Annotated in this window: 52 protein-coding genes, 1 tRNA gene and 3 pseudogenes (2 of these 56 only partly in view); 29 read left to right on the plus strand and 27 right to left on the minus strand. The window is 71.4% G+C overall.

Annotation, left to right across the window (positions count from 1 at the left end):
• From prfA to O7605_RS04690, 7 genes are all read right to left on the minus strand, one after another.
• Window positions 1-149, minus strand: partial view of a peptide chain release factor 1 gene (gene prfA / locus O7605_RS04660; protein ID WP_269738065.1) — the beginning only. The gene continues 940 nt to the left of window position 1, outside the view; 149 of the gene's 1,089 nt are visible here — the first part of the coding sequence; its start codon is at window positions 147-149; its stop codon lies off the left edge, out of view.
• An 84-nt stretch (window positions 150-233) separates the two neighbouring features.
• Window positions 234-458, minus strand: a complete 225-nt coding sequence (rpmE, locus tag O7605_RS04665; protein ID WP_093405395.1) for a 50S ribosomal protein L31 — start codon at window positions 456-458, stop codon at window positions 234-236.
• A 429-nt stretch (window positions 459-887) separates the two neighbouring features.
• Complete coding sequence (gene rho / locus O7605_RS04670) at window positions 888-2,912, minus strand: transcription termination factor Rho (protein WP_269738066.1); 2,025 nt, start codon at window positions 2,910-2,912, stop codon at window positions 888-890.
• Between the two features lie 297 nt (window positions 2,913-3,209).
• Window positions 3,210-4,154 carry a homoserine kinase gene (gene thrB / locus O7605_RS04675; protein WP_269738067.1) on the minus strand — a complete coding sequence of 315 codons (945 nt, stop codon included), beginning with the start codon at window positions 4,152-4,154 and terminating at the stop codon, window positions 3,210-3,212.
• 89 nt (window positions 4,155-4,243) lie between these two features.
• Window positions 4,244-5,482 (minus strand): MFS transporter, encoded by a 1,239-nt coding sequence (locus O7605_RS04680; protein ID WP_269738068.1) that lies wholly within the window; start codon window positions 5,480-5,482, stop codon window positions 4,244-4,246.
• A gap of 87 nt (window positions 5,483-5,569) precedes the next feature.
• Window positions 5,570-8,857, minus strand: a complete 3,288-nt coding sequence (locus tag O7605_RS04685; protein ID WP_269738069.1) for an efflux RND transporter permease subunit — start codon at window positions 8,855-8,857, stop codon at window positions 5,570-5,572.
• An 8-nt stretch (window positions 8,858-8,865) separates the two neighbouring features.
• Window positions 8,866-10,761 carry an ABC transporter ATP-binding protein gene (locus tag O7605_RS04690; RefSeq protein WP_269738070.1) on the minus strand — a complete coding sequence of 632 codons (1,896 nt, stop codon included), beginning with the start codon at window positions 10,759-10,761 and terminating at the stop codon, window positions 8,866-8,868.
• 72 nt (window positions 10,762-10,833) lie between these two features.
• Here O7605_RS04690 and O7605_RS04695 point away from each other — a divergent pair, with 72 nt between their 5' ends.
• The gene (locus tag O7605_RS04695; protein ID WP_269738071.1) at window positions 10,834-11,400 is read left to right on the plus strand and encodes a TetR/AcrR family transcriptional regulator; all 567 of its coding nucleotides are present in this window, start codon (window positions 10,834-10,836) and stop codon (window positions 11,398-11,400) included.
• Between the two features lie 175 nt (window positions 11,401-11,575).
• Here O7605_RS04695 and thrC read toward each other — a convergent pair whose 3' ends face one another.
• From thrC to argS, 4 genes are read right to left on the minus strand one after another with little or no spacing between them, the layout of a single operon-like run.
• Window positions 11,576-12,625 (minus strand): threonine synthase, encoded by a 1,050-nt coding sequence (thrC, locus tag O7605_RS04700; protein WP_269738072.1) that lies wholly within the window; start codon window positions 12,623-12,625, stop codon window positions 11,576-11,578.
• A gap of 35 nt (window positions 12,626-12,660) precedes the next feature.
• A complete protein-coding gene (locus O7605_RS04705; protein WP_269738073.1) occupies window positions 12,661-13,983 on the minus strand; it encodes a homoserine dehydrogenase in 1,323 nt (440 codons plus the stop codon).
• Entirely contained in the window at window positions 13,980-15,365 is a 1,386-nt protein-coding gene (gene lysA, locus O7605_RS04710) for a diaminopimelate decarboxylase (protein WP_269738074.1), read from the minus strand. The genes O7605_RS04705 and lysA overlap by 4 nt, the downstream gene beginning before the upstream one ends.
• Before the next feature lie 40 nt (window positions 15,366-15,405).
• The gene (gene argS / locus O7605_RS04715; protein WP_269738075.1) at window positions 15,406-17,070 is read right to left on the minus strand and encodes an arginine--tRNA ligase; all 1,665 of its coding nucleotides are present in this window, start codon (window positions 17,068-17,070) and stop codon (window positions 15,406-15,408) included.
• A gap of 100 nt (window positions 17,071-17,170) precedes the next feature.
• Here argS and O7605_RS04720 point away from each other — a divergent pair, with 100 nt between their 5' ends.
• From O7605_RS04720 to O7605_RS04735, 4 genes are all read left to right on the plus strand, one after another.
• A complete protein-coding gene (locus tag O7605_RS04720; RefSeq protein ID WP_269738076.1) occupies window positions 17,171-17,989 on the plus strand; it encodes a DUF3105 domain-containing protein in 819 nt (272 codons plus the stop codon).
• Between the two features lies 1 nt (window position 17,990).
• Window positions 17,991-18,644, plus strand: a complete 654-nt coding sequence (locus O7605_RS04725; protein WP_269738077.1) for a DUF305 domain-containing protein — start codon at window positions 17,991-17,993, stop codon at window positions 18,642-18,644.
• Between the two features lie 172 nt (window positions 18,645-18,816).
• The gene (locus tag O7605_RS04730) at window positions 18,817-19,509 is read left to right on the plus strand and encodes a winged helix-turn-helix domain-containing protein (protein ID WP_269738078.1); all 693 of its coding nucleotides are present in this window, start codon (window positions 18,817-18,819) and stop codon (window positions 19,507-19,509) included.
• A gap of 59 nt (window positions 19,510-19,568) precedes the next feature.
• A tRNA-Arg gene (locus O7605_RS04735) sits at window positions 19,569-19,640 on the plus strand.
• 249 nt (window positions 19,641-19,889) lie between these two features.
• On the opposite strand, the gene O7605_RS04740 is transcribed toward O7605_RS04735, so the two are convergent.
• Together O7605_RS04740 and O7605_RS04745 are read right to left on the minus strand one after the other, a co-directional pair.
• Window positions 19,890-20,273: a PIN domain-containing protein gene (locus tag O7605_RS04740; RefSeq protein WP_269738079.1), complete on the minus strand. Its 384-nt coding sequence runs from the start codon at window positions 20,271-20,273 to the stop codon at window positions 19,890-19,892.
• On the minus strand, window positions 20,270-20,518 hold the full coding sequence (locus tag O7605_RS04745) for a type II toxin-antitoxin system Phd/YefM family antitoxin (protein WP_269738080.1): 249 nt from the start codon (window positions 20,516-20,518) through the stop codon (window positions 20,270-20,272). The genes O7605_RS04740 and O7605_RS04745 overlap by 4 nt, the downstream gene beginning before the upstream one ends.
• Before the next feature lie 259 nt (window positions 20,519-20,777).
• On the opposite strand from O7605_RS04745, the gene O7605_RS04750 reads away from it, so the two are divergent.
• The gene (locus O7605_RS04750) at window positions 20,778-21,371 is read left to right on the plus strand and encodes a hypothetical protein (RefSeq protein WP_443083871.1); all 594 of its coding nucleotides are present in this window, start codon (window positions 20,778-20,780) and stop codon (window positions 21,369-21,371) included.
• A gap of 92 nt (window positions 21,372-21,463) precedes the next feature.
• Here the strand turns inward: O7605_RS04750 and O7605_RS04755 are convergent, their stop codons facing one another.
• Complete coding sequence (locus O7605_RS04755; RefSeq protein WP_269738081.1) at window positions 21,464-22,423, minus strand: DNA polymerase domain-containing protein; 960 nt, start codon at window positions 22,421-22,423, stop codon at window positions 21,464-21,466.
• A 65-nt stretch (window positions 22,424-22,488) separates the two neighbouring features.
• Complete coding sequence (locus O7605_RS04760; RefSeq protein WP_269738082.1) at window positions 22,489-23,298, minus strand: isocitrate lyase/PEP mutase family protein; 810 nt, start codon at window positions 23,296-23,298, stop codon at window positions 22,489-22,491.
• Window positions 23,299-23,423: 125 nt separating this feature from the next.
• On the opposite strand from O7605_RS04760, the gene O7605_RS04765 reads away from it, so the two are divergent.
• The 3 genes and pseudogenes from O7605_RS04765 to O7605_RS32070 all read left to right on the plus strand — a co-directional run.
• Window positions 23,424-23,975: a TetR/AcrR family transcriptional regulator gene (locus O7605_RS04765; RefSeq protein WP_269738083.1), complete on the plus strand. Its 552-nt coding sequence runs from the start codon at window positions 23,424-23,426 to the stop codon at window positions 23,973-23,975.
• 36 nt (window positions 23,976-24,011) lie between these two features.
• Window positions 24,012-25,017 (plus strand): annotated as a pseudogene (locus tag O7605_RS32065) (MMPL family transporter); the annotation flags it as partial.
• A gap of 113 nt (window positions 25,018-25,130) precedes the next feature.
• Window positions 25,131-26,264 (plus strand): annotated as a pseudogene (locus O7605_RS32070) (MMPL family transporter); the annotation flags it as partial.
• Between the two features lie 59 nt (window positions 26,265-26,323).
• On the opposite strand, the gene O7605_RS04775 reads toward O7605_RS32070, so the two are convergent.
• Window positions 26,324-27,580 (minus strand): erythromycin esterase family protein, encoded by a 1,257-nt coding sequence (locus O7605_RS04775; RefSeq protein ID WP_269738085.1) that lies wholly within the window; start codon window positions 27,578-27,580, stop codon window positions 26,324-26,326.
• Window positions 27,581-27,665: 85 nt separating this feature from the next.
• Between O7605_RS04775 and O7605_RS04780 the strand changes: the two genes are divergently transcribed.
• On the plus strand, window positions 27,666-27,857 hold the full coding sequence (locus O7605_RS04780; protein WP_164447670.1) for a DUF2795 domain-containing protein: 192 nt from the start codon (window positions 27,666-27,668) through the stop codon (window positions 27,855-27,857).
• Window positions 27,858-27,867: 10 nt separating this feature from the next.
• Here the strand turns inward: O7605_RS04780 and erm are convergent, their stop codons facing one another.
• Window positions 27,868-28,665, minus strand: a complete 798-nt coding sequence (gene erm / locus O7605_RS04785) for an ErmE/ErmH/ErmO/ErmR family 23S rRNA (adenine(2058)-N(6))-methyltransferase (RefSeq protein WP_269738086.1) — start codon at window positions 28,663-28,665, stop codon at window positions 27,868-27,870.
• Between the two features lie 329 nt (window positions 28,666-28,994).
• A complete protein-coding gene (locus O7605_RS04790; RefSeq protein WP_269738087.1) occupies window positions 28,995-29,897 on the minus strand; it encodes a Gfo/Idh/MocA family protein in 903 nt (300 codons plus the stop codon).
• Between the two features lie 202 nt (window positions 29,898-30,099).
• On the opposite strand from O7605_RS04790, the gene O7605_RS04795 reads away from it, so the two are divergent.
• Both O7605_RS04795 and O7605_RS04800 read left to right on the plus strand, forming a co-directional pair.
• Entirely contained in the window at window positions 30,100-30,501 is a 402-nt protein-coding gene (locus O7605_RS04795) for a hypothetical protein (RefSeq protein WP_269738088.1), read from the plus strand.
• Window positions 30,494-30,922: a hypothetical protein gene (locus O7605_RS04800; RefSeq protein WP_269738089.1), complete on the plus strand. Its 429-nt coding sequence runs from the start codon at window positions 30,494-30,496 to the stop codon at window positions 30,920-30,922. The genes O7605_RS04795 and O7605_RS04800 overlap by 8 nt, the downstream gene beginning before the upstream one ends.
• Window positions 30,923-30,951: 29 nt before the next feature.
• Here O7605_RS04800 and fabG read toward each other — a convergent pair whose 3' ends face one another.
• Both fabG and O7605_RS04810 read right to left on the minus strand, forming a co-directional pair.
• Entirely contained in the window at window positions 30,952-31,710 is a 759-nt protein-coding gene (gene fabG / locus O7605_RS04805; protein ID WP_269738090.1) for a 3-oxoacyl-ACP reductase FabG, read from the minus strand.
• 139 nt (window positions 31,711-31,849) lie between these two features.
• Entirely contained in the window at window positions 31,850-33,502 is a 1,653-nt protein-coding gene (locus O7605_RS04810) for an alpha-amylase family protein (protein ID WP_269738091.1), read from the minus strand.
• Window positions 33,503-33,560: 58 nt separating this feature from the next.
• On the opposite strand from O7605_RS04810, the gene O7605_RS04815 reads away from it, so the two are divergent.
• A complete protein-coding gene (locus tag O7605_RS04815) occupies window positions 33,561-34,151 on the plus strand; it encodes a DUF1349 domain-containing protein (RefSeq protein WP_269738092.1) in 591 nt (196 codons plus the stop codon).
• Window positions 34,152-34,227: 76 nt separating this feature from the next.
• Window positions 34,228-34,893, plus strand: coding sequence for a DedA family protein (locus O7605_RS04820; RefSeq protein ID WP_269738093.1), 666 nt, complete (start codon window positions 34,228-34,230; stop codon window positions 34,891-34,893).
• A 122-nt stretch (window positions 34,894-35,015) separates the two neighbouring features.
• Here the strand turns inward: O7605_RS04820 and O7605_RS04825 are convergent.
• Window positions 35,016-36,420 (minus strand): annotated as a pseudogene (locus O7605_RS04825) (chitinase).
• Window positions 36,421-36,569: 149 nt separating this feature from the next.
• Window positions 36,570-37,994, minus strand: coding sequence for a carbohydrate-binding protein (locus tag O7605_RS04830; RefSeq protein ID WP_269738094.1), 1,425 nt, complete (start codon window positions 37,992-37,994; stop codon window positions 36,570-36,572).
• A 212-nt stretch (window positions 37,995-38,206) separates the two neighbouring features.
• Here O7605_RS04830 and O7605_RS04835 point away from each other — a divergent pair, with 212 nt between their 5' ends.
• From O7605_RS04835 to lepB, 9 genes are all read left to right on the plus strand, one after another.
• Window positions 38,207-39,355 (plus strand): carboxylate-amine ligase, encoded by a 1,149-nt coding sequence (locus O7605_RS04835; RefSeq protein ID WP_269738095.1) that lies wholly within the window; start codon window positions 38,207-38,209, stop codon window positions 39,353-39,355.
• Window positions 39,356-39,371: 16 nt separating this feature from the next.
• Complete coding sequence (locus O7605_RS04840) at window positions 39,372-40,742, plus strand: FAD-dependent oxidoreductase (protein WP_269738096.1); 1,371 nt, start codon at window positions 39,372-39,374, stop codon at window positions 40,740-40,742.
• A gap of 91 nt (window positions 40,743-40,833) precedes the next feature.
• Window positions 40,834-42,258, plus strand: coding sequence for a WGR domain-containing protein (locus tag O7605_RS04845; RefSeq protein ID WP_269738097.1), 1,425 nt, complete (start codon window positions 40,834-40,836; stop codon window positions 42,256-42,258).
• A 42-nt stretch (window positions 42,259-42,300) separates the two neighbouring features.
• Entirely contained in the window at window positions 42,301-43,173 is an 873-nt protein-coding gene (locus O7605_RS04850; RefSeq protein WP_269738098.1) for an aminoglycoside phosphotransferase family protein, read from the plus strand.
• A gap of 200 nt (window positions 43,174-43,373) precedes the next feature.
• Entirely contained in the window at window positions 43,374-43,589 is a 216-nt protein-coding gene (locus tag O7605_RS04855) for a hypothetical protein (RefSeq protein ID WP_269738099.1), read from the plus strand.
• Window positions 43,590-43,699: 110 nt separating this feature from the next.
• Window positions 43,700-44,230 (plus strand): TlpA family protein disulfide reductase, encoded by a 531-nt coding sequence (locus O7605_RS04860; RefSeq protein WP_269738100.1) that lies wholly within the window; start codon window positions 43,700-43,702, stop codon window positions 44,228-44,230.
• Between the two features lie 15 nt (window positions 44,231-44,245).
• Complete coding sequence (locus O7605_RS04865; RefSeq protein ID WP_269738101.1) at window positions 44,246-46,081, plus strand: ABC transporter ATP-binding protein; 1,836 nt, start codon at window positions 44,246-44,248, stop codon at window positions 46,079-46,081.
• Window positions 46,082-46,090: 9 nt separating this feature from the next.
• Window positions 46,091-46,627, plus strand: coding sequence for a MauE/DoxX family redox-associated membrane protein (locus tag O7605_RS04870; protein ID WP_269738102.1), 537 nt, complete (start codon window positions 46,091-46,093; stop codon window positions 46,625-46,627).
• Window positions 46,624-47,130, plus strand: a complete 507-nt coding sequence (lepB, locus tag O7605_RS04875) for a signal peptidase I (RefSeq protein WP_269738103.1) — start codon at window positions 46,624-46,626, stop codon at window positions 47,128-47,130. The genes O7605_RS04870 and lepB overlap by 4 nt, the downstream gene beginning before the upstream one ends.
• Before the next feature lie 51 nt (window positions 47,131-47,181).
• On the opposite strand, the gene O7605_RS04880 is transcribed toward lepB, so the two are convergent.
• The 4 genes from O7605_RS04880 to O7605_RS04895 form a co-directional block, all read right to left on the minus strand.
• Window positions 47,182-48,963, minus strand: coding sequence for an AfsR/SARP family transcriptional regulator (locus tag O7605_RS04880; RefSeq protein ID WP_269738104.1), 1,782 nt, complete (start codon window positions 48,961-48,963; stop codon window positions 47,182-47,184).
• A gap of 374 nt (window positions 48,964-49,337) precedes the next feature.
• Window positions 49,338-50,144: an Fpg/Nei family DNA glycosylase gene (locus O7605_RS04885; protein WP_269738105.1), complete on the minus strand. Its 807-nt coding sequence runs from the start codon at window positions 50,142-50,144 to the stop codon at window positions 49,338-49,340.
• 145 nt (window positions 50,145-50,289) lie between these two features.
• Window positions 50,290-50,487, minus strand: a complete 198-nt coding sequence (locus tag O7605_RS04890; RefSeq protein WP_269738106.1) for a DUF397 domain-containing protein — start codon at window positions 50,485-50,487, stop codon at window positions 50,290-50,292.
• Window positions 50,480-51,367 carry a helix-turn-helix domain-containing protein gene (locus O7605_RS04895; protein WP_269738107.1) on the minus strand — a complete coding sequence of 296 codons (888 nt, stop codon included), beginning with the start codon at window positions 51,365-51,367 and terminating at the stop codon, window positions 50,480-50,482. Before O7605_RS04895 ends, O7605_RS04890 begins: the two co-directional genes overlap by 8 nt.
• Before the next feature lie 196 nt (window positions 51,368-51,563).
• Here O7605_RS04895 and O7605_RS04900 point away from each other — a divergent pair, with 196 nt between their 5' ends.
• The 6 genes from O7605_RS04900 to rocD all read left to right on the plus strand — a co-directional run bounded on the left by O7605_RS04900 (window position 51,564) and on the right by rocD (window position 56,428).
• Entirely contained in the window at window positions 51,564-51,782 is a 219-nt protein-coding gene (locus O7605_RS04900) for a hypothetical protein (protein ID WP_269738108.1), read from the plus strand.
• Window positions 51,779-52,084, plus strand: coding sequence for a hypothetical protein (locus tag O7605_RS04905; RefSeq protein ID WP_269738109.1), 306 nt, complete (start codon window positions 51,779-51,781; stop codon window positions 52,082-52,084). Before O7605_RS04900 ends, O7605_RS04905 begins: the two co-directional genes overlap by 4 nt.
• 85 nt (window positions 52,085-52,169) lie before the next feature.
• A complete protein-coding gene (locus O7605_RS04910) occupies window positions 52,170-52,859 on the plus strand; it encodes an SDR family NAD(P)-dependent oxidoreductase (protein WP_269738110.1) in 690 nt (229 codons plus the stop codon).
• Window positions 52,860-53,192: 333 nt separating this feature from the next.
• Window positions 53,193-54,041: a thrombospondin gene (locus O7605_RS04915; protein WP_269738111.1), complete on the plus strand. Its 849-nt coding sequence runs from the start codon at window positions 53,193-53,195 to the stop codon at window positions 54,039-54,041.
• 360 nt (window positions 54,042-54,401) lie between these two features.
• Window positions 54,402-55,217, plus strand: a complete 816-nt coding sequence (gene ddaH / locus O7605_RS04920) for a dimethylargininase (RefSeq protein ID WP_269738711.1) — start codon at window positions 54,402-54,404, stop codon at window positions 55,215-55,217.
• Entirely contained in the window at window positions 55,214-56,428 is a 1,215-nt protein-coding gene (rocD, locus tag O7605_RS04925) for an ornithine--oxo-acid transaminase (protein WP_269738112.1), read from the plus strand. Before ddaH ends, rocD begins: the two co-directional genes overlap by 4 nt.
• Before the next feature lie 50 nt (window positions 56,429-56,478).
• On the opposite strand, the gene O7605_RS04930 is transcribed toward rocD, so the two are convergent.
• Window positions 56,479-56,832, minus strand: the 3' portion of a protein-coding gene (locus tag O7605_RS04930; RefSeq protein ID WP_269738113.1) for an FHA domain-containing protein. The gene runs 795 nt beyond the window's last position; 354 of the gene's 1,149 nt are visible here — the last part of the coding sequence; its start codon lies off the right edge, out of view; it ends in the stop codon at window positions 56,479-56,481.

The raw sequence follows: 56,832 nt of genomic DNA on the forward strand, positions 1-56,832 counted from the left end.
GCGGCGGCCTTGTGCAGCGGCACCAGCTCGGCGTAGCGACGGCCGATCCGACGGGCGGTGCCCTGGTCGGCGTGGATCGCGGGGTCGGCCAGTCGCTTCTCCAACTCGGCGTACTCGTCGAGGAGGGCGGCCAGGCGTTCACTGCTCATGCTGGAGATCGCTCCTTGAGACCGGACACAGACGGACAACGCCCGCGCCCGGCGGTGAACCGGACGCGGGCGTCGGACGAGGAGCTACTTGGCCTTCTTGCCCTGAACCTTGGCGTACTTCTGCTGGAACTTCGCGACCCGGCCAGCGGTGTCCAGCACACGCTGCTTGCCCGTGTAGAACGGGTGGCAGGCGCTGCACGTCTCGACGTGGATCGAGCCGCCCTTGGCGGTGCTGCGGGTGGTGAAGGTGTTACCGCAGGAGCAGCTGACCTCGGTGGTCACGTACTCCGGGTGGATGTTGGGCTTCATGTCGCCTCGGTCCTCTCGTCTGTGGTCGCCGGGTCGCCCCTGGCCTGCCGCTGCCTGCCGATGGGGGCGTGAACCGGAACCGGTGGCCGATTGACCAGTCTGCCATGGGCTTCGGTGGGCCCTGGAGGCGGGCCGCGTCACCTGGTCGCCGGTAGCAACACCGGGCCTGCCGTACGCATTCCCACCACCTGCGCGAAGCATTCCTGCACCCACCCCGACGCCACCAGCAGGGACATATCTACCTCCGCGCCCCCTTTGCTCTGCTTCAACCGGCGCACTGGTTCCGGCCGGCTTCCGGTGCGTGGGGTGAAGCAGAGCAAAGGGCCAGAACCGAGAGGGTACGGGCGGAGGGACCCGAGCCGATCCGGCACCCGAAAAGGGCGTGGCCGGACCCGGCCACGCCCTTTCGTCGGTCTTCGTCGGCGGGAGTTACTCCCCCGGCGTCGACTTGGCGATCTGCATCAGGAACTCGATGTTGGTACGGGACTGCTTGAGCCGGTCCAGCAGGAGGTCGAGTGCCGCCTGCGAATCCAGCGAGTGCAGCACCTTGCGGAGCTTGTGCACGATGGCCAACTCCTCCGGCGCGAGCAGGATCTCCTCCTTGCGCGTGCCGGACGGGTGGATGTCGATGGCCGGGAAGGTCCGCTTGTCGGCGATCTTCCGGTCCAGCTTCAGCTCCGCGTTGCCGGTGCCCTTGAACTCCTCGAAGATGACCGTGTCCGCCATGGAACCGGTCTCCACCAGGGCGGTGGCGAGGATGGTCAGCGAGCCGCCGTTCTCGATGTTGCGGGCCGCGCCGAGGAACCGCTTCGGCGGGTACAACGCGGTGGAGTCGATACCACCCGACATGATCCGGCCGCTGGCCGGTGCCGCCAGGTTGTACGACCGACCGAGCCGGGTCACCGAGTCGAGCAGCACGACGACGTCGTGGCCCAGCTCGACCAGGCGCTTGGCCCGCTCGATCGCCAGCTCGGCGACGGTGGTGTGGTCCTGCGGCGGGCGGTCGAACGTGGCCGCGATGACCTCGCCCTTGACCGACCGCTGCATGTCGGTGACCTCTTCGGGTCGCTCGTCCACCAGCACCACCATCAGGTGGCACTCCGGATTGTTGTGCGTGATGGCGTTGGCGATCGCCTGCAGCACCATGGTCTTACCGGCCTTCGGCGGCGACACGATCAGCGCCCGCTGCCCCTTGCCGATCGGCATGACCAGGTCGATGACCCGGGTGGTGAGGATGTGCGGCTCGGTCTCCAGCCGCAGCCGCTCCTGTGGGTACAACGGGGTGAGCTTGTAGAACTCCGGCCGGCGCTTGGCCTCGTCCGACTCCATCCCGTTGATGGTGTCCAGCCGGACCAGCGGGTTGTACTTGTCACGCCGCTGCTCGCCGTCGCGGGCCGCCCGGACCGCGCCGGTGATCGCGTCACCGCGCCGCAGGCCGTACTTCTTGATCTGGGACATCGACACGTAGACGTCGTTGGGACCGGCCAGGTAGCCGGTGGTCCGGACGAAGGCGTAGTTGTCCAGCACGTCGACGATGCCGGCCACCGGCACGAGCACGTCGTCCTCGCCGACCTGCGGCTCACGGCCGCCGTCGCCACCGGAATCGTTGCGGTCGCCCCGGCCCCGCCGGCGGTCCCGGAAACGGCTGCGCCGGCTGCGCCGACCGCCGCTGTCGCCGTCGTCGTCACCGTCGTTGTCCCGCTCGCCGCGCTGTCCGCGGTCACCACGGTCGGCGCGCTCGCCTCGGTCACCGCGCTCGGCGCGCTCACCTCGGTCACCGCGCTCGGCACGCTCACCTCGGTCACCGCGCTCGGCACGGTCACCACGCTCGGCACGCTCGCCGCGCTCGGCACGGTTGTCCCGCTCGCCGCGCTCGGCACGGTCACCCCGCTCGGCACGGTCGCCGCGGTCGGCGCGCTCGCCTCGGTCACCGCGCTCGGCGCTGCGCTCCGCACGGTCACCCCGCTCGGCACGCTCGCCGCGCTCGGCGCCACGGCCGGACCGGCCCTCGGACCGCTCGCCCTCGGCGGCGGCCTCCTCGGCACGCGGTTCGGCCACGGCGGTCCGGCTCCGCCGGGTACGGCCACGACCCTCGCTCTCGACGCTCGCCGCCGGCTGTTCGGCGCCACGGCGTTCGGCCTCCGGTCGCTCGCCGGCGTCCCGTACCTCCGCGTGCACCTCCTCGCGGACCGGTGCGGCGGCCGCCGCGACCTCGGCCCGTGGTCGAGGGGCCCCGGCAGTGCCGCCCTGCCGCTCGGTGATCGCGCTGATCAGCTCGCCCTTGCGCATGCGAGCCGTCCCCGAGATGCCGAGCGACGCGGCCAGGCTCTGCAGCTCCGGCAGCAGCATCGCCGACAGGCCGGTGCCGCTGCGCCGGCGGCGGGCGGGGGCAGCGGTGGTGGCATCGCCAGCGACGTTGGAAACATCCGACGTCACGTCGGTGGTGTCGCTCAATGGATTCCTTCCCTCGATAGGCCGGGACTGCCCGGAATCGACAACAGGTGGCCGGGCGGCCTCGGTACACCCGCCTCGCATGACGCTTCGCGGGAGTCTTTGACACAGCAGCCGGTCGGTCTCCCGACCCACCAGATGGAGCGGTGGGCGGGGTTTCGCCGTCTGCGGCGACCAGTGAAGACTGCGGTGCGGCGTGGGCCTAGGCAGGGGTGACGGGCTTACCGCCGAAAGCTTCGGGGGTGCGCCGACCCGCAGGGAGATCGCATGCTTCGCGGCTGTGCTAAGTCTAGAGCGTAATCAACTCTTGCGACCTGCGGCAACAGGGTCCCGCTCCGCGTGTCCGAGTCTACCCCGTTCGACCTGCGCCCCGCATACATCTACCGCCAACCGCAGCAGCCGCCAGTCTGTTCCCGCGTCGAATTCTACGGGCAGCTCGGACAGGGCGAGCACGGTGGGGCCCGCACCACTGACCACGGCCGCCACACCAGCCGCACGCAGCTCGTTGACCAGGGTGTTCGTGCCCGGCATCGACGCCGCGCGATAGCCCTGGTGCAACCGGTCGGCGGTCGCCGGCAGCAGCAGCGCCGGCTGCGCGGTCAACGCGTGCACCAGCAGCGCCGCCCGGCCGGCGTTGAACGCGGCATCGGCGTGCGGCACGGCGGCCGGCAACGCCGCACGGGCCGAGGCGGTCAGCCCCCGCTCGGCCGGCACCAGCACCGTGGGGCGTACGCCGTGGGCCACCGGCAGCGACACCGCCCGGGAACCGTCCGGCTCCGTCCAGGCCAGGGTGAAGCCGCCGAGCAGGCAGGGTGCGACATTGTCCGGATGGCCCTCGATCTCGGCGGCCAGCCGCAGCACCGCGTCGTCGCCGAGGCGACTTGCGCCCTCCGCCACCAGCGCCCGGGCCAGCAGCACCCCGGCGACGATCGCCGCCGACGAGGAGCCGAGCCCGCGCGCCTGCGGGATGCGGTTGACACATTCCACCGCCAGCCCCGGTGGTTGCCCACCGAGCGCGTCGAAGGTCGCGCGCATGGCGCGTACCACCAGGTGGCTGTCGTCGGTCGGCAGCTCGCCGGCTCCCTCGCCGGTCACCGTCACCGTCACGCCCCCGGCCGTCACCTCGGCGGCGACGTCGTCGTGCAGCGCGAGGGCCAGCCCGAGCGCGTCGAAGCCGGGCCCCAGGTTCGCACTGGTGGCCGGCACCCGGACCCGGGCCGGTTCGGCGACGAATGTGGTCGACACCCCGCCCATGCTAGGGACAGCCGCCACCGATGGGGAGCATCGCCCGGCACCTGGGACACCGAACACCGGGGGCACCGGACCGCACCTCGCTACCGGTTCTCCGCGACGGCGGGTGGCGACGCGGCGAGCGACAGACCCCGCGTCGCGATCCGCCAGCCGATCGCGTAGACCAGGGTGACCAGGCCGCAGCCGGCCAGTACGACACGCTCGTCGACGATGTCCACGACCGCGGCAACCACCAGCTGACTGACGGAGATCGCCAGGGTCGCCAGCATCATGTCGGTCGCGAAGACGCGACCCCGTAGCCGGTCCGGCACCTCGCCCTGCAGGGCGAAGTTCGACATCACCCAGTTGCTGCCACCCGCGAAGTGCGCCACGAAGACCAGGACCAGCACCAGCGGGAACCAGGCGGCCACGGAGGTACCGAGGTAGGCCAGCCCGTACGCCGACATGGACAGGGCCAGGCCGGGCAGCAGCCAGGCACGGTTGGTCAGCACCCGACGCATCATGATCGGACCGACCAACGCGCCGGCACCACGGACGGCGAACAGCAGGCCGGCACCGAGCGCGCCGACCCCGTACACCCCGGCGAGCAGCGGAAAGACGGTCAACACACCGTTGCCGAGACCCACCGCCGACTTGACCGTCACCAGCGCCAGCACCCGCGGACGGTGCCCGATGTAGACGAGCGCCTCGCGGATGGCCGCCCAGGTCTGCGGCGGCCTCGCCCCCCGCTCCCGGGTTGCCTGCAACGGGCGGCGGATGAGCGTGGCCAGGCCCGCGGCGATCACCAGCCCGACCGCACCGACCCAGAAACAGGCGTACGGCCCGGCCGCCGCGCTGAGCACCCCACCGAGCGACGCGCCGACGACGGTCATCGTGCCCCACGCCGAACCGGCCACCGCGTTGCCGGCGGCCAGCTCGTCCGGATCGAGCACGTTCGGCAGCGCCGCCTGCGCCGCCGGTGAGTAGAACGCCTTCGCCACCGCGACCACGCCGATACCGAGCAGCGCCAGCCAGGCCGTGCCGGCGTCGCGTACGCCGAGCAGCAGCAGGACGCCGACAAGCGCCGCGGCGTTCGAGACGATCATGATCGTGCGCCGGTCGAAGCGGTCGGCGATGGTGCCGGAGTACGGCAGCAACAGCGCCACGATGCCGGTGTCCACGGCGAGCACCAGAGCGCCCCACACCCCGCTGCCGGTCAGCTTCGGCAGCAGCACCAGCAACGGAACCATGACGAACCAGTCGGCACCGAAGACCACCAGCTCGGCGAGGAAGAGATTGCGGAAGTTCCGGTTGCGGGTGAGGACCGAGAGGGTGGACGCCACGGAGCGGACCATACCCGGCCACCGTCGGTGGCCGAGTCGGAGCGCGGACACCCCCGGAGGGCCCGAGGACCCTCCGGGGGTGCCCGGTCACCCGTTCGGTGGGAACGGCGAGTTACGGGTCTTCGGCAGCCGCAGCACCTCGAACTGGTCGGTGTTCTCGATCAACGCCCCGGAGGGCGCCGCCGGTACCGGCCGGCTCTCCCGCCGGCCGGTGTCCGCCGTGCCGGCACCGGCCTGCGCTCCCACCGGCGTCCGGTCGGTGTCCGGCTCGGCGCCGTCGGTCTCGCCGGCACCCGGTTCGCCGGCCGGGTCACCGTGACGGCGCCGCCGCCACGCCCGCACCGAGACCTTGGTGTCCTCCACCATGGCGTACAGCGTCGGCACCAGGATCAGCGTGAGCAGCGTGGAGGTGAGCAGGCCGCCGATCACCACGATGGCCAGCGGTCGCGAGATGAAACCGCCCTCACCGGTCAGCCCGAAGGCCATCGGCGTCAGCGCGAAGATGGTGGCGATCGCGGTCATCAGGATCGGCCGCAGCCGGTGCCGTCCACCCTCGACCACCGCCTCCCGCACCCCCATGCCCTGGGCCCGGTACTGGTTGACCAGGTCGAGCAGCACGATGGCGTTCGTCACCACGATGCCGACCAGCATGAGCACACCGATCAGCGCCGGCACGCTCAGTGCGGTGCCGCTGACCAGCAGCAGAGCGACCGCTCCGGTGGCCGCGAACGGAATGGACACCAGCAGGATCAGCGCCTGCACCACGCTCCGGAACGTCGCCATCATGATCAGGAAGACGATCGCGATCGCGGCCAGCACGGCCAGACCCAGATCGGCGAAGGTCTCCCGCTGTTCGGCGCTGACCCCGCCGAGGGAGAACGTGGCCCCCGGTACGTCGATCGCGTCGAGGCGACGCTGCAGCTCGGCGCTGATCGCGCCCAGGTCGGAGCCGGTGACCGTGCCGGTCACCGAGACGCTGCGCTCACCGTCGATCCGCCGTACCTGTTGCGGGCCGGTGGTCTCGGTGACGTCGGCGATGTCGTCCAGCTCGACCGCGCCCACCGGCAGGGCCCGCAGCTCCGCCACGGTCGCCGGCGGTGCCGCCGACAGGCGCAGCACCACGTCCCGGGCGGCGCCGTCGACGGTCACCTGACCCAGCGGCGTACCCCGGAAAGACTGCGCCACCAGTTGGCCGACGGCGGCCTCGGTGAGCCCGGCCCGGCTGGCCGCCACCCGGTCGACCGTCACGTCGACCCGGGGTACCCGCTGGGCCAGGGTGGTCGAGACGTCCTCGACCCCGCCGATGCCGGTCAGTGCCGCCTCGGCCTGCGCCGCGGCGGCGGCCAGCACCTCGGGATCGGCGGCCCGGACGATGACCGCCAGCTCGTTGGCGGACGCCCCGCCCTGGCCCGCCGGGAAGGTGATCTCGCCGGCCTCGGACCCGAGCGTCGCGAACCGGTCCCGCAGCACGCCGCGCATCGCCTTCGCGTCGGTGTCCCCGCCGAGCCGCAGGGCGTAGTTGGCCACGTTGTTGCCGGCGCTGCCGGCCCAGGGTGTGTCGCCGCCACCGGCGGTGACCTGGTACGAGTCGATGCCCGCAGTGTCCGCCAGCACCGCCTCGACCCGCCTGGCCGCCGCGTCGGTGCCGGCCAACCCGGTGCCGACCGGCAGTTCCTGGCGGATGTTGAGGGTGTCCTGACCGGAGTCGTCGAGGAAGTTCGTCTCCAACTGCCGGGCCAGCCCGAAGGTGCCGAACAGCACCAGCAGTCCCGCCGCCAGGGTCGCCCACCGGTAGGCCCGCCGCCCGGTGGCGAACCGGATGACCGGCAGGTACGCCCGCTGCAACGGGCTGCGCAGCTCGCGCTCCTCAGCCGCCCGCCGGACCGCCGCCCCGTCGGCCGCGGCGCTGACCGGCTTGAGGAACCAGTACGCGAGCACCGGGATCACCGTCAGCGAGACCAGCAGCGAGGCGAGCAGCGCCACGGTGACCGTGATCGCGAAGGGTGCGAAGAGCTGCCCGACGAAGCCACCGACCAGGGCGATGGGGGCGAAGACGGCAACCGTGGTCAACGTCGACGCGGTCACCGCACCGGCCACCTCGCGTACGGCGGTGAGAATCGCCTGTCGTTTCGGCCCCCCGTACGTCAGGTGTCGCTTGATGTTCTCCAGCACGACGATCGAGTCGTCCACCACCCGGCCGACCGCGACCGTCAACGCGCCGAGGGTGAGCAGGTTGAGCGAGTAGTCACCGATCCAGAGGGCGATCAGCGCCACCACCACCGACAGCGGGATGGAGACCGCGGTGACCACGGTGGACCGCACCGACAGCAGGAACACCAGGATGACCACCACGGCCATGATCAGACCCAGCAGACCCTCGGTGCTCAGCGTCTTGATGGACTTCTCCACGAACGGCGCCTGGTCGAGCACCACGGTCAACTCGGCGCCCGTGGCGGACCGCAGGTCGGCGAGCCGGTCGGCGACCGCGTGCGAGATCTCCACCGCGTTGCCGTCCGGGTCGGCGGTGACCGCGATGCCGAGGCTCTCCCGGCCGTTGGTGCGGGTGATGGCGGTGGCCGGCGCGAGTTGCTCCTCGACTGTGGCGACGTCGCCGAGACGGACCGGTCCGGCCTTCTTGACCGGCGGAGCGACGATCACGTCGCGCAGCTCGTCCAGGGTGGTCAGCGGGGCGCCCACCTGCACCGGCAGGGTGCGCTGGCCGTCCAGCACCGCACCGGCCGGCACCGCCACGCCGTTGGCCTGCAACGCCGTGCCGATCGCGGTCGGCTGTACCTTCGCCTTCGCCAGCTTCGCCGGGTCCGGGGTGATCACCACAAGTTCGTCCCGGACTCCGGTCAGCTCGACGCCGCGTACGCCGTCGATCGCCGCCAGTTCCGGCACCACGGTGTCCCGGAGCTTGCCGGCGAGGGTCCGCTCGTCGTCGTCGCCGGACGCGGCCAGCACCACCGCCGGCAGGTCGTCGGTGCTGCCCGCGATCACCTGCGGGTCGACGCCCTCCGGCAGGCTGGTCCGGTTGATCGCGGTCTGCATCCGGCTGACCATGTCGTCGAGCTCGGTGCCGAACTCGTACTGCACCTGGATGGTGGTCAGGCCCTCTCGGGAGGTCGAGACGACCGAGTCGAGACCGGAGATGCCGCGCAGGCTGTTCTCGATCGGCTCGGCGACCTCGGACTCGACGACCTCCGGCGCGGCACCAGGGTACTGGGCCACGATGAAGGCGGCGGGGAACTCCAGTGACGGTAGGAGTTGCTGCTTCAGTGACGGCACGGCGTACACACCGAACGCCGTGGTCACCACCGCGATGAGGGCTACCAGCCCTCGGTTGGCGAGGCTGAATCTGGCGAGCAGCGACATCGCGAGGCTCACTCCTGGGGAAGACGGTCGAGGGGTACGAGCAGTGTGCCCGACCCGCTCGGTCCACCGGATTCCGGGTCGGGCGGGCTCTCGGCGGTGCTGATCCGCAGCGACGCCACCAGATCGCGGTACAGCTCGTCGGTGCGCAGCAGGGTGGCGTGGTCGCCGACGGCCCGGATCCGGCCACGGTCCATCACGACGATCTGATCGGCGTCGAGCACGGTGGAGAGCCGGTGGGCGATGGTCACCACCGCGCCCACCGTGGCCCGCTGCCGCACGCACCGGCCGATCACCGCCTCGGTGAGGCCGTCGACCTGGGCGGTCGCCTCGTCGAGCAACAGCACGTCGGGGGTACGCAGCACCGCCCGGGCCAACGCGATGCGCTGCCGCTCGCCGCCGGAGACGGTGGTGGCGCTCAGCGGCGCGTCCAGCCCGAGGTCGAGCGAGCCGACCCGGTCGTGCAGGTCGACCGCGCGCAGTGCGGCCCAGAGTTCCTCGTCGCTGGCGTCCGGGTGGGTGAAGCGCAGGTTGTCCCCGACGGTGCCCGGCACCACCGGCGCCTCCTGCTCGACGTAGGCCAGCCGGCCACGGATCTCGACGGGGGTGTGCTCCGGGTAGGGACGGCCGTAAAGCAGCAGTCGACCCCGCTCCGGTTCGAGGAAGCGCAGCAGCAGGGAGAACAGGGTGGTCTTGCCGGCACCGGAGGGCCCGACGATGGCGGTGTGGCCACGACGGGGGATCGCCAGGTCGATGCCGCGTACGGCGGGTGGCGCCCCCGGGGCGTACCGTGCGGTGACGTCCTGGAAGGTCAGCACGACGTCGCCGGATTCCGATCCGACGGGCCCGAGCGGTCCGGCGGGTACCGGTGTCGGCTGACCGGTCGGCCGGGAACCGGGCTCGACCGCGATGGCCTCGATCTCCCGCAGGCGGCCGGCCGCCGCGATACCCGCCTGCATGGCCGTCATGTTCTGGGTCAACTCGCTGATCGGCCCCATCAGCTGGAAGGCGTAGAGCAGGAAAGCGATCAAGGTGGACACCTCGATCAGGCCACGCTCGGCCCGCGCCGCTCCGAATCCGAGGATGACGATCACGGCGAGTTGGAGGCCGGTCCAGGAGATGGTCCAGACGGTCGCCGCGCGGCGGGCGGCGTGTACGCCGTGCCGTGCCGAGTCCTGCGCGTGCCTGATGATCAGACCAGCCTGGCGCTGTTCGGCGCGACTGGCCTTGACCGTACGGATGGCGCGCAGCGAACCCTCCAGGATCCCGCCGAGTCGTCCCACCGATTCCTGCGCCGCCTCCTGGGCCCGCCCGATCGACGGCAGCAGCAGGCCCATCAGCACCGCCACGACGACGACCGCGACCAGGGTGGTGGCCAGCAGCACCAGATCGAGCGTGCCCATCAGCACGAGCGTCCCGACCAGCGCCACCGCACCGTTGATCAGGCCGACGAGGCTGCCGGACGCCTCGTGCAGCAGCCCCGGGTCGGAGGTTGCCCGGGTGACCAGTTCGCCGCCGGGCCGGCGGGTGAGCTGGTCGATCCGGGCGGCGAAATAGCGGCGGATCACACCGGACCGCGCGTCGAGCACCACCCGCTCGGCGACGCCGCCCATCAGCACCCACTGCCACAGCGAGATGCCGGCACCGACGACGACGAGGGCGAACAGCACGGTCACCGGCCGGGACAGTGAGCCGCCGGCACCGAGGGTGTCCAGCACCCATTTGGTCACCAGCGGGGTGGCCAGCCCGGCGGCGTTGGCCAGCAGGCCGAGCAGCAGCCCGAGCAACATCGCCGGCCAGTGTGGCCGTAGGTAGGCGAGCAGTAGGTGGGTCCGGCCCGGACGGCCGGCCGCCCAGGAGTCGGCCGGCCGCGGATGGGTCGATGCGGTAGTGGCGTTCGCAGTCATCCCGTTATGGAACACCTATGTTCCATAACGGGCAATCAGAATTCCGAAATCGCACATTGGTACCCTCTCTCCGTGGTGACCACCGAGGAGACCGGCAGTCGGGCGCGGACCCGGCAGGCGATCCTGCAGGCCGCGATCGAGGTTCTGAGCCGCAATCCGGCGGCCAGCCTGGGCGAGATCGCCACCGTGGCGCAGGTCGGCCGGACCACCCTGCACCGGTACTTCGCCGAGCGGTCGGACCTGCTGGCCGGCGTGGTCGACGAGGGTGTCGCCCGGCTCAACCGGGCGACCGCTCGCGCCCGGCTGGCAGAGGGCACCGGCGCTGAGGCCCTGCAGCGGCTCTGCGTCGAGTACTTCGACCTGGGCGACCTGCTCTCACTGGTCTTCGCCGAGCCGCAACTGGTCACCGACCCCGCCTGGGCCACCGGTGTCTGCGACGACGACTTCCACGCTCTGGTGAGCCGGGGACACGCCGACGGCAGCATCGATCCGGCATTGCCCGCCACCTGGTTGCAGTCCGTGCTCTGGGCACAGCTCTACGCGGGCTGGAGCTACCTGGCCGAACACGACGTGTCCCGCCACGAGGTGCTCGGCCTGGTCACCCGGACCGTCGCCGGCGCCGTCACCCCCCGCCCCTGACTTCCCCACCAGCCGCCCTCGCGGCGATCATGCAGTTGTGGCTCCCGAAACGCACACGTTCATCCACCCTTGTGAGGTGCCACAACTGCATGATCGGCGGGTGCTGCGGGTAGGGGTCGCATCTCGGGCGATGGCGGTGGGTGGCGACATCGGGTTACGGCCGCGCGCGGAGCCGTCAGGCGAGGTCGAGGGAGCGGGCGGCGAGGAGCACGTCGTTGGCGATGGTGACGGGGGCGGGTGCGGTGGAGATGGCCCACTCCGGGTCCTTCAGACCGTGCCCGGTGACCGTGCAGACCACCGTGGCGCCGGCCGGCACCCGGCCGGCGGCGGCCTGCTGGAGCAGGCCGGCGACGCTTGCCGCGCTGCCCAGTTCCACGAAGACGCCGACCTCCCGGGCCAGCAGCCGGTACGCCGCCAGGATCTCCCGGTCGGTGACCGCCTCGATCAGGCCACCCGAGGTGTCCCGCGCGTCCAGGGCCTTCGTCCAGCTCGCGGGGTTGCCGATCCGGATGGCCGTGGCGATGGTGGACGGTTCGGCCACCACCTGCCCGGTCACGATCGGCGCCGCGCCGGCCGCCTGGAAGCCGTACATCTTCGGTCGCCGGCTGGCGTTGCCGGCGTCATGGTCCTCCGCGTAACCCATCCAGTACGCGGAGATGTTGCCGGCGTTGCCCACCGGCAGGCAGTGGATGTCGGGTGCGTCGCCGAGCGCCTCGACGATCTCGAAGGCGGCCGTCTTCTGGCCGTGCAGCCGGTCGATGTTCACCGAGTTGACGAGTGCGACCGGGTAGTCCTGGGCGAGCTTGGCGGCAAGCGCCAGGCAGTCGTCGAAGTTGCCGTTGACCTGGAGCAGCTTGGCGCCGTGCACGAGCGCCTGCGCCAGCTTGCCCAACGCGATCTTGCCCTGCGGCACCAGCACCGCGCAGGTCATCCCGGCCCGGGCCGCGTACGCGGCGGCGGAGGCGGAGGTGTTGCCGGTGGAGGCGCAGATGATCGCCTTGTTACCGGCCTCGACCGCCTTGGAGACGGCCATCGTCATGCCCCGGTCCTTGAAGGAGCCGGTCGGGTTGGCACCCTCCACCTTGAGGTACACGTCGCAGCCGAGCCGGGCGGAGAGCACCGGCGCCGGCAGCAGCGGAGTGTTCCCCTCGTGCAGGGTGACCACCGGCGTGGCCTCGGTGACCGGCAACCGGTCCCGGTAGGCCTCGATCAGACCACGCCACATCACGCTCTCCTCGCCTCCACGATTGACCCGGCCACTCACAGCCCGCCCTCGACCCGCAGCACGCTCGCCACCGACCGGACGATGTCCAGCCCCCGCAGTTCCCGGACGGTCGCCGCGAGCGCCGCGTCCGGCGCGACGTGGGTCACGATGACCAGGACGGCGTCACCGGCGGCGCCGGCGGCACCGGCGGCCGGCCCCTGCCGGACGGTGGCGATCGAGACGTCGTGCCGGGCGAACACCCCGGCCACCGACTCCAGCACACCGGGCCGGTCGGCCACGTCGAGGCTGATGTGGTAGCGGGTGAGCGCCTCACCCATCGGGCGTACCGGCAGGTCGGCGTACGCGGATTCGCTGGCCGCGCGGACTCCGGCGAGCCGGTTGCGGGCCACCGCCACCACGTCACCGAGCACCGCACTGGCGGTCGGCGCCCCACCGGCACCGCGTCCGTAGAACATCAGCTGCCCGGCCGCCTCGGCCTCCACGAAGACCGCGTTGAACGCGTCGCCCACGCTGGCCAGGGGATGGGTCACCGGGATCATCGCCGGGTGCACCCGGACACTCACCGCCTCCCGGCCCTGCCCGTCGGCGCCGCGCGCGGCGATACAGAGGAGTTTGATCGTGCAGCCCATCGCCTTGGCGCTGGCCACGTCCGCGGCGGTGACCTCGGTGATGCCCTCGCGGTGCACGTCGGCGGCGGCGACCCGGCTGTGGAAGGCCAGCGAGGCGAGGATGGCCGCCTTGGCGGCGGCGTCGAAGCCCTCCACGTCGGCCGTGGGGTCAGCCTCGGCGTACCCCAGCTCGGTGGCCTCCTCCAGCGCCTCGGCGAACCCGGCACCGGTGGCGTGCATCGCGGAGAGGATGAAGTTGGTGGTGCCGTTGACGATGCCGGTGACCCGGGTGATCCGGTCACCGTGCAGCGACTCACGCAGCGGGCGCAGCAGCGGGATCGCCCCGGCCACGGACGCCTCGTAGTAGAGGTCGCCGCCGCCCTCCGCCGCCGCGTCGTGCAGGGCGCCGCCGTCCTCGGCGAGCAACGCCTTGTTGGCGGTGACCACGCTCTTGCCGGCCCGCAACGCCTCCACCAGCCAGCCGCGAGCCGGCTCGATGCCGCCGACCACCTCGACCACCACGTCGACGTCGTCCCGCTTGATCAGCCCGAGCGCGTCGGTGGTGAACAGGGCCGGGTCGACGGGAAGGTCGCCGCGGTCCCGCCCGATCCGGCGCACGGCGATGCCGGCGATCTCCAACGGGGCACCGACGCGGGCGGCGAGGTCGGCCGACTGCTCGTGCAGCAGCCGGACCACCTCGGCACCGACGGTGCCGCAGCCGAGCAGGGCGAGGCGTACAGGTGACGTCATCCCACATCCAAAGCGAGCAGGTCCTCTTCGGTCTCCGGTCGAACGATCAGCCGGGCCCGGCCGTTGCGAACCGCGACCACGCCGGGGCGGGGCACGTGGTTGTAGTTGCTGGCCATGCTGCGGCAGTACGCGCCCGTGCCGGGCACCGCGACAAGATCTCCGGGCTGCACGTCGGCGGGCAGGAATTCATCCTTCACCACGATGTCCCCGGACTCACAGTGCTTTCCCACCACGCGGGCGAGCATCGGCCCGGCGGTGCTCGCCCGGGAGGCCAGGGTCGCCGAGTACGACGCGTCGTACAGGGCGGTCCGGATGTTGTCGCTCATCCCGCCGTCGACGCTGACGTACGTCCGGATGCCGTCGACGTCCTTGACCGTACCCACCTGGTAGAGGGTGAACACGGCCGGGCCGACGATCGCCCGCCCCGGTTCGATGGACAGGTGCGGCGTGACCAGCCGCTCCGCCGCGCACTCCGAGTCCACGATCTTGCGCAGCCGCTTGGCCAGGTCGTGCGGGGCGGCGGGATCGTCCTGCGAGGTGTACGCGATGCCGAAACCACCGCCGAGGTCCAGCTCGGGCAGTTCGACGCCGCGGGCGTCGCGGATCTGCGCCTGCAGGGCCAGCACCCGACGGGCGGAGACCTCGAAGCCGCTGGTGTCGAAGATCTGCGAGCCGATGTGCGAGTGCAGCCCGCGCAGCTCCAGCACGTCCTCGTCGAGCACGCGCAGCGCCGCGGTCAGGGCCGCCCCACCCGCGAGGGAGAAGCCGAACTTCTGGTCCTCGTGGGCGGTGGCGATGAACTCGTGGGTGTGCGCCTCCACCCCCACGGTGACCCGGATCAGCACCCGGGGCCGTACGCCGCGTTCACGGGCCAGCGCGGTGAGCCGCTCGATCTCGTGGAACGAGTCGACGATGATCCGCCCCACCCCGACGTCGAGGGCCCGGCTCAGCTCGGCCACCGACTTGTTGTTGCCGTGGAAGCCGATCCGCTCCGGCGGCATCCCGCCGGCCAGCGCCACGGCCAGTTCCCCGCCGCTGCACACGTCGAGGAACATGCCTTCCTCGGCGATCATCCGGACCACCGCCCGGCAGAGGAAGGCCTTGCCCGCGTAGTAGATGTCCTCGTCCGGGAAGGCGGCCTGGAAGTCCCGGCAGCGCGAGCGGAGATCGTCCTCGTCGAGCACGTACACCGGGGTGCCGAACTCGGCGGCGATGTCGCGTACGCCCAGGCCCGCGACGGTGAGCGCGCCGTCGGCGGCGCGCGTCACGTTGCGCGGCCACAACTGCGGCACCAGGGCGTTCACGTCGTCCGGGGTACGCAGCCAGGCCGGCCCCCGGTTACCGATGTCGCCGTGCAGCGCGCCCGCCTCGTGCGCCCGCATCATTGCCTCCCTGGATTCGCGACCGCGGGACCGCTCACCACTACATCCGCTCCGGCGCCGAGACGCCGAGCAGGCGCAGCCCGTTGGCGATGACCACCCGGGTCGCGTCGTTGAGCCAGAGTCGCGCCCGGTGCAGGTCGGTGACGGCCTCGTCGCCCCGGGGCAGGATCCGGCAGTTGTCGTAGAACCGGTGGTACGCCCCGGCCAGGTCCTCCAGGAACCGGGCCACCCGGTGGGGCTCACGCAGCTCGGCCGCGGCGGCCACCACGGCGGGGAACTCAGCCAACGCCTTGAGCAGCTCGTTCTCCTTGTCGTGGTCGAGCAGCTCGGGTCGGAACGACGCCGCGTCGCCCCTGGTGAGGCCGACCTCGGCGGCGTTGCGGCCGACGCTCGCCGTGCGGGCCGCCACGTACTGCACGTAGTAGACCGGGTTGTCCCGGGTGGCCCGGGTCCACAGCTCGATGTCGATGTCGATCGGCGAGTCGCTGGAGTACCGGGCCAGCGCGTAGCGGGAGGCGTCCACCCCGATCGCGTCGACCAGGTCCTCCAGGGTCACCACGGTGCCGGCCCGCTTGCTCATCCGGACCGGCGCGCCGTCGCGGACCAGGTTCACCAGCTGCCCGATGAGGATCTCCAGCGTCTGCTCGGGGTCGTCACCGAAGCAGGCGGCCATCGCCTTCATCCGGCCGACGTAGCCGTGGTGGTCCGCCCCCAGCATGATCACGACCCGGTCGAAGCCCCGTTCCCGCTTGTCGAGGTAGTAGGCGCAGTCGGCGGCGAAGTAGGTCCACTCACCGTTGGACTTGCGCAGCACCCGGTCCTTGTCGTCGCCGAAGTCGGTGGTCCGCAGCCAGGTGGCGCCGTCGGAGTCGAAGAGGTGGCCCTGCTCGCGCAGCCGGGTCAGGGCGTGCTCCAGCTCACCGCGATCGTGCAGGTCCTTCTCGTTGAAGTAGGTGTCGAACTCGACCCCGAAGTCCCGCAGCGAGGACTTGATCTCGGTGAACATCAACGCGACACCCTCGACCCGGAAGACCTCCTGGGCGGCGGCGTCGTCCAGGCTCAGCACGTCGGGCCGCCGGGCGGTGACCTGCTCGGCGATCTCGGCGATGTACGCGCCGCCGTAGCCGTCCTCCGGCGCCGGCTCGCCACGGGCGGCGGCCAGCAGCGAGCGGGCGAAGCGGTCGATCTGCGAGCCGGCGTCGTTGAAGTAGTACTCGGTGCCGACCTCCGCGCCGGTCGCCCGCAGCAGCCGGCTCAACGCGTCGCCGACCGCCGCCCAGCGGACGCCACCGATGTGCACGGGACCGGTCGGGTTGGCCGACACGAACTCCAGGTTGATCTTCAGGCCGGCGAGCCGGTCGCCGCGACCGTACTCATCGCCCGCCTCGACGATCGAACGGGCGAGCTGTCCCGCGGCGGCCGCGTCGAGCCGGATGTTGAGAAAGCCCGGGCCGGCGATCTCGACCGACTTGATCCCCGGCGTGCTGGCCAGCTCGGCGGCGAGCGCGGCGGCCAGTTCCCGGGGCGGCAGGCCGACCTTCTTGCTCAGCTGAAGCGCCAGGGTGGCCGCGTAGTCGCCGTGCTCCGGGTTGCGCGGTCGCTCGACCGTCGTGTGCCCCGGCAGCGCGGCGCGGTCCCACTCTCGGTCGGCGAAGACGGCGTGAGCGGCGGCGAGGACGGCTTCGGCGAGTTCTGCTGGAGTCACCGATCCATGTTATCGGGGGTAGACTCGGTCCCCGCGGCGGCGACCCAGCAACCGAACCCCGCCCGCCAGAGCCCCTGACCGACCGACCTGACGAGGCACGATGAGTATCAGCACCCCGGGCGGCCCGGAGCGCCGCCCGACTGTGGTCAGCACCGGCAAGAAGCCGGCGGCGGGACGGCCGGCCGCCGGCGCCAAGGCGACCGGAGCCAAGGCTGGCCCGGGCAAGGCCGGCTCGGCCCAGCGCGCGGGGGGCGGCAAGGGGCCACGTAAGCCGATCACCCCGGTGAAGGTCAGCCAGGGTCGGTCGTGGGGACCGATCGCGCTGTTCGTCGCCGTCGGCGTGCTCGCCGCGTCGATCATCGGATTCGGTGCCTGGGCGACCTTCAAGGGCAGCCAGTCCTGGGAGGACAAGGCGGCCGACATCGCGGGCATCGTCAACTACCGCGAGACCGACCCGGAGAGCCTCACCTACGAGTCGCACCAGTCCGGCAAGATCGAATACAAGTACAGCCCGCCGGTCGGTGGCGCGCACAACAACGCCTGGCAGCGGTGCCTCGGTGACGTCTACGACGCGCCTATCGCGTCCGAGCACGCGGTGCACAGCATGGAGCACGGCTCGGTCTGGCTCACCTACCGCCCGGACCTGCCCGCGGCCGACGTCGAGAAGCTGGCCAGCGTGATCCGGGGCAACGACTTCATGCTGATGAGCCCGTACGAGGGCCTGGACGCCGCCGTGTCGCTGCAGGCGTGGGGCTACCAGCTCAAGGTCGACAGCGCCGACGACCCGCGGATCAAGGAGTTCGCCACCACGCTGGCGCAGAACGCCTCGATCGAGCCGGGTGTGCCCTGCTCGTCCGGCAACTACACGACCGGCACCGGCACCGAGCCGCGCGAGTTGGCTCCGCCGACGGGTGGTTGACATGTCCAGCGCCATCCAGGAGGCGACCCCGGCGGAGCACAACGGCACCGAACTACACCGGCCGTCCCGGACGCTGCGCTACCTGACCCTGGTCATGGCGGCGGTGCTGCTGCTCGGCGTCGGGTGGACGGCCGCGACCCTGGTGTCGGACCGGGCCCCGGGTGACGACTCGGCCGAGGCCGGCTTCGCCCGGGACATGTCCCGGCACCACGCCCAGGCGGTGGAGATGGCGATGATCGCGTACGCCAAGGCGCAGAATCCGGCGCTGCGGCAGATGGGCTACGACATGGCCCTGACCCAGCAGGCTCAGATCGGTCACATGCAGCGCTGGTTGCAGGAGTGGGAGTTGCTGCCCACCGGTTCACGGCCCGCGATGGAGTGGATGCCCGACGCGGTGCCGGTGGGCCCGGACGGGCTGATGCCGGGCATGGCGACCCGCGAGGAGATCACCCAGCTGCACGAGGCCCAGGGCGTGGAGGTCGACCGACTCTTCATCAAGCTGATGATCGACCACCATCTTGGCGGCGTTCACATGGCCGACGGTGTGCTCAAGGTGTCGGACCGGCCCGAGGTGGTCCGGTTGGCCGAGGCATCGAAGCAGGCACAGCAGAAGGAGATCAACGAGCTGCGCCGGATGACCCCTGCCGACGGCTGAGCCGCTCGCCTGCCGAATCAACCCTCGCCGCCCCGCTCGTCAAACGAGCGGGGCGGCGACGCGTAGGCATCCAGGTGCCAGCTAGTTCGCCTTCTCCGCCCCACCTTGGGGATATAAGACCGATTTTCCCTCTAGGGGTTACTTGGAGGGAAGTGCACTCGTTGTCCGGGACGTGGGGGTTGCACTCAGAGACGCGCGGCGTTCGGTCACCAGTTGGTGCCGACGCCACACCATCGGCGGTGACGGAGCGGTGGCAGCCGTCCGTCGCGGACAGCGGCAGGGTGAGCCGGGAACACTCAGCCGCGAACAGGAACTCGAACTGATCGACACCCTTCGGGGCGTCTACCCCGACGCGTTCGGTCTGGACGAGGAGCTGTGGACCCGCCAGAGTCTGCACGCCCTCATCCAGCAGCAGTTCGGCCTGACGCTTGACGTGGGGGTCGTCGGGGCGTACCTGCGGGCCTGGGGGTTGGGTCCGCGCGAGCCCCGCGAACGGGCCTGCGGGCTCTGCGTCGGGGCGGTCGAACGCTGGGTCCGCAGCGAGTACCCGACGATCACCCGGGCGGCCCAGGAACACCTGGCCGAGGTCTACTGGGTCGGCCGGGTCCGGCTGCGGGGCACCATGCCGGCGGCCGACGTCATCTCGGCGGTCTCCTCGCGGGGGCGGGTCCGGTTCATGGTCACCACCCCGTCGGTCGATCCACCACTGCCCCGGGAGTTCGTGCACCGACTCAGCGGGGCCGAGCGGCGCACCGTACACCTGATCGTGGACGGCTCCTGGGCCCGCAACGAATGGCCGCGCCGACTCCCCCGGCGCATCGTGCCGCACCCGCTGCCCAGTTGCGGACGCGCACTCGCCGCCTGACGCGCCGATACCGATTGGGCGATCGGGAGGGGCGTTTGCTAGTCTTCTCCAGTCGCTGAGCCCCCGTAGCTCAGGGGATAGAGCACCGCCCTCCGGAGGCGGGGGCGCAGGTTCGAATCCTGCCGGGGGCACCTTTTTCTGAAAGATCTGTAGTGGCCCGGCCGCATCCCGGGAGCCTTCCGGGAAGGTAGTGCTCGCCGAGCAGTATGAGACGGATGCGGTTTGACGCTTGACCGGCGGGACTTTCGAGCTATCCGTCCGCTGAGCAGCCATCCGGCGTTCCGGGTTCTGCCCGATGATCTGTGAGCCGGGCAGACTCTCGACCACCAGATCTGCGGCTTCTTCTGCCGTTGCGACCAAGCCAATGTGCGCGGCGGGAGTCAGATGCGGTGGATCGTGATGAGGTCTTCGAGACCTGTGAGGTCCTCGGCGTTACGGGTGTACACGGCGGCGTCGTGGGCGTGGGCCGTTGCGGCGATGAGGAGGTCCATCACCCTGGCTCGCGGCTGGCGGCCGGTCTCGACGACCCGTGCGGCCAACCGCGCGTAGCTGTCGGCGATCGCTTCGTCGATAGGCAGCGGATCAAATCGACGTTGAATGGCACTCAACCGCGCCAACCGCAGCGCCCTCGCCTCGGCGCTTTTCGCGACCAGGACACCGAACTGGAGTTCGGCGAGGCTGGCGACACTGATGGCCAGCTCACCAGGAATGGGGGTTACATCGGTGGCGATGAGGATGCTGGTGTCGAGGATGCCCCGACTCACCGCTCGACCCACGGATCGGTGACGGTGTCGTCCAGGAGATTCCGATCGTCGACCCACCCCGGGTCTGTGGGTTGGTCGAACACGCCGGCAAGGTCGTCCCACTCGCGCCAGGTTCGAGGACTGACCGGGCCGAGCACGGCTGCCGGCCGGCCGGCGACGGTGATCGTCAAGCGTTCACCCGCCTGCGCCCGGCGTACCAGGTCACTGGCGTTCTGCCGCATCTCCCGCAGCCCCACTTCATGCATAAGCTCAACGTAGCACATGTGCTACGCGCCGTCGACGTTCGTCGGCTGCGTCCCGACGATCACGCAGGTCGCCGTGAGCACAGCCAGATCAAGCTCCGATCGCCGCGTCCCAGGCAGCGGTGAGGCGTAGTCGCCGTCAGCTGAGCGGCCTGCCGAGGTCGGGACCTTGGTCCTGGCGGCTTCGGGTGTTCCGGCCCGCGCGCGACGGCCCGCCGCCGGGCGAGAGTGGTCACGTAAGAAGCTGACCACGGAGGCAACGATGACCGTCCACCAGGGCACCCACCGCTCGATCGAGCGCCCGCTCGAGCACGCCGAACTGCCCGGCGCCATGCTGACCACGACCGCCGCCCGGGCCCTCGCCGTGCTGCGGATCTCCACCGGCCTCGTCTTCCTCTGGGCCTTCCTCGACAAGACCTTCGGCCTCGGCTACGCCACCCCGACCGAGCGAGCCTGGATCAACGGCGGCTCGCCGACCAAGGGGTTCCTCGCCAACGTCGAGGTGGGACCGTTGCAGTCGGTGGCCCACTCGATCGCCGGGACCTGGTGGGCGAACGCACTCTTCATGGTCGGGCTGGCCGCCATCGGTCTCGCCCTGATCGCCGGCGTCGGTCTGCGGGTGGCGGCCGCCTCGGGCACCCTGATGATGGCGCTGATGTGGCTGGCCGAGTTTCCGCTGGCCCGGTTCACCGCCGGTGGTGACCCGACCGGTTCCACCAACCCGGTGGTCGACTACCACCTGATCTACGCCGTGGTCCTGGTCGCCCTGGCCGCCGCGTACGCCGGGCACACCTGGGGTCTGGGCCGGCTCTGGGCCCGGCTGCCCTTCGTGCAGCGCCACCGCTGGATGCTCTGATCCGCTCGACCAGCCGCTGGGCCGGACCGCCACCACGGTCCGGCCCGTCGGCGTGCCGGCGGCAGGAAAACCGGCGCGGGCGCTCGTCCTGTTCAGTCCGCGGCGGCGCGCCGGGCGCGGGCCCGGCGGCGGCCCTCGTGCATGGCCTGCACCCGTGGCACCGGAATGGTCCGTCCCTCGTCGATCAGCTCGGCGGGAAGCCGCTGGGGTGGCGGCATCAGCTCGGCCCACGGATCCCGCTGTGCCACCAGCGCCGGGACCGTCCGGATGGTGAAGTCCGCCGCGGTGACCGACTCCAGGTCCGGCCAGGGCACCGGGAAGGAGACCGGCACGCCGGGACGCAGTCGGGGGCTGTACACCGACACGACCGTCGCGCCGCCGGTGCGGGTGGGGTCGACGAAGACCTTGCCACCCCGGTCCTCGCGGATGAACGCGGTGGTCGCCAGCGCGGGATCCAGGCGCTCCGCCCGAGCCGCGAGGGCCCGGGTGGCCGCGGCCAGCTCCTCGGCGTCGGGGCCGGGCTCGACCGGGACGAAGACGTGCACCCCCTTGGCGCCGCTGGTCTTCACCGCGCCCGCCAGTCCGGCGTCGGCGAGGGCCTGCCGGACCAGCAGCGCGGCCGCCACCCCGGCCGCGAACCCACCGCCCTCCGGCGGGTCGAGGTCCAGCACCAGGTGGGTGGGACGGCTCAGGTCCCCGACCGTGGCCAGGGTGGGGTGGTACTCGACGGCCCGCTGGTTGGCGAACCAGAGCAGGGTACGGCGGTCGTCGCAGAGCGCGTACGCGATCTCCCGGTGGGACGCCTCGGCCCAGATCGACACCCGAGGTACCCAGTCGGGGGTGTACCGCGGCAGGTTCTTCTGCATGAACTGCGGCTGTCCCGGACGTACCCGGACCACCGACAGCGGACGGCCGCGCAACTGCGGGACGATCCGGTCGGTCACCGCGTCGAGGTAGTCGACCAGGTCGCGCTTGCTCGCTCCCGACCCGTCGAACAACGGCTGGTCGAGATTGGTAAGCGCGACCCCGTCCCGGGTCTCGTCAGCCCCCATCCGATCACCATCCCGGCCGGAAGCCCCGCGGTCAACCGGAACCCGCAGGTGATCCGTTGACGCCGTCAGCTCGACAGGCTCCACGGGAGGAGGGTGCCCGGCCGCCCACCGCGAGGCTCACCGGCGGCGACGGCGGCGAGCAGCCGGGCGGTGTGGGCGCGGGTCGCCGCGTACAGGCCGGAGCCGTAGCTGATCCGGGCCACGCCCAGGGCGGCCAGTGCCGTCCGTCCCGGTCCGTCGGGGCGGGCCAGCACGTTGACCGGCGCCGCCACGGCCTGCACGACATCCCGCAGTTGCGTCGGGTCGGCCAGCAGGATCGGGTAGACGCAGTCCGCCCCGGCCGTCAGGTAGCGGCGCGCCCGGCGGACCGCCTCGGCGAGCCGGTCGGCTGGTTCCGCACCGGGCCGTAGGAAGACGTCCACCCGGGCGTTCAGCACCACCCCCACCCCGGCGTCGTCCGCCGCAGCCCGCACCCCGGCCAGCAGGTCGGCCTGTTCCTCCGCATCGACCATGACGCCGGTACGCGGATCCGAATCCTCCAGATTGAGCCCGACCGCCCCGGCGTCGAGCAACCGGGCGACCAGTTCGTCCGGGCGCAGACCGTAGCCCCGCTCCAGGTCGGCGGTGACCGGAACGGCGACCGCGCGGGCGATCCGGGTCACGGCGGCGAACATCTCGCCCGGTGGCGTGCGCTCGCCGTCGCCGTATCCGAGTGACTCGGCGACGGCCGCGCTGCTGGTCGCCACCGCTGGAAAACCGGCGTCGACCACCGCCCGGGCCGAGCCGGCGTCCCAGGCATTGGGCAGCACCAGCGGGTCGCCGGGGCGGTGCAGGGCACGAAGCGCGACCGCCCGGGCCGCCGTCGAGTCGGTCATGACCCCGATTCTCGCTACGGCGCGGAGCCACCCGGAGAGCCAATTCGGCGCACCTGGTTGTGGGAAACGCCACTGATCTGACCGATCGGTCAGCTCTGACCGATCGGTCAGGCATGCTGGGAATCATGGCCCGCACCACCCCGCAGACGCACGGCGAGATCCTCGCGGCGGCGGCGAGACGTTTCGCCGCCACCGGCTACCGGGGCACCTCGTTGCAGGACATCGCCACCGAGGTGGGCTGTTCCAAGGCGGCGGTGCTGTACCACTTCGCCAACAAGGAGGCCATCCTCACCGAGCTGATGGCACCCGCGATCGAGGTGCTGCGGTCACTCGACGACCGGATCGCCGCCCAGCCCGGACCGGCCGCCGCGCAGCGGGTCGCCGCCGAAGGCTTCGTCGACCTCGCGGTCCGGTTCCGCGGTGAGATCGCCCTGCTCCGGGGCGAGTTCACGGAGCTGCTGCAACAGCCCGACTTCGCCCACATCCAGCAGATCTCCGAACGGTTGATCGACGCGCTCGCCGGGCGGTCCGAGCGGCCCTCCGCCCGGATCACCGCGCTGGTGCTGCTCGCCGGCATCGCCGAGACCTGCGGCCAGTTCGCCGACGTGCCCGACCAGGAACTGGGCGACGCGCTGCTGGGCCTGATGCGCCGGGCGCTCGAACCGCCCGCCCACTGACCCGTCCCACCATCCACGACCGAGGGAAAGGACCTCATGGCGACCCTGCTCTACCGGCTTGGCCGGGGATCGATGCGTCGGCGGCGACTCGTCGCCGCGATCTGGCTCGTCGTACTCGTCGGGCTCGGCCTGGCAGCAGCGACCCTGCGCGGCCCGACGGCCAGCAACTTCACCATGCCCGGCACCGAGTCGCAGCGCGCGCTCGACCTGCTGGACGAGCAGTTCCCGGCGGCGGCCGGCGCCACCGGCACCATCGCGGTCAAGGCGCCCGCTCCGGGACAGCTCGGCACACCCGAGGGCCAGTCGGTCATCCAGTCGGTCACCCAGGAGGCCACGGCGGTACCCGGTGTGCTCGCCGCCATCGACCCGTTCCAGGTCGGCTCGGTCTCTCCCGACGGCCAGTACGCGCTGATCCAGGTGCAGTTCAACGACGGCGCCGACCAGATCACCGAGGAACAGCGGGAGGCGTACGAGCAGCTCGGCGCCGAGGCCGAGGCCCAGGGTTGGCAGGTGGCGCCCGGCGGTGAGGTGCTCAACACCGAGCCCGAGGTCGGCTCCACCGAGGCGATCGGCGTCGCGGTGGCCCTCGTCGTCCTGGTGGTCACCTTCGGCTCGCTGGTGGCCGCGGGCATGACCATGCTCAACGCGCTGATCGGCGTCGGCGTCGGCATGGCCGGCCTCTTCGCACTAAGCAGCGTCATCGAGCTGACCAGCACCGCACCCATCCTCGCGCTGATGCTCGGCCTGGCCGTCGGCATCGACTACTCGCTCTTCATCACCTCGCGGTATCGACAGAACCTGCTCGACGGCATGCCGGCGGACGAGGCGATCGGCCGGGCGGTCGGCACCGCCGGCTCGGCGGTGACCTTCGCCGGAGCCACGGTCGTCATCGCCCTGGCCGGTCTCGCGGTGGTGAACATCCCGTTCCTGACCGTGATGGGTCTGGCCGCCGCCGGTACCGTCACCGTCGCGGTGCTGGTGGCGATCACCCTGCAACCGGCGCTGCTCGGCTTCGCCGGTCGCCGGGTGCTGCCCCGCCGGTTGCGCTCGTCGGTGCCGGTGGCGCTGACCGCCGAAGACGTCCCGGACGACGCCGCCCGCCGCAGCGACGTGACCACCCACCGCGCGGCACCGGAGACCGCCACCAACGGCAGCGAGGACACCTCGGCGTTCGGCTTCCGTTGGGCCCGGCTGATCACCCGGTTCCGGATTCCGGTGATCCTGGTCGGCCTGCTCGGCCTGGGGCTGCTCGCGTTGCCAGCACCGGACATGCGCCTGGCGCTGCCCGACGCCGGTACCGCGCCGGTCGGCTCGGCCGCGCGGGTCTCCAACGACCTGATCACGGAGGGCTTCGGACCGGGCTTCACCGGCCGGCTCGCGGTGGTTGTCGCCGGCGACGACGCCGGTGCCACCGCCGCCGCCATCCCGCAGGTGACCGCCCTGGTCCAGCGCACCGACAACGTGCTCGCCGTGGCCCCGCCGCAGCTCAGCCCGGACGGCCGGACCGCGCTGCTCGGGGTGATCCCGCAGACCGGCCCGACCGACCCGGCCACCGAGACGATGGTGCACGACATCCGCACCGCCGTCGGTGACATCCAGGGCGCCGACGTGCTGCTCACCGGGGTTACCGCAATCGGCATCGACATCTCGGAGAAGCTCTCCGACGCGCTGCCGATCTATCTGGCGCTGGTGGTCGGCCTGTCGATCCTGCTGCTGATGCTGGTGTTCCGTTCGGTGCTGGTGCCGGTCAAGGCGGCGCTGGGTTTCCTGCTCACCGTCGCCGCCACCTTCGGCATCACGGTCGCGGTCTTCCAGCAGGGTCACCTCGCCGACCTGGTCGGCCTGGACACACCCGGCCCGCTGATCAGCTTCCTGCCGATCCTGCTGATCGGCATCCTGTTCGGCCTGGCCATGGACTACGAGGTGTTCCTGGTCTCCCGGATGCGGGAGGACTTCGTCCACGGCGACACCGCCCAGCAGGCCACCATCAACGGGATGGGGCACGGCGCGCGGGTGGTCACCGCCGCCGCTCTGATCATGACCTCGGTCTTCGGCGGCTTCATCTTCCTCGACGACCCGGTGATCAAGTCGATGGGCTTCGCGCTCGCCATCGGCGTGGCCATCGACGCCTTCGTGGTCCGGATGACCATCGTGCCGGCGGTGATGTCGCTGCTCGGCAAGGTGGCCTGGTGGCTGCCCCGCTGGCTGGACCGGGCGCTGCCGAACGTCGACATCGAGGGCGAGAAGCTGCGCGCCCGGCTCGACGACAAGGTCGGTGCCGGCGCCTGACCCGCACGGCGACCCGGCCCTTCACCGCACGTCGGGTGGAGGGCCGGGTCGACGCCGGCTCAGACGCCGGCCGGATAGGTCTCCATCTCGCCTGGGGCGGCCAGGGCGGGCAACGGATGCAGCGCGGTGGTCTCGTCGCACCAGATGAAGGCGTCGTAGCGCTCCCCCAGCCGGGTCGGCACGTAGTTGCCCCACGATTCGAACGACGGGTCGTACACCACCCCGATCGCCCGGTGGTCGAGCGTGTCGGTGACCCAACCCGGCTGGTCCGGCCCGCCGAAGACGAGCACCGCCCGCTCCGGCATCAGCTCGTGCAGCCGATGTTCGAGCGAACCGGGCCGGGCCGGCGGCACCACCATCGCCTCCGCCGGCGAACCCCAGCGCGGCGCGGCGATCACCGTGCCCCGCCAACTGCCGAAGCCGATCAGCGCCACCTGGTCCGGGCCGTGGCGTTCCCGGGCCAACTGGCCGATGTTCACCATCCCGTCGGCGGCCATGTCGGTCGCCCGCGCGTCACCGACGTGGGTGTTGTGCGCCCACACCACACCCCGGGCGCCCGGCCCGTAGCGGTCGAGCAGGCGATCCAGGGTGTCGGTCATGTGGATGTCCCGGACGTTCCACGAGCCGGGCCCACCGGCGACCATCTCCCGGTAGTAGCGCTCCGCGCCGGCCACCACCTCCGCGTTCTGCCAGGCCGAGAAGGCGTCCGGCCCGTCGGCGGCGGCGTGTTGCCGGGTACGCGCCAGCAGCCGGATCACCTCCTGCTCGCACCGGGCGGAGACGAACCGGCTCGCCGCGCCGTACTCCTCGACCCGCTTGCCGTACGGCTCGAAGCACCGGTAGGCGTCCTGGGCGATCTCCAGCGACGCCGGCTCCTCCTCACCGAGGTAGTCGAAGATCGCCTGCATCGACTCCCAGAGGCTGTAGACGTCGAGCCCGTGGAAACCCACCCGGGCGGTCTCGGCCCGGTCCATGTTCCAGGCCCGCAGCCAACGGCAGAAGCGGGCGACCTCGGCGTTGGCCCACATCCACGTCGGCCACCGTTCGAACCCCTCCAGGGCGGTCTGCGGCTCGGCCGCCGCTCCCGGGGCACCGGTCACCGAGCGGTGCACCCGGTCGCAGTCCGGCCAGTCGCCCTCCACCGCCACGAAGGAGAAGCCGCACTCGGCGACCAGACGGCGGGTCAACTGCTCCCGGATGCGGTAGTAGTCGTAGCTGCCGTGCGTCGCCTCCCCGATCATCACCACCCGCGCGTCCCGGACACGCTCCAGCAACGGATCGAGGTCGCTCGGCGCGCCGAGCCGCTGTACCAGCATGCCTGCGGCTACCCGGCACCCCGACGGGCAAACGCGGTGGCCCGCCGGGGTGTGCCGAGACGGCTACGCGGGTAGTTCGCACAGCATGACCGACAGCGGTGCCGCCCTGCACGAGTACCTCGCCGGGCTGGAGTATCCCGTCTCCCGTGAGGACCTGATCCGCTGGTGCCAGGAGAACGGCGCGAGCACCGAGCAGTTGCAGGCCGTACGCGCGCTGCCGGTGGACCAGTTCAGCTCGCCCACCGAGCTGACCGAGGCGCTGGGCACCCTCCCCTGAGCCGGGCCCGCTAGCGGGCGTGCAGTAGGCGGTACAGCACCAGCCACTGCTCCGGCCAGACATGCCCCACCGGGAGGTCCGGGTCGAGCCGGCTGGCGCGCAACGCCGCCGCCAGCCGACCCTTCGGATGCTCGCGGGCCAGCGACGCCGCGAGCGAGCCGCCGACCCCGCCGAACCCCAGCTCGACCATCCGTCGGTACGCCGGTAGGGCCCGGGGTGGCAGCAACGGCGTTGCCCGCCGCTCGACGCGGAGCATGCCCGCGTCGACCCGGGGCACCGGGCGGAACGCGGTACGCGACACCCGCCCGGCGAGCCGCCAGTCGAACTCCGGCCAGCTGAGCACCGTCAGTCGGGTCCACCGGCCGTACGCACCGGTGCGCCGCCGGGCGTACTCCAGCTGCGTGAGCAGGGTGGCGGCGCGCAGTCGGGGCGCGGCCAGGCACCAGCGCACCACCGCCGCGGTCAGCGACCACGGGATGTTGCCGACCACGCAGAACTCCTCCCCCGGTGCCACGGTGGCGAGGAAGTCGGCCTGGCGGTGGGTCACGTTCGGCAGGGTCGCGCAGACCCGGGCCAGTTCCGCCCCGGCGACGGGATCCACCTCGTAGGCCGTCAGCCGGCCGCAGCGCGCGGCCAGCGGGCGGGTCAGTTGCCCCCGGCCGGCGCCGACCTCCAGCACCAGTCCGTGCGGATCGGGGCGGGCGGCGTCGACGAACCGCGCGACGGCGGCCGGGTCGGTGAGGAAATTCTGCGAGAGCACGCGACGGGACCGGTCGCGTTCGGTCGTGCGGGTACGGCGGGGCGCCATGGCGTCGTCCTTGTCTGTCGCCGGGTGGGCGACGAGAGCGGACAGGCGACCGTCGACGGGGCCTGTCCGAGCGATCGGGACTCGGACGGCCCTGGTGAGATGGCGCGGAAGCGGCACCGCGCGATGCGGTGCGGGTGACGCGGGCGGATGCGCGGAAGGCGTCAGTCGCGGGTCGCGCCGGCCAGGGCCGGACGCCGGACGCGCGGGCGGGCCACCAGCAGCGGCCCGAAGGCGGCCGGCGAGGCGGCCGCGTTGATCAGGGCGTGCACGCACATGCCGGCGACCCTACCGACTCGTCCGGCCGGTGGCGACCGGTTTACCGCCCGCGCTCAGGCCGGCACGTCGACCACGGTGCCCTGTGCGCGGGCGGCCTCGGCGGCGGCGAGGACCGCCACCACCTCGCGACCGAAGCGCACGTCGCAGCGGTGGTCCCGGGTACCGGCGTCGACCTCGGCCAGCAACTGGTCGATGGCCACCCCGAACGCCGTCGCCGGGCCGGCACCACCGTTCGGCAGTCGCTCGATGCCGCTCTCGCCGTAGAAGACGAACTCCGCGGCGACCGAACGGGGTGGTGCGTCAAGCGTCAGCGAGACCGTGCTGGTGGCCCCGTCGGCGTGGCTGAGCAGCAGGTGCACCAGGCCCTCGGGGCCGTCGGTGGCGGCCACCCGGGCCACCCGGCCGAGCACCGGAAGCAACACGGCCAGCGCGTGCGGACCGATGTCCCACAACGCGCCGTGCTCCCGCCGCCACGGCGACTGCCCGTACGGACTGCCGGGCTGGAAGATCGAGGCGAACCGGATCACGCTGGCGGTGTGCCAGCCGCCGGCCGCGGCGGTCGCGGCGATGAAGCCGGCGACGTCCGGCTGGTACCGGCCGGTGAAGAAGACCACCGACGCGACACCCGTGCCCGTGGCTGCCTCGACCACGCGGTCGGCGTCGGCCACGGTCAGCGCGAGCGGCTTGTCCAGCAACAGGTGTCGACCGGCGGTGGCGGCCCGGACGGCGATGTCCGCCTGGACGTCCGGCGGCAGTGCGACGGCCACCGCCTCGCACGCCTCGATCAGCGAGTCGACGTCGTCGAAGGCCGGCACCCCGTACCGGGTGGCCAGCGCGGCGGCCTTGTCGGGGTTGCGCCCCCACACGCCGACCAGATCCGCTCTCGGGTGCGCCTCGAGCGCCGCCGCATGCGTCTCCGCCGCCCAGTGCCCGGTGCCGAACAACCCGAACCGCATCCCGTACCTCCGCCGTCCTCGCCTGGCCACGGCTGATCCGCGACAGTGATCACGCTAGTCCCCCGCGACCGTGCGTACCCGGCGTCCCGCCGGCCGGGGCCGGGGCCGCGCGCACGGTAACCGGCCGCCCTGGCGGCGGACGCTCTTACTACGGGGGTTAGTAGAGTGGTGCGGTGATCGGAACGAGCACCGGACGGACCGGGTGAGCACCACCGCCGCGACCACCACCGGGTCTCCGGCCGACGGGGCACTGGCCGTCGCCGCCATCGTGCTGTCGCTGCTGGTCGCGGCCTGGGCGCTGGTGGCCGCGTTGCGCCACCGGCCGCCGGACCGGACGCAGTTGATCGGGCTGGCCGTGCTGGAGCTGCTGCTGCTCGGCCTGGTGCTGGTGACCGCCGTGGCGCTGGCCGGCGGTGAGCGTCCGGGCGAACCGGGATCGTTCTTCGGCTACCTGGTCACGCTGGTCTGCCTGCCGCCGCTCGCGGCGGTGCTGGCTCGGATGGAACCGACCCGCTGGGGCTCGGCGATCGTGTGCGCGGTGTGCCTGGTGACGCCGGTGGTCGTGGTCCGGCTCCAACAGACCTGGCAGGTGCTCGGTGGCTGAGCTGAGCACCGCCCGGCCTCGCACCAACGCCGGTCCGGGACGGTTGCTGATCGCGGTCTACCTGCTCTTCGCCATCGCCGCCAGCAGCCGCGCCGCTCTCCAGATCGTCACCAGGTTCGACGAGGCGCCGTTGGCGTACCTGCTCTCCGCGCTCGCCGCGATCGTCTACGTCGTGGCGGCGGTCGGGCTGGCGCGGGCCGGTCACGCGGGCCGCCGGATCGCCCTGGCCTGCTGCGGGCTGGAACTGGTCGGCGTGGTCGGTGTCGGTGCCGTGAGTCTGGCCCGACCGGACCTCTTCCCCGACGAGACGGTCTGGTCCGGCTTCGGCAGCGGCTACGGCTACATCCCGCTGGTGCTGCCGGTCCTCGGCCTTGCCTGGCTCCGGCACACCCGCCGAAGGGCGGCAGCGGCCCCTTCCTGAGATCAGAAGGGGCCGCTGTTCGGGGCCGGTCAGTCGCGGGGGCCGCCGGCGACGTAGACGACCTGGCCGGACACGAACGACGCCCCCTCGCTGGCCAGGAACGAGATGGTGTGCGCCACGTCATCGGGCCGGCCCACCCGGCGGACCGGGATCTCCGACTCGGCGTGCTTCTGCATCGCCTCGAAGTCCACCTTCATCCGGGCGGCGGTGGCCGCGGTCATGTCGGTGACGATGAAGCCGGGCGCGACCGCGTTGACGGTCACCCCGAACGGGCCCAGCTCGATGGCGAGGGTCTTGGTGAAGCCCTGCATCCCGGCCTTGGCCGCCGAGTAGTTGGCCTGGCCCCGGTTGCCCAGCGCGGAGGTGCTGGACAGGTTGACGATGCGGCCCCAACGGGCCTCGACCATGTGCTTCTGCGCGGCCTGACTGAACAGGAACGCCCCCCGCAGGTGTACGCCCAGGACGGTGTCCCAGTCGGCGTCGGTCATCTTGAACAGCAGGTTGTCGCGGAGTACGCCGGCGTTGTTGACGAGCACGGTCGGCGCGCCCAGCTCGGCGGCCACCCGTTGCACGGCGGCCTCCACCTGGGCCCGGTCCGCCACGTCCGCGCCGACGCCGAGTGCCCGGCCGCCGGCCGCCGCGATCGCGTCCACGGTCTCCTTGGTCGCCGCCTCCTCGATGTCGACCACCGCGACGGCCAGCCCGTCGGCGGCCAACCGTCTGGCGGTGGCCGCGCCGATTCCCCGTGCCGCTCCGGTCACGATGGCGACCCGCTGCCCTTCCGACATGCCTACCTCCCGGTAACTTGGCTCGACGGCAGGAGCCTAACCCACGTCGGGGCGGCCTGACCCCCGCCAATCCCGACCTCCGGACCGGGCCCACCGGCCCGGAGGTCACCGACCACGGCGGGTCGGCCCGGTCTTCGGCTCAGTGCGACCAGGATCGACAGAGCCGGATCCAGCGGTAGCCGTGACCGGACAGTTGCAGCTTGTCCAGCTTGCCGACGTCGTCGTAGTTGCGGTCGGCGAGCACGTCGATGGGCAGGTCCGCCTCGGGCTGAAGCTGGCTGAGGTCCACCTCGGCGTCGGTGGTGCCGAGGTTGTGCAGGAAGACCATCGTCCCCGTCGGCCCGTCGGCGCGGTGCGCCAGCACTCCCGGCGGCATCGGCACGTCGATGTGGGTGGTCGAGCCGCAGCCGATCTCCGGGGCTTCCCGCAGCGTACGGATCATCCGCTCGAACCAGGCCAGCAGCGAGGTCCGGTCCCGGCGCTGGAGGGTGACGTTCACCTTCTCGTACCCGAACTCGCCCTTGTCGATGACCGGGCGGACGAGCTTCTCCGGCTCCGCCGTGGAGAAACCGGCGTTGGGCTGGTTGGACCACTGCATCGGGGTACGGATGGCCTCCCGGCCGTCCAGCGACAGGTCCTCCCCCATGCCGATCTCCTCGCCGTAGCGCAGCACCGGCGTGCCGCGCAGCGAGAACTGCAGGGAGTACGCCAACTCGACGCGCCGCCGGTCGTTGCCCAGCATCGGTGCCAACCGGCGGCGGATGCCCCGGTCGTAGATGCGCATGTGCTCCTCGGGACCGAACTGCTCGTACACCTCGTTGCGCTGTTCGGCGGTGAGCCGGGACAGGTCGATCTCGTCGTGGTTGCGCAGGAACGTCGCCCACTGCCCGCCCTGCGGCAGTGCCGGGGTGTCCCGCAACGCCTCGATCACCGGTTCCGGGTCCTGCCGGGCCAGGGCCAGCATCAGCCGCCCGTTGAGCATGAAGTCGAAGAGCATGTGCACCCGGTTCGCCGAGCCGCCACGGTCGCCGAAGAAGGCGGGCAGGTTGTCGGGCTCGACGTTCGCCTCGGCCAGCAGGACCGCGTCCCCGCGCCGCCACTGCACGTGCTGGCGCAGCTCGGTGAGGAACTCGAAGTCCAGTTCCGGGCTCGGGTCGCCGGGCTCGGTGCGCTCGATGATGAACGGCACCGCGTCCATCCGGAAGCCGGCGACGCCGAGCTGGATCCAGAACGACATGATCTTCTTGATCTCGGCGCGTACCGCCGGGTTCATGGTGTTCAGGTCCGGCTGGAACTTGTAGAAGCGGTGGTAGTACCAGGCCTTCGCGGTCCGGTCGTAGGTCCAGGTCTCATGCTGTTCGCCGGGGAAGACCATGCCCTGGTGCCGGTCGGCCGGCTCCTGCTCCGACCAGACGTACCAGTCGCGGTACGGCGAGTCCGGCGAGGAGCGCGCGGACTGGAACCACGGATGCTGGTCGGAGGTGTGGTTCACCACCAGGTCGATGATCACCCGGATGCCCCGGTTGTTGGCCTGGTGCAGCAACTCGGCGAAATCGCCGAGGGTGCCGAACCGTGGGTCGACGTTGTAGAAGTCGGTCACGTCGTAGCCGTCGTCGTCGTTGGGCGACGGATGGATGGGGTGCAGCCAGAGGCAGGTCACCCCGAGCCGGGCGAGGTAGTCGAGCCGGCCGATCAGACCCCGGATGTCACCGACCCCGTCACCGTCGGAGTCCGCGTACGTGTCGATGTCGAGGCAGTAAACGACCGCCTCCGAGTACCACCTGTCAGACATGCCCCCGTACCTTCTCCCGGTCGGGACGTCGGCAAACCCGACTGGGTACGGTGCCGGCATGCGCAGCATCGATTGGTCCGGTGGCGAATGGCACGGCCGGCCCGTCCGGGTGGCCGAGGAACCGGACGGCACGCTGGCCGTCGAGCCGGGTCACGGCAGCGACCTGTGGCGGCACACCAGCTACGGCTTCCTGCACGACGACGCCCCCGCACTGCTCGCGCCGTTTCCCGTCGGTGCGGCCGTCGAGGTCGACTTCCGGCTGGCCTGGACCGGGCAGTTCGACCAGGCCGGCGTGCTGGTCCGGGTGAACGACCGGAACTGGGTGAAGGCGGGCGTGGAGGTCAGCGACGGCCAGCCCCAGGTGGGCGCGGTGGTGACCCGGGAAGTCTCCGACTGGTCGGTGGCACCGGTGCCGGACTGGGCGGGCCGGGAGGTGAGCATACGGGTCAGCCGCGCGGGTGACGCGCTCACCGTACGGGCCCGGGCCGCCGGTGAGTCGTGGCGACTGGTTCGGCTCGCTCCGCTGGCTCCCGACGCGGTGGCGGCGGCTGGGCCGTACTGCTGCTCGCCCAGTCGGGGCGGGCTCGTCGTGCGGTTCACCGGATGGCGCCTCGGCCCGGCCGACGAGGCGCTGCATCCGCAGGAGTGAGCCACAGCAGGCCCGGTGTGTGGGCGGCGTCGGCGGGTAAGAGCACTGTTTACCCCCGACCGCGAAAGGCATCATCATGGCGCTTGCCCAGGACGTCGACCCCACCCAGGTCGGCGGGCTGACCGGCTGGATCGCCGGGGTGATCGAGGCGAGCGGCGCGGTGGGGGTGGCCCTGCTGGTCGCCCTGGAGAGCATCATCCCGCCCATTCCGAGCGAGATCGTCCTGGCGATGGCCGGATACCTGGCCGGCGAGGGCGAGTTCAACGCGCTCGTGGTGACCGTGGCGGCGACCGCGGGCTCGGTACTCGGCGCGTTGTTCCTCTACTGGGTCGGCGCGGTCGTCGGCGAGGACCGCCTCAAACGGTGGCTCGACCGGTTACCCCTTGTCGATCTGGACGACCTGGAGAAGGCCGACCGGTGGTTCGAGCGGTACGGCCGCTGGGCGGTGTTCTTCGGCCGGATGGTGCCGGTGGTCCGCAGCCTGGTGTCGGTGCCGGCCGGGGCGAACCGGATGCCGCTCGTCGAGTTCGTCACGCTGACCACGCTGGGCAGCGGCATCTGGAACGGGATCTTCATCGGGCTCGGCTACGCCCTCGGCTCCCGCTGGCAGCAGATCGACCGCTACAGCTCCTGGTTCGACTACGGCATCCTCGCCCTGTTCGCCCTCATGCTCGCCACCTGGGTAACCAAGAAACTCCGCCGCCGCCACCACTCCTCCCCCACCCAAACCCCCTCCCGCTGACCGCCCCTGCACCCCCTACACCCCCTGCGCCAAGCCCAAGATCCGGGCAACTTCGGGGATGCTGCTGCCTCAGCCGGGCCTGAGACAGCAGCATCGGGGAAGTTGCCCGGATCTTGAGCGTGTCAGGGGAGGGTGCGGAGGTGGGGGAAGACGGTGCGGGCGAAGGTGTTGTTGTTGGTGATGTCCCAGTTGATGGACCAGGTCATGGCGCCGCGCAGGCCGGGGTAGGTGCGCGGTGGGCGGAAGCTGCCGCAGTTGGTGCCCCGGGTGAGGCAGTCAAGTGCGGCGTTGACCACGCTGGGCGCGACGATGCCGCCGCCGGCCGCGCCGGGACCGGCCGGCAGGCCGAGCCCGACCTGGTCGGGCCGCAGCCCCGCCTCCAACTGGATGCAGGCCAGCGCGACGATGAAGTTGACCGTCCCCTGGGCGTACGCGGCGTTGTTGTCGCAGCCGAGCATCGCCCCGGAGTTGTAGAACTGGGTGTTCACCACGGTCAGGATGTCCTTGATGTCCAACGCCAGCTTGAAGTAGCTGCCCGCCGGGTTCTGCATGTCGATCGTCTGCGGCGCCATCGCGATGATCAGCCCGCTGCCCACCTTCGCCCGCAGTGACCGCAGGGCCTGCGCCATGTACGTCGGGTTCAGCCCGTTCTCCAGGTCGATGTCGACGCCGTCGAAGCCGTAGCGCTGGATCAGGGCGTGGACACTGTCGGCGAAGGCCACCGCGGACGCCGAACTGTCGACCACGACCCGGCCGGTCTCGCCACCCACCGAGATGATCACCTTCTTGCCCCGGCTCTGGAGGGTCCGCACGTCGGCCGAGAAGTCGGCGTCGGTGTAGTTGCCCAGCGCGGCGGACAGGCCGGGGTCGATGGCGAAGCCAACCGCGCCGGGCGTGCCGGTCGCGTCGGCGAAGGCGACCGCCACCAGGTCGTACTCGGTGGGCACGTCACGCAGCCGCAGTTCGTCCGCCGGGTTGACGAAGTTGTGCCAGTAGCCGGTGAGGATGTGCTTCGGCAGCCCGGTGACCGGCGGCGGACTGGTCGGCGGCGGGGTCGTCGGAGGAGGCGTGGTCGACGGCGGGGTCGTGGGAGGCGGCGTGGTGGGTGGCGGTGTCGTCGGCGTCGTGCCGCCGGTGCAGGCCACGCCGTTGAGCTGGCAGTTCGCCGGCAAGCCGGAGCCGCTGCCGAGGAAGCCGAAGGAGACCGAGGCGCCGGGTGCGATGGTGCCGTTCCAGGAGCGGTTGGTTGAAGGTGTACCGCTGGCCTCTGGAGGTCAGCAGCGCGTCCCAGTAGGTGCCGACCGTGGTGCCGGCGGGCAGGTCGAAGGAGAGACTCCAGCCGTTGACCGTGGCGCCGCCGCCGTTGGTGATCGTGTACTTCCCCTCCCAGCCCGAGCCCCAGTCGGACGTCTTGACGAAGCTCGCGCTGACTCCGGCGGCGTACGCGGCCGGCGTCAGCGACACCGCGCCGAGCGCGGCGGCCAGTGCGCCGACCACCGACAGCACCAGGGTTCTGGACCGTTTCATCTGCCCCTCCAGCCCGGACGAAAATCCATGGACGTCAACCTGGCGCCTATTATTAAGAGTGTTAACTGTTCCTGTCCAGGGCCGGTCTGGACCAAACGGCACGACCCCCGGTCCCGCCGAAGGCGACGCCGGGGGCCGTGCCGCGCGGCTCAGCGGCGGAAGTGGAACCAGTTGACGTTCACGAAGTCGTTGGGCTGGCCACTGGTGAAGGTGAGGTAGACGGTGCGCCGTCCGGTCACCCCGGAGACGTTGCCGGGCACCGAACGCCAGCTCTGCCAGCCGCCGGTGTTGGCGATGGCGAAACTGCCGATGGGTGCGGCGGTCGGGCTGTCCACCCGCACCTCCACCAGGCCGCTGACGCCGGCACCCGCGCCGGAGGCGACCCGGGCCACGAAGTCGCGCGGCCCGCCGGAGCCGAACTCCACGTTGTCGAAGCGGACCCAGTCACCGTTGCGCAGCGCCCCGATGTTCTGTCCGCCCTCGGCACACGCCTCGACGATCACGCCGTTCTGGGCGTTGAAGGACTCGGCCTGGATGGTCGCGTACGCGTCCCGGGTGCCGCCCGGCGGCGGCGAGGTCGGCGGCGGAGTGGTGGGCGGCGGGTTGCTGCCACCACCCCGGCTGTAGACGGCGACGTAGTCCACGAGCATCGGCCGGCCGGGCACGGTGGCCGAGGTCGGCGTGGCGCTGCCGGCGACCCCGTTCGGGAAGGCCCCGCCCATCGCCACGTTCAGCAGCAGGAAGTAGCCGGCATGGCTGGTCATCTGCGACCAGTACGGCTCACCGATCCGGCTCTGGCTGACCGTGTGGTAGAGCTGCCCGTCGACGTACCAGCGCAGTTGCTGCGGGCTGACCGAGGCGTCCCACTCGAAGCGGTAGGTGTGGAACGCCGACTGGCAGGTGCTGCCGGGGCAGGCCCGGGAGGCGCCGATGCCGTTGAACTCGTCGCACGGACCGCCCGGTGCGACGCCGCAGTGCAGTACGCCCCAGACCGAGTTGAGGCCGTTGACGTTCTCCATCACGTCGAACTCGCCGATGCCCGGCCAGTTCTGGTAGTTGCCCCGGTAGGGCGAACCGAGCGCCCAGAACGCCGGCCAGTACCCCGACGCGGCGGCACCGGTGACGTTCGGCATCTGGATGCGGCCCTCGATGGCCAGCACTCCGCCGGCCGGGGCCTTGAAGTTGCTGCGGACGGTCTCGATGCGGGCCGAGGTCCAGCGACCGGCGCTGTCGCGCAGCGGGGTGATCCGCAGGTTGCCGGCACCGTCGTGGCTGACGTTCGCGGTGCTGTTCGTGTACGTCTGGATCTCGCCGGTGCCCCACTGCGGTGGACCACCCGGGTAGCTGGTGCCGGTGTCGATGATCCAGTTTCCGGAGGACGGGAGGGTGCCGGAAGCACCGGTGAAGTCGTCACTCCACACCAGGCTCCAGCCCGACGGGGGTGGCGGCACGGCCGCGTCCGCGGTCGTGCCGAGCCCGGCCAGGACGGTGGTGACGGCGGTGAGCAGGACCAACGCCAGCGGCAGCCGGCGTCGCACAGGCGGGGCGGCGGATGCCGCCGGGGCAGGTGTCATGGACGTGCCTCTCTGCGGGGACGGGTGAGAGAGCGCTCTCTCAGGAGTTGTACGTCGCCCTCGCGCAGTTGTCAATGTCGATCGATGTGACCGGTCCGGCGAGCGGACACACCACGGCACACCGGGCGGAGTTTCCCGGGACCACCACAGGGGGTAATTGCCGGCCGACCCGGTGCGGACGGACCGCCCGGCAGAAGTGGACGGTGGTAGTGATGGTCACGCAGGCGGCACCGGCCCCGGGCTCTTCGGCCGAGGCAACCGATCTGCTCACCGTGGGTGTCGAGGAGGAGTTCCTGCTCGTCGACCCGGACACCGGGGTGGCAGTGCCCGCGGTCGAGGCGGTCCTCGATCAGGTCCCCGCCGAGCTGCGCGGACAGGTCGAGCGGGAGTTCCAGACCAGTCAGATCGAGATCGGCAGTCCGCCAGGGCTGGAACTCTCCTCGATCCGGCACTCCCTCGGCCTGCTCCGCGCCTCGCTGGCCGACGCCGCCGAGCGGGCCGGCGCCCGGTTGCTGGCGATCGGCACCGGGCCGATCGACGGTCCGGTGCCCGCCGTGGTCGACAAGCCCCGCTTCGACCGGATGCTCGCCCGGTTCCGGCTGCTGGTCCCCGGGCCGGGCAACAACGGCATGCACGTCCACGTCGGAGTGCCGGATCCCGACGCCGGCGTACAGGTGCTCAACCACGTGCGGCCGTGGCTGCCGATCCTGCACGCGGTCACCGCCAACTCGCCGTTCTCCCGGGGGGCCGACACCGGCTACGCCAGCTGGCGCTCGATCGAGTGGGAACGCTGGCCCTCGGTCGCGCCGACGCCCTACCTGGTCAACCACGAGCACTACCAACGGCTGATCCGGCAGCTGATCAGCAGCGGCGTGATGCTCGACGAGGGGATGCTCTACTGGTACGCCCGGCTGTCCGCCAAGTACCCGACGGTGGAGTTGCGCATCGGTGACGTCTGCCCGACCGTCGACGACGCGGTCCTGGTCGCCGCGCTGGTCCGTGGGCTGGTGGCGACCGCGCTCGACGACATCGCGGCCGGGCGGCCACCGCTGCCGACCGACCATCACCTGCTGGTCGGCGCGCACTGGCGGGCCGCCCACGACGGGTTGGAGGGTGAGGCGGTCGACCTGTCCAGCGGCGAGCTACGGCCGGCCTGGGACCTGCTGCACCAGCTCGTCGGACGCCTCGGGCCGGCGCTGGAACGCCACGGCGACCTGGCCGAGGTGACCAGCCTGTTGGAGGGGCTGCGCCGGCACGGCAGCGGCGCCCAACGGCAGCGTTCGGTGTACGCCCGGACCGGACGGTTGGAGGATGTGGTGACGGACGTGGCACGCCAGACCCGGGGCGGGGACCCGGCCTGAGGAAGGAGGTGACGGTGTGACGGAACGGCTGATCGTCATCGGTGGGGATGCCGCCGGCATGTCGGCCGCCGCCCAGGCGCGCCGCCGCCGGGGCCCGGACGACCTGGAGATCGTCGTGTTCGAACGGGGGCACTTCACCTCGTACTCGGCCTGCGGAATCCCGTACTGGATCAGCGGCCTGGTGACCGACCGGGAGCAGCTGGTGGCCCGGTCGCCGAAGACGCATCGCGAGGACTACGCCATCGACGTGCGGATCCGGCACGAGGTGGTCGGGATCGACCTGGACCGCCGCGAGGTGGTCGCCCGCGACCTGGACGGCGGCGGCGACGTCCGCGAACCGTTCGACAACCTGATGTACGCCGCCGGGGCGGTGCCGAAGAAGCCGGCCTGGGCGCGCACCGACGCCGCCGGGGTGTTCGGGGTGCAGACCCTGGACGACGGCTCGGCGTTGCGCGGTTGGCTGGAGGCCGACCCGCGGCCCCGGCGGGCGGTGGTGGTCGGCGGCGGCTACATCGGTGTCGAGATGGCCGAGGCACTGGTCCGTCGTGGGCTGTCGGTCACCCTGGTCGAGCGCGACGAGCAGCCGATGTCGACCGTCGACCCCGACATGGCCCGGCTGGTCACCGAGGCGATGCGCGGGCTGGGCGTGGACATCCGCACCGGCGTACAGGTCACCGGCCTGACGGAGCACGACGGCCGGGTGAGCGAGGTGGTCACCGACGACGGGCCGATCCCGACCGACCTGGTGGTGCTCGGTCTCGGGGTGCGCCCCAACACGGAGCTGGCCGTCGCCGCCGGCCTGCCGCTGGGACCGAGCGGCGGGATCCGGGTGGACCGCCAGATGCGGGTGTCCGAGGTGCCCGGGGTGTGGGCCGCCGGGGACTGCGTGGAGACCCTGCACAAGGTGAGCGGCATGCCGGTGCACGTACCGCTCGGCACCCACGCCAACAAGCAGGGCCGGGTCGCCGGGATCAACATCGGCGGCGGGTACGCCACCTTCGCGGGGGTGATCGGCACCGCCGTGACCAAGGTGTGCGATCTGGAGGTGGGGCGCACCGGGCTGCGGGAACGCGAGGCGCGGATGGCCGGGTTCGAGTTCGTCTCGGTGATCGCGGAGTCGACGAACCGCGCCGGCTACTACCCTGGCGCCCGGCAGATGACGGTGAAGCTGATCGCCGAGCGCCCGAGCGGGCGGCTGCTCGGCGCCCAGATCGTCGGCTGGTCCGAGGCGGCGAAGCGGATCGACACCCTGGCCGTGGCGCTGTGGAACAAGATGACGGTGGACGACATGACCGCCCTCGACCTCGGCTACGCCCCGCCGTACGCCCCGGTCTGGGACCCGGTGCTGGTCGCCGCCCGCAAGGCCGTGGACGCGCTCGCCCGCTGACGGCGCCGAGGGTGGGGATTCTGTCGGTGCCGGGGGTTAGCGTGTGCGCGCCGCCCGGTCAGGGCCGACGCGAACCCCTCGGAGGAGCCCCATGTCGCAGGAGACGACCTACCTCGAACTGTCCGAAGTGGACGGTGCGGCGCACAAGTTCTACGAGGTGGCGGTCGACGACGCCACGATGACCGTGCGCTATGGGCGGATCGGCGACCAGGGCCAGGTCAAGACCACCGGCTACCCCGACAACGCCCGGGCGCGGGCCGCCGCGGCGAAGAAGATCGGCGAGAAGATCCGCAAGGGGTACGCCCCGGCGGTGCCCGGCGTACGCCAGAAGCGGTCCGTCTCCCGGCGACAGATCGTCAGCACCCGCTCCACCGCCCGCACCGCCCCGGTGCTCTGGCGGTACGACTCCGGCGCACCGGCCTTCGGCATCTTCGTCGACGGGCGCACCTGCATGGTGGGCAACGAGCGGGGGGTGATCACCACCCTCGACCACGATGCCCGGGTGCTGGACCAGGTCCGCCTGCCCGACGGGGTCAAGTGCATCGTCGCCGACGACGCCTGGATCTACGCCGGCTGCGACGACGGCAACGTCTACGACCTCTCCGGCAAGATCCCCCGGGTGGCGTACGCGATCGTGCCCGACATCGACATCTACTGGCTCGACATCCACGACGGCGTGCTGGGTGTCTCCGACGCCGACGGCGGGATCGCCGCCATCGACCACGAGGACGAGTTCCTCTGGCGGCGGGCCGGGCGCGGCCGGTCGGCCTGGATGGTGCGTTGCGACGCCGACGCCGTCTACCACGGCGACTCGACGGGAGTGAGCGGCTACGACTGGCGCACCGGCCGCGAGCTGTGGCACACCCGCACCGGCTCGGTGCTCTTCGGCTGGCAGGAACGCGACGCCGTGTTCGCCGGCACCGCCACCCGCGAGGTGGTCCGGATCGGCAAGGACGGCGGGTCGGCGCTGCGCACCTACCGGGCCGACGCACCGGTCTTCTCCTGCGCCACCGCCGCCGACGGCCGCTACGTCTTCGCCGGGGACAGCCAGTCCTCGATCTACTGCTTCGCCGCCGACGGCACCCGGCTGTGGAAGCTCGGCACCGGCTGCGGGTCGGCCTACTCCATGCAGTACCACGACCAGCGCCTCTACGTGGTGACCACCAGCGGCCACCTGGCCTGCATCGACGCCAGCGAGCCCGCCATCCGGGCGGCGGAGGCGGGCAGTGTGCCCGACGTGGTCGACGTCAAGGCGCCGGCCCGGTTGCCGGAGCCGGCGGCGGTGACCCAGGTCGAAGTGGTCGCCGACACCGGCGGCGGCGTGGTGGTGGAGTGTGTCGAGCAGGGTGGCCGGCTGCGGGTGCACGTGCTGTCCGGCGGCTACCACCGGGACTGGTCGGTGCAGTTCCCCAAGGGCATCCGCGAGCCGGGCGCGCGCTACCTGGTCACCGAGGTCCGCGAGTCCGGCCGGGGCGGTTTCTACCGGGCGTACGGCGACATCCGCCGGCTCCGCTGATCTCCGTTGTGGCGGCCGACCGGGCTCGGCCATCATGATTCGGTGAGCGGCGTGCTGCGCGTCCCCGACGGGTTGACCTGGCTGCACGGCATGCCGGCTGGGTCGGAATGGCTGGCCGGGTTGCCCGGCCGGCTGGCCACCTGCGCCCGGCGCTGGTCACTGCGGCTCGGGTCACCCTTCGGGTACGCCTGCGCCTCCCTGGCGGTGCCGGCCGAGCTGCCGGACGGCACCCGGGCGGTGCTCAAGGTGCAGTTCCCCGACGCGGAGAGCGAGCACGAGGCGACCGCGCTGCGCCGCTGGGACGGCGACGGTGCCGTCCGGCTGCTCGCCCACGATCCCGACCTGCGGGCCCTGCTGCTGGAACGCTGCGACCCCGGCACACCGCTGCACGCGGTACCGCTCGACGAGGCGCTCGACGCCGTGGTGGCGCTGCTCCCCCGTCTCTGGGTACCGGCCGGTCAGCCGTTCCTGTCGTTGGCGGAGGCCGCCGCCGGTTGGGCGGCCCGGCTGCCGGTCAAGTGGGAGCGGGCCGGGCGGCCGTTCGAGCGGCGGCTGGTCGACGCCGCGCTCGACCTGCTCGGCGGGCTCACCGGCAGCCAGGGTGACCAGGTCCTGGTCAACCAGGACCTGCACGCCGGCAACGTGCTGCGCGCCGAACGCGAGCCGTGGCTGGTGATCGACCCGAAGCCGCTGGTCGGCGAGCGCGAGTTCTCGGTGGTTCCGATGGTGCGCGGCACCGAGCTGGGTCACTCCCGGGCAGCGGTCCGTCGCCGCCTGGACCGGCTCAGCGCCGAGCTGGGGCTGGACCGGGACCGGGTACGCGGCTGGACGATCGGGCAGACGATGGCCTGGAGCATCGACGGCGACCGGGTCTTCACCGACCACGCCGACGTGGTCCGCTGGCTCCTCGACTGATCCACATCTCGGTCAGACCTTGGTCGGGCACGGCCCGTGAAGGGCTCTTCAATCCCATGACTGAGATTCCCCCGAGCCCCGCAATCATCGATGTCATTCGATACGGAGAGATTCCTACAGCGGTTTGTGTAGGTCGCCGTCCCGCTCCGGTTTATCCGCCGATCGTAGGTTTCTCGCAGTCATCCAGAAAGGAGATCATCGTGATTTCTGCGTTCGAACGGCTGGGCACCGTCCTGCTGAACCGGCTGGTGCCGTCGGCGACCGCTGCGGCCGGACCGTGCAGTTGTGAGCCCGGCACCTGGTGGTGCTGCAATGCCGGCACCAGTGGCAACTACTGCTACTGCGAGGCGAACAACGGCACGTGCTACGTCCGGTACGGCTTCACGCTCGAGTGCCCCCCCTGCACCGGTTGCTGACACGGACCACTGACGGGTTCCGGTCGTACGCCGTCGCGAAACGGCGTACGACCGGAACCCACGGCCTCACCAACGACACAGTCCGGATCGATTCTCTCGGAGGTCATCCCATGCTCTACCTCACGGCCGCTGTAGTTCTCATCGGCGGGTTGAGTCTGCTCAATCTCGCCCTGTCGGCAGCGATCATCCGGCGTCTGCGGGACCAGCCGACCAACGGCGGGCAGGCCGGCGCGCAAGGCATTCTCGCTGCCGGGGAAGCCGTACCGCAGTTCCGCTCCCGAACGCACGACGGACAACCGGTCACCCTGACCGACATCGCCCCCGGCACCGTCGTGGCCTTCTTCTCTCCTACCTGCATCCCCTGTCAGCAGGCACTGCCCGGCTTCCTGGAGCAGGTGGCAGGCGACCGGGGAGCGCCCGTCCGGTCGCTGGCCGTCGTGGTGGGTCCGGCGGACCAGGCCGACGACATGGTGTCGCGACTGGCGCCTGTCACCCGGGTAGTGCTGCCCACCGATTCCGAACCGCTCGTGCGGGCCTTCGAGGTGACCGGCTTTCCCGCGTTCTTCCTGATGGACGACGATCACGTCGTGCGTGCGAGCGGGCACAGCCTCTCGGTGCTGCCCCTCGCCGTCGCGGCTTGAGGATCGGCCACGGCCATGACCAGAGATTCGGTAGGCACGGTGCGTACCGGCGGGGCGGCGCTGCGCCTCGGATGGCAGAGCGCACCCGTCCCGCTGATCGCCTACACCGTGGTCAGTCTGCTCCTGGCCGGTGCGCCGACCTGTACGGTCTGGGTGACCAAGCTGGCGATCGACGAGCTGAGTGACCCGGCCGCCACCCGGTCCCGGGTGGTCGGACTGGTGGCCGTCCTGGCGGCGGTCGGGGTGGTGAGCGCGACGCTGGTGCCCTGCAGCAGGTACCTCCAGGCGCAGATGAAGCGCGCGATCGCCCTGCACGCGCAGGACCACCTGTTCGAAGCGGTCGAAAGGTTGGGCGGGCTCCGCCGGTTCGAGAACCCCGAGTTCCAGGACCAGCTCCGGCTGGCACAGGCCGCGTCGTCCAACGCCTCCAGTCAGGTAGTGGCCAACCTCGTGAGCATCGCGACGGCTCTGCTCACGGTGACCGGTCTACTGGCGGCGCTCGCGGTCATCAGCCCGGTCATGGCGGTCGTCGTGGTGGTCGCGGTGACGCCGGTGGTCCTGGCCGAGATCTCGGTGGCCCGGCGGCGTGCCTCGGTGGCCTGGACACTGAGCCCGAGGGAGCGACGGGAAACCTTCTACGCGAGCCTCCTGACCAACGTCCAGGCGGCCAAGGAAGTGCGGTTGTTCAAAATCGGGCAGTTCCTGCGGAACCGGATGTTCCAGGAGCGGCGCACGGCGAACTCCGCCCACCGGGAGGTGGACCTCCGCGAGTTGCGGGCCCAGACCCTGCTCGGTGTCTTCACCGCCACGGTCGCCGGGGGCGGCCTGCTCTGGGCTGGCATGCAGGTGCACGCCGGCCGGCTCACGATCGGGGACCTGAGCTTGTTCCTGTCGGCGGTCGTGGGCATTCAGGCCGCGCTCGCCAGTATGGCGGGGACCATCGCCAGGACCCACCAGGAGTTGCTGCTGTTCGGCCATTACCGGATGGTGACGACGGAGGGACCGGACCTGCCGGTGGCGCCCAGGCCGCGTGCCGTCGGAGCATTGCGCCGCGGCCTTGAACTTCGGGACGTGTGGTTCCGGTACGCACCGGACCAGCCGTGGGTGCTGCGTGGTGTCACCATGTTCATCCCGCACGGCCAGGAGGTCGCCCTGGTAGGTCGCAACGGCAGCGGCAAGAGCACGCTGATCAAGCTCCTGTGCCGTCTCTACGACCCGGAGCGGGGGACCATCTGCTGGGACGGTACCGACATCCGGCAGTTGGACCTGGGCCAGCTGCGGAACCGGATGAGCGCGGTGTTCCAGGATGCGATGCACTACGACCTCTCCGCCGCCGAGAACGTCGCCGTGGCAGACATCGATCATCTGCACGATCGGGAGAGGATCCACCGGGCGGCCCGGTTGGCGGGTATGCACGAGACCCTCTCGGCGCTGCCTGCCGGCTACGAGACCATGCTCACGCGGATGTTCTTCGGCCCGGACGACGCGGACGATCCGAAGACGGGCGTACTGCTCTCGGGAGGCCAGTGGCAACGCCTCGCCCTGGCCCGGGCCCTATTCCGGGACCGGCGTGATGTCATGATCCTGGACGAACCCGTCTCCGGTCTCGACGCGGTGGCCGAGCGTGAGGTCCACCTGGCGGTACGGCGGTTCCGGGCGGGTGCCACCAATGTGTTGGTGTCGCACCGGATGGGCTCGCTCCGCGACGCCGACCTCATCATCGTGCTGGCCGGCGGCGAGGTGGTCGAGCAGGGCACCCATGATCAACTAATGGCGGTCGGGGGACAGTACGCCGAACTGTTCACCGCGCAGGCGCAGGGTTACGTCGGTTCGACGGCGTCGGTCACGTAGGAGGATCTGATGTCTGGGTATATCAGCATCACCTGTAGCAGCGCGCTGGCGATGATCTTCGCAGTGTCCTTCATCAGCAAGGTTCGCAGTCCGGCGGCTTTCGGCTCCTTCGTCACCGGGCTGAGCGAGATGCGGCTCGTGGCAGCCTCGGTCGCGCGTCCACTGGCCGTCGCCGTGGTCGCCCTCGAGGCCGCGGTGCCGCTGCTGCTTGCGGTGCCCGGCTGGCGTCCGGCCGGCCTGGCCCTCGCCGGCGGCCTCCTGACGGCGTTCACCGCGGCCATCGCCCTGGTGCTCCGGCGTCAGGTCGCCGCGTCCTGCCCGTGCTTCGGTTCATCGACCCGACCGGTCGGGCGCCGGCAGCTGCTGCGTAACGTCCTGCTGGTCACGGTTGTGGTGTCGGGCTTCGTCACCGCCGACGGACAGGCGCGGCTCGACACCGGCGCCGTGGCCGTAGCGGTGGCCGTGGCCATCGTGCTGGCGCTCGCCGTCATCCTCAGTGAGCGTCTGCCCGAGTTGACGCAAGCGGCGGACGGATCGCGGCGATGACTCTGATCCTGCTGCCCGGCACCCTGGTGGTCGTCGGCGGTCTCCTGGCCCTGGCCCGCCGGCTACTGGTGATGGTCCATGTGGTCGGCCCCAGTATGCAGCCCACACTGCGCGAGGGTGACCTGGTGCTCGCCGTCCGTCGGTCCCCCACGTCTCTGACTCCGGGCCGCATCGTGGTGATCGAACAGCCGCCGCCGTGGCGAACCGTCGACTCTCCGCTCGGGCCCGCTGGTGGCGGTCGTCCGGTTCCCGCCGGCGACGCCGTCGTGCGCCGGCGTTGGCTCATCAAGCGGGTCGCGTCGGTGCCCGGGGGGCCGGTGCCGGCGGAGCTGAACACCCTCGGCGCCAGGGTGCCGGCTGGTCACATCGTCGTACTCGGGGACAACCCCGGTCGAAGCGACGACTCCCGTCGCTTCGGGTTCCTGCCGCTGGACGAGGTCCGCGCCGTCGTCGTTTGGCACCCCGCAGGCCATCGCCGTGTGCCACGGCCGCTCCGCTCGTGACCGGTCAGTGGCCGGCATCCAGCCGGTCGGCGGGCGCAGACGCCGCGTCGATCACCAGACCTCCTGCCCGCCGATCCGGGCCGACGGGTCGTCGGTCGCCGGGTCGGTCGCCGCGAGCAGGGTCTGCCGGCGGACGACGTCGGGCACGACGAAACCCCTTCCCTGCGGCCTGACCAGATGAAAGTCCAGCAGGGTGTCGACGGCCCCGCGATCGATGCGGGTGCCTGCCCCGGGCCCGGTCAGTGTGCTGATCGCCAACTCCTCGAGCCACCTGCCGAGCGCACTCAGCTCGATCAGGGCAGCGCTGGCGTGGCACTCCGCCGCCCGGAGTTCGGTGAGGGCGATGGCCACCGGTTCTGCCGAGCGTTGTCCGTCGAAGCGCAGGTCGTCGAGGATTCTGGGATCGGAGCGGACCCTGTCGTACAGGTGCTGGATCGGGGCGCTGTGCGACTGCCGCGTCAGATGCCTGCCCACCGCCTTGAGCGCTAGCGGAGCGCCGTCACAGAGGTCGAGAAGCTTACGGGCCGCCTCCGGTTCGGCGCGGATCCGCTCGTCACCGACGAAGTTCCGCAGCACCGCCATGCCGTCGGTCGGTGGTAGCGGGCCGAGAGTGACCCGTTCGCTCACGATCCCCAGGTCCAGGAGCCGACAGCTGGTGATGATGGCGGCGGAACCCGGATAGGCCGGTAGGAGATATCCGACCTGCCAGGCGGACACCGCATTGTCGATCAGGACGAGGATGCGCCTGCCGGCCATGCTGCTGCGGAGCAGGGCGGCCGCCTCGGAGACGGTGGTGAAGGGCGGATGGTCCAGGCCGAGCCCCCGCAACAGAGCCCGGATCACGGTCAGCATGGCCGCCGGATCGCTCGGCTGCCCGAACTCCCGCAGGTCGACATAGAGCTGACCGTCCGGGAACCTGTGCGTGACGGTGTGCGCCACTCGCCGGGCCAGTGCCGACTTGCCGGTGCCGGGAGGACCGGTCACCGAAACGACGATCGGCCCCGGGGCGCCACCCTGCAGGGCCTGCTCGATGCGGCGGGAGTTCAGTTGGCGGTCGACCAGGTCGACAGGTGGCGCGGGGATCTGTCGCGGAATCGGCAACGTGCCGACCGGTGAGCCGTCCGCTCGGCGTACCGGGGCGTCCACCAGCTCCGGATCGTGGCGGCGCAGGGCGGGGTCGCGGCGGAGGATCGCCCGGTGCAGGTCGGCCAGTGCCGGCCCCGGCTCGACGCCGAGCTGCACGGTCAGCACCTTGCGCGCCTTCTCGTAGCTGGCCAGTGCCTCCGCCGTATCACCGCAGCCGTACTGGGCCAACATCAGGTAGCGCCAGAGGCTCTCTCGCAGGGGTCGTCCGGTCAACTCACCCATCAGCTCGGGCACCAGCTCGGCATGCCGTCCGAGTTCCAACCACAGCCGGACCCGCTCCTCCACCACGAGCATCCGTTGCTCGTCCAGAGTCAGCAGCGCGTTGCCCAACCAACTCTCGCGTGGCAGCCCCTCACCTGCGGATCCGCGCCAGAGCCGGAGGGCCTGGGTGAGTTCAGCTGCGGCGTCGTCGACTTTGCCCGCCGCCCGCTTCTCGCGGGCGCTCGTCACGAGCGCCGCGAACATCGTGGCGTCCACCTGTTCGGACGGGACCTTGAGCAGGTAACCGCCCTCGGTCGCGAGTAGGGCGACCGCCGGGTCACCGCCGTGCAGTCGTCGGCGGAGGCCGGTGACGTACGTCCTGACGTTGTCCCGCACAGACACGGGCGGATCCAACGGCCAGAGCGCGTCGACGATCCGGTCCATCGACACGGGAGTGTTCTGGTTCAGCGCGAGCGCTGTGAGCAATTGCTTCGGTTTGATTCCCCGTAATGTGAGCGAGCGGTTGTCGTGCACGATGACGACCCTGCCCAAAATTCTCAATCCAACCCGCATTCAGTGCCCCCGATTGCTCACTGTCTCAGGTCATCGGACTCGTGGTCGTCGCCCCAGCTCGATTGGCTGGCATGCGGCAGCAATGATGTGCGGCATCGAAACCGACCACTGACGTGTTACGAGCGTATGACGCCGCCTGCCATTCCGCAATCGCAGCAGAAATTGCTTGACACACGGACACGGTGACCTGCGGGAGCCTCCCGGGTGGGTGTTTCAAGATCATGTGTGAGCCCGAGGAGGACAGCCCCGTAAAGGGCAATTCCGGACCAAGATTCACACCGGTCGGGTCAGGACTGGCAGGTGGGGCACCAGTAGAGGTTGCGGGCGGTGATGGTGCCTCGGCTGATCGGGGTCCGGCAGACGTGACAGGGCTGGCCGGGGCGGCGGTAGACGTAGACCTCTCCCCCGTGCCGGTCGACGCGGGCCGGACGATCCATCGCCTCGGGCAGGTGGGCGGCGCGGACGGTGTCGATCCGGCCGGTGCCGACCGCGAGCGTCATCAGTTCCACCAGATCGGCCCAGAGCACCTCCCAGCCGGCCCGGGTCAATTCCCGACCGGGCAGCCTCGGCGACAGACCGGCGCGGAACAGCGCCTCGGTCACGAAGATCAAACCGGTGCCGGCCACCACCGTCTGATCCAGCAGCAACGCCGCGAGCGGCGTCATGCTGCGCGAGATCCGGGCGTACGCCCGCTCCGGATCGGCGTCGGCGCGCAGCGGATCCGGTCCGAGTCGCGCCCGGAGCGCGGCCACCTCGGGCGGGCTGAGCAGTTCACAGGCGGTCGGCCCGCGCAGGTCGAGCCAGTGCCGGTCACTCGTCAGCCGGAGCCGGATCTGCCCGACCGGCTCCGGCGGCTCACCGGCACCGTCGGCGACCTTGCCGTAGAGGCCGAGGTGCACGTGCAGCGTCAGCTCATCGGCATAGTGGTGCAACAGGTGCTTGCCGTACGCCTCGGTGCCGTCCAGCACCGTGCCGGAGATCGTGGCGGCACCGTCGGCGAAGCGGCCCTGCGGGCTGGCGGCGTGCACCTTGTCCCCGGCGAACAGCTCGGCATGCCGGGCCGCCAGGCGATGAATCGTGTGTCCCTCTGGCACGGCGCCAAGCGTAGCCAGCGGTTGGCGCAGCAGTCTCCGGCCGGCCGGCGTCCGCCGCGCCCACCACCCGCGCGGTCGCGACCCTCGACGGCGCGCGTGGCAGCGCGGGCCAGGCCACCGGCTTCCGCACCTGCCACGCGGGTTGTCAGCGCGTGCCGCGTCGCACCTCGGCGACGAAGGCCGCCCAGGCGACGGGGGCGACGGTGAGCACCGGGCCGTGCGGATCCTTGCTGTCGCGGACGGCCACCACGCCGGGCAGATTGTCGGCCACCTCGACGCAGTCGCCGCCGCTGCCGCCGCTGCGGCTGCTCTTGCGCCAGACGGCACCGGCAAGGTCAGGCATGATGCTCCTCGATGATCGTCTGGACGAGTTTCTCCGATTCTGCCGCATCCGGCGCGAGCGTCTCCAGGTCGGACCAGACGTGCTCGAAGGCGGTCACCTCCGCCGGCTTGTCGAGGTAGAGCGCGCCGGTGATGTTCTCCAGGTAGACGGTGGTCGGCTCGGTCGACGCCCGGCCGAGCGGGCGCGGGAAGTCCAGCAGGACGAACGTGCCGGTCTCGCTGGCCAGCGGCGGGCCGGCGGCCAGCGGCAGCACCCGCAGCGAGACGGTCGGCAGCGCGGCCACGTCGAGCAGGTGGCGCAACTGCTCGACCATCGCCCGCCGGTCGGGGATGGTGCGGCGCAGCACGGCCTCGCTCAGCACCACCTTCAGCGTGGGCGCGCTGGGCAGCCGGCGGACCAGGATGTGCTGACGCTGGAGGCGTACCGCGACCAGTTTCTCCCGCTCGTCAACTGTCATTGTCGGGTTCTTGCGGCGAAAGAGTTCGGTGGCGTATTCCCGGGTCTGGAGCAATCCGGGGATCAGCTCCGAGTCGTACCGTCGAATCAGCGCTGCTGACGATTCCAGGCCGACGTAGAGCGAGAACCACGGCGGCACCACGTCACCGTAGGAGTGCCACCAACCCCTGGCACGAGTTTCCTTCGCGAGACCGGCGACGATCGCCCTCATCTCGTCGGCGACGCGATAGAGATCGCACATGGCCCGGGCGTCGACCACGCGTACCGGCACCAGCCCCTTCTCGATGCGCCATATCTTCTGCCGCGAACAGTCAAGCGCCTGCGCCGCCGCGTCGAGCGTGACGGCGGCGTCCTCGCGGAGCTGGGTGAGCAGCCGCCCGAGCTGACGTCGCGGCACCGTGGAACCGACTGTTTCATCCGTCATGCAACATCACCGCTCTCCTGGTGCAACATCCGCCGTTCCCTGCCACGACTAATTCGCTCGCATTCATCGCGCACCAATTTCAAGTCAGGCTATTGGCGAAGCGACGCATTGCGCAAGGTACGCGACCGAATGCATCCTGGGACAGAATTTCCCCGGACCGGAAATGGCCGGCAATGGCGTCCCCGAGAGGATTCCCATGACCACGCACGGGCCAGTACTGCCCACCTGGAGCTGCGCCGGATGCGGCCGACCCTGGCCGTGCGCCCGACGCCGCATCGAGCTGCGCGCCGAGTACGACCGGGCGCCCGTGTCCCTGGCGCTCTACATGGGTTCCTGCCTCGTCTCCGCCAGCCACGACCTGAGCTGGTCGACCGCCGGCACACTGCACCGCCGGTTCCTCGGCTGGCTGCGGTGAGCCCACTCCACGCCGGTGACCTGCTGCGTCTGACCCGGTCCGCCAGCGTGCAGTTTCACCGTCCGATCCTGTTCCGGGTGATCCGCGAGCTGGGCTGGACCACCTACGACGGATGGTTCTGGCTGGACGGGTACCAGCTCGACGAACGAGGTCAGGCCGTCGCCCGCCGCGAGGTGTTCCTTCGCCGGGCCGGCGTCACCCTGCTCCGCCCCGCACCCCGGCGGGTCGCTCCCCGCCCCGGCGCAACCCTCGACTCCCCCGCCGCTCGGCAGGCCCGGCAGAGGACCGCTACTCGACGGTAGGGACTGTCCTCGGGATTCTGGTTCAATTGCCGGTCGGGCCGTCGGCACGGGCGGGCAGCACGTCGACTCGATGGGGCGGTGAGTCGTGACGGATCGGATGCGCCGCGCGGTGGTGATCGGCAACAGCGACGGGATCGGACTGGCGTTCACCCGCCGACTGCTCGCCGACGGCTGGCTGGTCACCGGGCTGTCCCGGCGCGACAACCCGATAATCGTCCCGACGTACGCCCACCACACCGTCGACGTCACCGCACCCGACTATCCCGAGGTGCTGGGCAAGGCGATCGACGAACTCGGCGGGGTGGACCTGTGCGTCTACGCCGCCGGCATCGGCGAACCCGTCGACCCGGCCGACCTGGACGCGCAGACACGCACCTTCGAGGTCAACCTGATGGGCGCGGTACGCACCGCCGCCGTGGTGGTGCCGACGATGCTCGCCGCCGGCGACGGGCACCTGATCGGGATCTCCAGCCTGGCCGACCGGCTGGTCTCCGGCGAGGCACCCGGCTACGCCGGTTCGAAGGCGGGACTGTCGTCGTACCTGATGGGTCTCTCGGCGGCCCTGCGCCGGCACGGCGTGCACGTGACCACCGTGCGGTTCGGCTTCGTCGACACCAAGCTGGCCAAGGGCACGTTCCGACCGCTGATGCTCCCGGTCGACCGGGCCGTGGAAGTCCTCGCGCACTGCGTCCGCAACCGCCCGGTCCGCGTCTCCCGCCCCCGCCGCCTCGCCCTGCTCACCGCAGCCCTGGCCCCCCTCACCCGCCCCCACTGACCCACCCACAAACCCACCCCAACCCCCACCCCGCGCCCCCCACGCCGCCCGCGCCGCCCGCGCCGCCCGCGCCGCCCGCGCCGCCCGCGCCGCCCGCGCCGCCCGCGCCGCCCGCGCCGCCCGCGCCGGCGATCATGCAGTTATGGCTGTCCATTTGTCGCAATTGACAGCCTTCCGTGCGACCACAATTGCATGATCGGCGCGGTGGTGGGGCAGGGCGGCGGGGTGGGGGTGTCGGCGGGGTGGGGGGTGGGTAACTCCGAGATGTTGTGGCGTGGCTGGCGAATACGGGGCTGATGCCGCCGTCCACGCATCGATCAGGAGGTGAAGATCATGAAGTTTCCTTCGCTGTTGCGCCGGGACGAATCGGCGGCACCGACGGACGACGACCGGGGCCGGACCGGGACGGTCGCCACCGACACCCGCACCGACGCGGGCGGCACCGACGGCAGCACCGAGCAGCGCCGAACGCCGACCGGCAACACCGTCGTCACCGGGCGGGCTGCCACCGACCGGAGCGCCGGCCCGGACACCGACCGGGCGACTCCCCAGCCCGACGCGGAGCGGGCCGCCGAGGCCCGGGCCGCCACCGCCCGCTCCACCGTGCACGGTGGCCGGAGCGGCCGCGCCGCCACCGAGACCACCGACCGCGACGGGACCGTGGACGGCCACCGCACCACGAGCCTCGACCGCGCTGTCGACGGCCACCGCACCGCCGAGGGCGACCGGATCGCCGACGAGGACCGGCGCGCCGACCGTGACCGGACCACCGACACCGTCGAGCGGGACGGCACCGTGGATGACCGGACGCCCGACGGCGAGACCGATCGGGACGTACCGCCGGCACCCGTCGGCCCGCGACCCCGGGCCAGCCTGCTGGCCACGCTCGGCCTGATCGTCGGCGTCGGCAGCGTCCTGTTCGTGCTCACCGGCGCCCTCGCCGGTTACGGCATCGCGCTGGGCGCGGTCGGGGCGGTGCTCGCCGTACTCGGACTGATGGCCACCCGCCGGCGGCACATCGCCGGCAAGTCCGACGCGCTGCTGGGCATCGCCTTCGGGCTCGGAGCGGTGGTGCTGGGCGTGCTCGCGATGACCGGTCAGTACGACTGGCCGACCACCGACGGGGACACCGTGGTCCGCTTCCGCGAGTGGCTTGATTCACAGTTTGTGGACCGCCTCTAACGGGCACTTTTCGCCCCGCCGGTGGTTCACCGGTGCCGGACGGTGCGAAACCGACCGTAGCCCGATCAGTTCTGGTGGTTCACCAGCCGGGCGCACACGCTCGTCAGGGGCGGCGAATCGCCGCCCCTGACGTATGCCCGGGGAGGCTCGGGCCCTGACGTGGGTCGCCCGGCGAGTCGGGCCACGACCCATACGCAATGAATCTGCACCACTCGGGTGCCAAACGCAATGATCTGCCGCTTAATGCAAGGGTTCGCGGTGGATCCTGCTGGTCTTGCCCGCATACCGTTGAGCCACGGCGCCAGCCCGTGGGCCGACGGTGGCCGGGCGCGCCCGAGGCTTGGAGCAGGACAGATGACGATGGACGCCACCCGCCAACGGTTTCTGATGTGTCGGCCGACGTACTTCGCCGTCGACTACACGATCAACCCGTGGATGGATCCGACCGCACCGGTCGACGTCGACCTCGCCGTACGGCAGTGGGAGCGGCTGCGGCAGGTCTACCTCGGCCTGGGCCACACCGTCGAGGAGATCGCACCGGTACCGGGGCTGCCCGACATGGTCTTCGCCGCCAACGGCGGCACCGTGATCGACGGCAAGGCGATGGCGGTGCAGTTCCGCGACCCGCAGCGCGCCGACGAGGCCCCCGCGTACCGCGCCTGGTTCGAGGCCGCCGGCTTCGAGATGTACGACCCGAAGCACGTCAACGAGGGCGAGGGCGACGTCCTGCTGGCCGGCGACCACCTGCTCGCCGGCACCGGTTTCCGCACCGCGCACGCCTCGCACGCCCAGCTCCAGGAGGTCTTCGGATACCCGGTGATCACCATGCAGCTGGTCGATCCCCGCTTCTACCACCTGGACACCGCGCTGACCGTGCTCGACGAACGGACCGTGGCGTACCTGCCCGAGGCGTTCTCGCCGGGCAGCCAGGCCGTGCTCCGCCGGCTCTTCCCGGACGCGGTGCACGCCACCATGGCCGACGCGGAGGTGCTCGGCCTCAACGCGGTCAGCGACGGCCGGCACGTGGTGCTGCCCGAGCAGGCCACCGACCTGGCCGCCAAGCTGCGCGACCGGGGCTACCAGACGATCGGCGTCGACCTGTCCGAGCTGCGTCGGGCCGGCGGTGGCCCGAAGTGCTGCACGTTGCGACTCCGTCAGGGAAAGGCAGACCGATGATCGAGGACATGCTGCGGACCCCCGCCGCGGTGCAGGACTCGGAGCGGCACACCGCGCACAACTACCACCCGCTGCCGGTGGTGATCACCTCGGCCGAGGGTGCCTGGGTGACCGACGTGGACGGCAACCGCTACCTGGACTGCCTGGCCGGCTACTCGGCGCTGAACTTCGGTCACCGGCATCCGACGCTGGTCGCCGCCGCACACGCCCAGCTCGACAGGCTCACGCTGACCAGCCGGGCGTTCATCCACGACCAGTTCGCCGACTTCTGCCGGGAACTGGCGGCGCTGTGCGGCAAGGATCTGGTGCTGCCGATGAACACCGGGGCCGAGGCCGTGGAGACCGGCATCAAGGTGGCCCGCAAGTGGGGCTACCAGGTCAAGGGGGTACCGGCCGGCCAGGCGAACATCGTGGTCGCGGAGGGCAACTTCCACGGGCGGACGACCACGATCGTCAGCTTCTCCACCGACTCCGACGCCCGGGCCGACTTCGGGCCGTACACGCCGGGCTTCCGGATCGTGCCCTACGGCGACCTGGCCGCGCTGACCGAGGCGATCGACGAGCACACCGTCGCCGTGCTGCTGGAGCCGATCCAGGGCGAGCAGGGCGTGGTGGTGCCGCCCGAGGGCTACCTGCCCGGCGTACGGCGGCTGTGCACCGAGCGCGATGTGCTGTTCATCGCCGACGAGATCCAGTCCGGCCTGGGCCGTACCGGCGCCACGTTCGCCTGCGAGCAGGAGGGCGTCGTGCCGGACATGTACCTGCTGGGCAAGGCGCTCGGCGGAGGCATCGTGCCGGTCTCCGCGGTGGCCGCCGACGCGGACGTGCTCGGCGTACTCAAGCCCGGCCAGCACGGTTCCACCTTCGGCGGTAACCCCCTCGCCTGCGCCGTGGCGACCGAGGTGGTCCGGCTGCTGGCGACCGGCGAGTTCCAGCGCCGCTCCGCCGCACTCGGCGAGCGGCTGCACGCCGGGCTGCGCGGCCTGATCGGCAAGGGTCTGGTCGCGGTACGCGGCCGAGGTCTGTGGGCCGGCCTGGACATCGACCCGGCGCTGATGAGCGGCCGACAGGCCTGCGAACGGCTGATGGAGCGTGGGGTGCTGGCCAAGGACACGCACGGCTCGACCATCCGGCTCGCGCCGCCGCTGGTGATCACCGAGGAGGAGATCGACCACGCGGTGGCGCAGCTGACCGCCGTACTGGCCGGCTGAGCTGTCGTACCGCCGGTGGCGCCGGGCCGACGGTCCCGGCGCCACCGGCGTCAGCGCGGCAGGCGCATCGCCATGGTCGGTGCCTCGGACATCACCGAGTCCGGGTTGTACGGCGCTCCCGCCGGGAACTCGTCCGGCCGGCCGACCTGTACCCCGGGATACAGCTCCACCATGTCACCGGCGCCGAGCACCCGGGACTGCTGGGGGGCCAGTGCCAGCCGGTCCGTCTCCGCCAGGGAGCCACCCGGCCGTACGCCCGAACCGTTGGTGCTGACGTCGGTCGCCACGACGTCCGCACCGCGCAGCTCCAGCCGCAGGTGGTTGCGGCTGATCCAGCGTCGCGCCTCGTCGTTGAGCCACTGGCCGAGCATGATGCCGCCGGAGCCCTCCGGCGCCCGGCCGAT

Source organism: Verrucosispora sp. WMMA2121, from assembly GCF_027460185.1.
In the GTDB taxonomy this organism is placed as follows: Bacteria; Actinomycetota; Actinomycetes; order Mycobacteriales; family Micromonosporaceae; genus Micromonospora; species Micromonospora palythoicola.

What these genes read in the sequence shown, in the direction of transcription:
- rpmE (WP_093405395.1), bottom strand. Translation starts at nt 458, where the DNA reads ATGAAGCCCAACATCCACCCGGAGTACGTGACCACCGAGGTCAGCTGC.
- O7605_RS04685 (WP_269738069.1), bottom strand. Translation starts at nt 8,857, where the DNA reads ATGTCGCTGCTCGCCAGATTCAGCCTCGCCAACCGAGGGCTGGTAGCC.
- O7605_RS04690 (WP_269738070.1), bottom strand. Translation starts at nt 10,761, where the DNA reads ATGACTGCGAACGCCACTACCGCATCGACCCATCCGCGGCCGGCCGAC.
- thrC (WP_269738072.1), bottom strand. Translation starts at nt 12,625, where the DNA reads ATGTGGCGTGGTCTGATCGAGGCCTACCGGGACCGGTTGCCGGTCACC.
- O7605_RS04705 (WP_269738073.1), bottom strand. Translation starts at nt 13,983, where the DNA reads ATGACGTCACCTGTACGCCTCGCCCTGCTCGGCTGCGGCACCGTCGGT.
- lysA (WP_269738074.1), bottom strand. Translation starts at nt 15,365, where the DNA reads ATGCGGGCGCACGAGGCGGGCGCGCTGCACGGCGACATCGGTAACCGG.
- O7605_RS04720 (WP_269738076.1), top strand. Translation starts at nt 17,171, where the DNA reads ATGAGTATCAGCACCCCGGGCGGCCCGGAGCGCCGCCCGACTGTGGTC.
- O7605_RS04725 (WP_269738077.1), top strand. Translation starts at nt 17,991, where the DNA reads ATGTCCAGCGCCATCCAGGAGGCGACCCCGGCGGAGCACAACGGCACC.
- O7605_RS04745 (WP_269738080.1), bottom strand. Translation starts at nt 20,518, where the DNA reads ATGCATGAAGTGGGGCTGCGGGAGATGCGGCAGAACGCCAGTGACCTG.
- O7605_RS04750 (WP_443083871.1), top strand. Translation starts at nt 20,778, where the DNA reads ATGACCGTCCACCAGGGCACCCACCGCTCGATCGAGCGCCCGCTCGAG.
- O7605_RS04755 (WP_269738081.1), bottom strand. Translation starts at nt 22,423, where the DNA reads ATGGGGGCTGACGAGACCCGGGACGGGGTCGCGCTTACCAATCTCGAC.
- O7605_RS04760 (WP_269738082.1), bottom strand. Translation starts at nt 23,298, where the DNA reads ATGACCGACTCGACGGCGGCCCGGGCGGTCGCGCTTCGTGCCCTGCAC.
- O7605_RS04765 (WP_269738083.1), top strand. Translation starts at nt 23,424, where the DNA reads ATGGCCCGCACCACCCCGCAGACGCACGGCGAGATCCTCGCGGCGGCG.
- O7605_RS04775 (WP_269738085.1), bottom strand. Translation starts at nt 27,580, where the DNA reads ATGCTGGTACAGCGGCTCGGCGCGCCGAGCGACCTCGATCCGTTGCTG.
- O7605_RS04780 (WP_164447670.1), top strand. Translation starts at nt 27,666, where the DNA reads ATGACCGACAGCGGTGCCGCCCTGCACGAGTACCTCGCCGGGCTGGAG.
- erm (WP_269738086.1), bottom strand. Translation starts at nt 28,665, where the DNA reads ATGGCGCCCCGCCGTACCCGCACGACCGAACGCGACCGGTCCCGTCGC.
- O7605_RS04790 (WP_269738087.1), bottom strand. Translation starts at nt 29,897, where the DNA reads ATGCGGTTCGGGTTGTTCGGCACCGGGCACTGGGCGGCGGAGACGCAT.
- fabG (WP_269738090.1), bottom strand. Translation starts at nt 31,710, where the DNA reads ATGTCGGAAGGGCAGCGGGTCGCCATCGTGACCGGAGCGGCACGGGGA.
- O7605_RS04810 (WP_269738091.1), bottom strand. Translation starts at nt 33,502, where the DNA reads ATGTCTGACAGGTGGTACTCGGAGGCGGTCGTTTACTGCCTCGACATC.
- O7605_RS04815 (WP_269738092.1), top strand. Translation starts at nt 33,561, where the DNA reads ATGCGCAGCATCGATTGGTCCGGTGGCGAATGGCACGGCCGGCCCGTC.
- O7605_RS04820 (WP_269738093.1), top strand. Translation starts at nt 34,228, where the DNA reads ATGGCGCTTGCCCAGGACGTCGACCCCACCCAGGTCGGCGGGCTGACC.
- O7605_RS04830 (WP_269738094.1), bottom strand. Translation starts at nt 37,994, where the DNA reads ATGACACCTGCCCCGGCGGCATCCGCCGCCCCGCCTGTGCGACGCCGG.
- O7605_RS04835 (WP_269738095.1), top strand. Translation starts at nt 38,207, where the DNA reads ATGGTCACGCAGGCGGCACCGGCCCCGGGCTCTTCGGCCGAGGCAACC.
- O7605_RS04845 (WP_269738097.1), top strand. Translation starts at nt 40,834, where the DNA reads ATGTCGCAGGAGACGACCTACCTCGAACTGTCCGAAGTGGACGGTGCG.
- O7605_RS04860 (WP_269738100.1), top strand. Translation starts at nt 43,700, where the DNA reads ATGCTCTACCTCACGGCCGCTGTAGTTCTCATCGGCGGGTTGAGTCTG.
- O7605_RS04865 (WP_269738101.1), top strand. Translation starts at nt 44,246, where the DNA reads ATGACCAGAGATTCGGTAGGCACGGTGCGTACCGGCGGGGCGGCGCTG.
- O7605_RS04870 (WP_269738102.1), top strand. Translation starts at nt 46,091, where the DNA reads ATGTCTGGGTATATCAGCATCACCTGTAGCAGCGCGCTGGCGATGATC.
- lepB (WP_269738103.1), top strand. Translation starts at nt 46,624, where the DNA reads ATGACTCTGATCCTGCTGCCCGGCACCCTGGTGGTCGTCGGCGGTCTC.
- O7605_RS04890 (WP_269738106.1), bottom strand. Translation starts at nt 50,487, where the DNA reads ATGCCTGACCTTGCCGGTGCCGTCTGGCGCAAGAGCAGCCGCAGCGGC.
- O7605_RS04895 (WP_269738107.1), bottom strand. Translation starts at nt 51,367, where the DNA reads ATGACGGATGAAACAGTCGGTTCCACGGTGCCGCGACGTCAGCTCGGG.
- O7605_RS04900 (WP_269738108.1), top strand. Translation starts at nt 51,564, where the DNA reads ATGACCACGCACGGGCCAGTACTGCCCACCTGGAGCTGCGCCGGATGC.
- O7605_RS04915 (WP_269738111.1), top strand. Translation starts at nt 53,193, where the DNA reads ATGAAGTTTCCTTCGCTGTTGCGCCGGGACGAATCGGCGGCACCGACG.
- ddaH (WP_269738711.1), top strand. Translation starts at nt 54,402, where the DNA reads ATGGACGCCACCCGCCAACGGTTTCTGATGTGTCGGCCGACGTACTTC.
- rocD (WP_269738112.1), top strand. Translation starts at nt 55,214, where the DNA reads ATGATCGAGGACATGCTGCGGACCCCCGCCGCGGTGCAGGACTCGGAG.